General features: G+C 39.8%; 54 protein-coding genes (2 of these 54 cut by a window edge). 24 read left to right on the top strand and 30 right to left on the bottom strand.

The window, feature by feature from the left end:
• The 4 genes from ACXACJ_RS10150 to ACXACJ_RS10135 form a co-directional block, all read right to left on the bottom strand.
• A protein-coding gene (locus tag ACXACJ_RS10150; RefSeq protein ID WP_475134251.1) for an ABC transporter permease crosses the window boundary here: on the bottom strand, window positions 1-53 show its beginning. Its footprint begins 2,554 nt before the window's first position; only the first 53 of its 2,607 coding nucleotides appear in the window; its start codon is at window positions 51-53; its stop codon lies beyond the left edge, outside the window.
• The gene (locus ACXACJ_RS10145; protein WP_475134250.1) at window positions 50-2,698 is read right to left on the bottom strand and encodes an ABC transporter permease; all 2,649 of its coding nucleotides are present in this window, start codon (window positions 2,696-2,698) and stop codon (window positions 50-52) included. Before ACXACJ_RS10145 ends, ACXACJ_RS10150 begins: the two co-directional genes overlap by 4 nt.
• 3 nt (window positions 2,699-2,701) lie before the next feature.
• The gene (locus ACXACJ_RS10140) at window positions 2,702-5,365 is read right to left on the bottom strand and encodes an ABC transporter permease (protein ID WP_475134249.1); all 2,664 of its coding nucleotides are present in this window, start codon (window positions 5,363-5,365) and stop codon (window positions 2,702-2,704) included.
• A gap of 71 nt (window positions 5,366-5,436) precedes the next feature.
• On the bottom strand, window positions 5,437-5,778 hold the full coding sequence (locus tag ACXACJ_RS10135) for a PadR family transcriptional regulator (protein ID WP_475134248.1): 342 nt from the start codon (window positions 5,776-5,778) through the stop codon (window positions 5,437-5,439).
• A 154-nt stretch (window positions 5,779-5,932) separates the two neighbouring features.
• Here ACXACJ_RS10135 and ACXACJ_RS10130 point away from each other — a divergent pair, with 154 nt between their 5' ends.
• The 12 genes from ACXACJ_RS10130 to ACXACJ_RS10075 all read left to right on the top strand — a co-directional run bounded on the left by ACXACJ_RS10130 (window position 5,933) and on the right by ACXACJ_RS10075 (window position 15,528).
• Complete coding sequence (locus ACXACJ_RS10130; RefSeq protein WP_475134247.1) at window positions 5,933-6,730, top strand: LytTR family DNA-binding domain-containing protein; 798 nt, start codon at window positions 5,933-5,935, stop codon at window positions 6,728-6,730.
• A gap of 80 nt (window positions 6,731-6,810) precedes the next feature.
• The gene (locus ACXACJ_RS10125) at window positions 6,811-7,998 is read left to right on the top strand and encodes a S41 family peptidase (RefSeq protein ID WP_475134246.1); all 1,188 of its coding nucleotides are present in this window, start codon (window positions 6,811-6,813) and stop codon (window positions 7,996-7,998) included.
• 88 nt (window positions 7,999-8,086) lie between these two features.
• Entirely contained in the window at window positions 8,087-8,644 is a 558-nt protein-coding gene (locus ACXACJ_RS10120; protein ID WP_475134245.1) for a helix-turn-helix domain-containing protein, read from the top strand.
• A 95-nt stretch (window positions 8,645-8,739) separates the two neighbouring features.
• Complete coding sequence (locus ACXACJ_RS10115; RefSeq protein ID WP_475134244.1) at window positions 8,740-9,294, top strand: hypothetical protein; 555 nt, start codon at window positions 8,740-8,742, stop codon at window positions 9,292-9,294.
• Between the two features lie 308 nt (window positions 9,295-9,602).
• Complete coding sequence (locus ACXACJ_RS10110) at window positions 9,603-10,337, top strand: phenylalanine 4-monooxygenase (protein WP_475134243.1); 735 nt, start codon at window positions 9,603-9,605, stop codon at window positions 10,335-10,337.
• A gap of 75 nt (window positions 10,338-10,412) precedes the next feature.
• Window positions 10,413-11,000 (top strand): imidazole glycerol phosphate synthase subunit HisH, encoded by a 588-nt coding sequence (gene hisH / locus ACXACJ_RS10105; RefSeq protein WP_475134242.1) that lies wholly within the window; start codon window positions 10,413-10,415, stop codon window positions 10,998-11,000.
• 35 nt (window positions 11,001-11,035) lie between these two features.
• Window positions 11,036-11,749, top strand: a complete 714-nt coding sequence (gene hisA, locus ACXACJ_RS10100; RefSeq protein ID WP_475134241.1) for a 1-(5-phosphoribosyl)-5-[(5-phosphoribosylamino)methylideneamino]imidazole-4-carboxamide isomerase — start codon at window positions 11,036-11,038, stop codon at window positions 11,747-11,749.
• Window positions 11,750-11,786: 37 nt separating this feature from the next.
• Window positions 11,787-12,548: an imidazole glycerol phosphate synthase subunit HisF gene (gene hisF / locus ACXACJ_RS10095; RefSeq protein WP_475134240.1), complete on the top strand. Its 762-nt coding sequence runs from the start codon at window positions 11,787-11,789 to the stop codon at window positions 12,546-12,548.
• Entirely contained in the window at window positions 12,545-13,159 is a 615-nt protein-coding gene (hisIE, locus tag ACXACJ_RS10090; protein ID WP_475134239.1) for a bifunctional phosphoribosyl-AMP cyclohydrolase/phosphoribosyl-ATP diphosphatase HisIE, read from the top strand. Before hisF ends, hisIE begins: the two co-directional genes overlap by 4 nt.
• A gap of 143 nt (window positions 13,160-13,302) precedes the next feature.
• Window positions 13,303-14,022: a transporter gene (locus ACXACJ_RS10085; RefSeq protein WP_475134238.1), complete on the top strand. Its 720-nt coding sequence runs from the start codon at window positions 13,303-13,305 to the stop codon at window positions 14,020-14,022.
• A 14-nt stretch (window positions 14,023-14,036) separates the two neighbouring features.
• Window positions 14,037-14,951 carry a citrulline utilization hydrolase CtlX gene (gene ctlX, locus ACXACJ_RS10080; RefSeq protein ID WP_475134237.1) on the top strand — a complete coding sequence of 305 codons (915 nt, stop codon included), beginning with the start codon at window positions 14,037-14,039 and terminating at the stop codon, window positions 14,949-14,951.
• A gap of 172 nt (window positions 14,952-15,123) precedes the next feature.
• The gene (locus ACXACJ_RS10075) at window positions 15,124-15,528 is read left to right on the top strand and encodes a SpoIIAA family protein (RefSeq protein ID WP_475134236.1); all 405 of its coding nucleotides are present in this window, start codon (window positions 15,124-15,126) and stop codon (window positions 15,526-15,528) included.
• Here ACXACJ_RS10075 and ACXACJ_RS10070 read toward each other — a convergent pair.
• Together ACXACJ_RS10070 and ACXACJ_RS10065 are read right to left on the bottom strand one after the other, a co-directional pair.
• Entirely contained in the window at window positions 15,525-16,220 is a 696-nt protein-coding gene (locus ACXACJ_RS10070; protein WP_475134235.1) for a Dph6-related ATP pyrophosphatase, read from the bottom strand. The two genes, ACXACJ_RS10075 and ACXACJ_RS10070, sit on opposite strands and share 4 nt — an antisense overlap.
• Before the next feature lie 150 nt (window positions 16,221-16,370).
• On the bottom strand, window positions 16,371-19,619 hold the full coding sequence (locus ACXACJ_RS10065) for a S41 family peptidase (protein WP_475134234.1): 3,249 nt from the start codon (window positions 19,617-19,619) through the stop codon (window positions 16,371-16,373).
• A 274-nt stretch (window positions 19,620-19,893) separates the two neighbouring features.
• Between ACXACJ_RS10065 and ACXACJ_RS10060 the strand changes: the two genes are divergently transcribed.
• Window positions 19,894-21,153: a DUF2130 domain-containing protein gene (locus tag ACXACJ_RS10060; RefSeq protein WP_475134233.1), complete on the top strand. Its 1,260-nt coding sequence runs from the start codon at window positions 19,894-19,896 to the stop codon at window positions 21,151-21,153.
• 3 nt (window positions 21,154-21,156) lie between these two features.
• Here the strand turns inward: ACXACJ_RS10060 and ACXACJ_RS10055 are convergent, their stop codons facing one another.
• Together ACXACJ_RS10055 and ACXACJ_RS10050 are read right to left on the bottom strand one after the other, a co-directional pair.
• The gene (locus ACXACJ_RS10055) at window positions 21,157-21,687 is read right to left on the bottom strand and encodes a DinB family protein (RefSeq protein WP_475134232.1); all 531 of its coding nucleotides are present in this window, start codon (window positions 21,685-21,687) and stop codon (window positions 21,157-21,159) included.
• A 12-nt stretch (window positions 21,688-21,699) separates the two neighbouring features.
• Window positions 21,700-22,443: a sulfite exporter TauE/SafE family protein gene (locus ACXACJ_RS10050; protein ID WP_475134231.1), complete on the bottom strand. Its 744-nt coding sequence runs from the start codon at window positions 22,441-22,443 to the stop codon at window positions 21,700-21,702.
• Between the two features lie 193 nt (window positions 22,444-22,636).
• Here ACXACJ_RS10050 and ACXACJ_RS10045 point away from each other — a divergent pair, with 193 nt between their 5' ends.
• On the top strand, window positions 22,637-24,319 hold the full coding sequence (locus ACXACJ_RS10045; RefSeq protein WP_475134230.1) for a tetratricopeptide repeat protein: 1,683 nt from the start codon (window positions 22,637-22,639) through the stop codon (window positions 24,317-24,319).
• Between the two features lie 29 nt (window positions 24,320-24,348).
• Here the strand turns inward: ACXACJ_RS10045 and ACXACJ_RS10040 are convergent, their stop codons facing one another.
• Window positions 24,349-25,788, bottom strand: coding sequence for a sulfatase family protein (locus tag ACXACJ_RS10040; RefSeq protein ID WP_475134229.1), 1,440 nt, complete (start codon window positions 25,786-25,788; stop codon window positions 24,349-24,351).
• 159 nt (window positions 25,789-25,947) lie between these two features.
• On the opposite strand from ACXACJ_RS10040, the gene ACXACJ_RS10035 reads away from it, so the two are divergent.
• Genes ACXACJ_RS10035 through ACXACJ_RS10020 form a run of 4 tightly spaced genes read left to right on the top strand, consistent with a single transcriptional unit; the run spans window position 25,948 to window position 28,616 of the window.
• A complete protein-coding gene (locus tag ACXACJ_RS10035) occupies window positions 25,948-26,739 on the top strand; it encodes a SprB repeat-containing protein (protein ID WP_475134228.1) in 792 nt (263 codons plus the stop codon).
• A gap of 15 nt (window positions 26,740-26,754) precedes the next feature.
• On the top strand, window positions 26,755-27,189 hold the full coding sequence (locus ACXACJ_RS10030) for an OB-fold protein (RefSeq protein ID WP_475134227.1): 435 nt from the start codon (window positions 26,755-26,757) through the stop codon (window positions 27,187-27,189).
• A 7-nt stretch (window positions 27,190-27,196) separates the two neighbouring features.
• Window positions 27,197-27,760, top strand: a complete 564-nt coding sequence (locus ACXACJ_RS10025; protein ID WP_475134226.1) for a YceI family protein — start codon at window positions 27,197-27,199, stop codon at window positions 27,758-27,760.
• A gap of 1 nt (window position 27,761) precedes the next feature.
• Entirely contained in the window at window positions 27,762-28,616 is an 855-nt protein-coding gene (locus ACXACJ_RS10020; RefSeq protein WP_475134225.1) for a DUF5777 family beta-barrel protein, read from the top strand.
• Window positions 28,617-28,754: 138 nt separating this feature from the next.
• Here the strand turns inward: ACXACJ_RS10020 and ACXACJ_RS10015 are convergent, their stop codons facing one another.
• From ACXACJ_RS10015 to ACXACJ_RS10000, 4 genes are all read right to left on the bottom strand, one after another.
• Window positions 28,755-29,144, bottom strand: a complete 390-nt coding sequence (locus ACXACJ_RS10015; protein WP_475135081.1) for a glycosyl-4,4'-diaponeurosporenoate acyltransferase CrtO family protein — start codon at window positions 29,142-29,144, stop codon at window positions 28,755-28,757.
• A 162-nt stretch (window positions 29,145-29,306) separates the two neighbouring features.
• Window positions 29,307-29,957: a ClpP family protease gene (locus ACXACJ_RS10010; RefSeq protein WP_475134224.1), complete on the bottom strand. Its 651-nt coding sequence runs from the start codon at window positions 29,955-29,957 to the stop codon at window positions 29,307-29,309.
• A gap of 5 nt (window positions 29,958-29,962) precedes the next feature.
• On the bottom strand, window positions 29,963-30,235 hold the full coding sequence (locus ACXACJ_RS10005) for a hypothetical protein (RefSeq protein ID WP_475134223.1): 273 nt from the start codon (window positions 30,233-30,235) through the stop codon (window positions 29,963-29,965).
• The gene (locus ACXACJ_RS10000) at window positions 30,216-30,749 is read right to left on the bottom strand and encodes an RNA polymerase sigma factor (RefSeq protein ID WP_475134222.1); all 534 of its coding nucleotides are present in this window, start codon (window positions 30,747-30,749) and stop codon (window positions 30,216-30,218) included. Before ACXACJ_RS10000 ends, ACXACJ_RS10005 begins: the two co-directional genes overlap by 20 nt.
• Before the next feature lie 270 nt (window positions 30,750-31,019).
• Here ACXACJ_RS10000 and ACXACJ_RS09995 point away from each other — a divergent pair, with 270 nt between their 5' ends.
• Window positions 31,020-31,340: a hypothetical protein gene (locus tag ACXACJ_RS09995; protein ID WP_475134221.1), complete on the top strand. Its 321-nt coding sequence runs from the start codon at window positions 31,020-31,022 to the stop codon at window positions 31,338-31,340.
• Between the two features lie 303 nt (window positions 31,341-31,643).
• Here the strand turns inward: ACXACJ_RS09995 and ACXACJ_RS09990 are convergent, their stop codons facing one another.
• Window positions 31,644-31,901 (bottom strand): hypothetical protein, encoded by a 258-nt coding sequence (locus ACXACJ_RS09990; RefSeq protein WP_475134220.1) that lies wholly within the window; start codon window positions 31,899-31,901, stop codon window positions 31,644-31,646.
• Window positions 31,902-32,230: 329 nt separating this feature from the next.
• Between ACXACJ_RS09990 and ACXACJ_RS09985 the strand changes: the two genes are divergently transcribed.
• Window positions 32,231-32,989, top strand: a complete 759-nt coding sequence (locus tag ACXACJ_RS09985) for a phosphatase PAP2 family protein (protein ID WP_475134219.1) — start codon at window positions 32,231-32,233, stop codon at window positions 32,987-32,989.
• A gap of 131 nt (window positions 32,990-33,120) precedes the next feature.
• Here ACXACJ_RS09985 and ACXACJ_RS09980 read toward each other — a convergent pair whose 3' ends face one another.
• The 16 genes from ACXACJ_RS09980 to ACXACJ_RS09905 form a co-directional block, all read right to left on the bottom strand.
• Window positions 33,121-34,428, bottom strand: a complete 1,308-nt coding sequence (locus ACXACJ_RS09980) for a hypothetical protein (protein ID WP_475134218.1) — start codon at window positions 34,426-34,428, stop codon at window positions 33,121-33,123.
• Between the two features lie 84 nt (window positions 34,429-34,512).
• Entirely contained in the window at window positions 34,513-37,731 is a 3,219-nt protein-coding gene (locus ACXACJ_RS09975) for a type I restriction endonuclease subunit R (protein ID WP_475134217.1), read from the bottom strand.
• 6 nt (window positions 37,732-37,737) lie between these two features.
• Window positions 37,738-39,012: a 5-methylcytosine restriction system specificity protein McrC gene (locus tag ACXACJ_RS09970; protein WP_475134216.1), complete on the bottom strand. Its 1,275-nt coding sequence runs from the start codon at window positions 39,010-39,012 to the stop codon at window positions 37,738-37,740.
• The gene (locus ACXACJ_RS09965; RefSeq protein WP_475134215.1) at window positions 39,009-41,369 is read right to left on the bottom strand and encodes an McrB family protein; all 2,361 of its coding nucleotides are present in this window, start codon (window positions 41,367-41,369) and stop codon (window positions 39,009-39,011) included. The genes ACXACJ_RS09970 and ACXACJ_RS09965 overlap by 4 nt, the downstream gene beginning before the upstream one ends.
• A complete protein-coding gene (locus ACXACJ_RS09960) occupies window positions 41,366-42,058 on the bottom strand; it encodes a hypothetical protein (protein WP_475134214.1) in 693 nt (230 codons plus the stop codon). Before ACXACJ_RS09960 ends, ACXACJ_RS09965 begins: the two co-directional genes overlap by 4 nt.
• Window positions 42,059-42,133: 75 nt before the next feature.
• A complete protein-coding gene (locus ACXACJ_RS09955; protein WP_475134213.1) occupies window positions 42,134-42,529 on the bottom strand; it encodes a GxxExxY protein in 396 nt (131 codons plus the stop codon).
• Between the two features lie 18 nt (window positions 42,530-42,547).
• Window positions 42,548-43,834 (bottom strand): restriction endonuclease subunit S, encoded by a 1,287-nt coding sequence (locus tag ACXACJ_RS09950; protein WP_475134212.1) that lies wholly within the window; start codon window positions 43,832-43,834, stop codon window positions 42,548-42,550.
• Window positions 43,831-45,816: a type I restriction-modification system subunit M gene (locus tag ACXACJ_RS09945; RefSeq protein ID WP_475134211.1), complete on the bottom strand. Its 1,986-nt coding sequence runs from the start codon at window positions 45,814-45,816 to the stop codon at window positions 43,831-43,833. The genes ACXACJ_RS09950 and ACXACJ_RS09945 overlap by 4 nt, the downstream gene beginning before the upstream one ends.
• 410 nt (window positions 45,817-46,226) lie before the next feature.
• A complete protein-coding gene (locus ACXACJ_RS09940; RefSeq protein ID WP_210758744.1) occupies window positions 46,227-46,868 on the bottom strand; it encodes a DUF6266 family protein in 642 nt (213 codons plus the stop codon).
• Between the two features lie 178 nt (window positions 46,869-47,046).
• Window positions 47,047-47,481 (bottom strand): DUF6943 family protein, encoded by a 435-nt coding sequence (locus ACXACJ_RS09935; RefSeq protein WP_475134210.1) that lies wholly within the window; start codon window positions 47,479-47,481, stop codon window positions 47,047-47,049.
• 709 nt (window positions 47,482-48,190) lie between these two features.
• A complete protein-coding gene (merA, locus tag ACXACJ_RS09930) occupies window positions 48,191-49,843 on the bottom strand; it encodes a mercury(II) reductase (protein WP_475134209.1) in 1,653 nt (550 codons plus the stop codon).
• A gap of 30 nt (window positions 49,844-49,873) precedes the next feature.
• A complete protein-coding gene (gene merB / locus ACXACJ_RS09925) occupies window positions 49,874-50,485 on the bottom strand; it encodes an organomercurial lyase (protein WP_002978232.1) in 612 nt (203 codons plus the stop codon).
• Between the two features lie 19 nt (window positions 50,486-50,504).
• Window positions 50,505-50,801, bottom strand: a complete 297-nt coding sequence (locus ACXACJ_RS09920; protein ID WP_002978236.1) for a hypothetical protein — start codon at window positions 50,799-50,801, stop codon at window positions 50,505-50,507.
• 1 nt (window position 50,802) lies between these two features.
• Entirely contained in the window at window positions 50,803-51,150 is a 348-nt protein-coding gene (locus ACXACJ_RS09915) for a heavy-metal-associated domain-containing protein (protein ID WP_094998231.1), read from the bottom strand.
• 47 nt (window positions 51,151-51,197) lie between these two features.
• Complete coding sequence (gene merTP / locus ACXACJ_RS09910; RefSeq protein WP_188462893.1) at window positions 51,198-51,803, bottom strand: mercuric transport protein MerTP; 606 nt, start codon at window positions 51,801-51,803, stop codon at window positions 51,198-51,200.
• Window positions 51,800-52,177, bottom strand: a complete 378-nt coding sequence (locus tag ACXACJ_RS09905; RefSeq protein WP_475134208.1) for an ArsR/SmtB family transcription factor — start codon at window positions 52,175-52,177, stop codon at window positions 51,800-51,802. The genes merTP and ACXACJ_RS09905 overlap by 4 nt, the downstream gene beginning before the upstream one ends.
• Before the next feature lie 751 nt (window positions 52,178-52,928).
• On the opposite strand from ACXACJ_RS09905, the gene ACXACJ_RS09900 reads away from it, so the two are divergent.
• The 4 genes from ACXACJ_RS09900 to ACXACJ_RS09885 form a co-directional block, all read left to right on the top strand.
• Window positions 52,929-53,069 (top strand): hypothetical protein, encoded by a 141-nt coding sequence (locus ACXACJ_RS09900; RefSeq protein WP_475134207.1) that lies wholly within the window; start codon window positions 52,929-52,931, stop codon window positions 53,067-53,069.
• Between the two features lie 49 nt (window positions 53,070-53,118).
• Window positions 53,119-53,559, top strand: a complete 441-nt coding sequence (locus ACXACJ_RS09895; RefSeq protein ID WP_475134206.1) for a hypothetical protein — start codon at window positions 53,119-53,121, stop codon at window positions 53,557-53,559.
• Window positions 53,560-53,805: 246 nt separating this feature from the next.
• The gene (locus tag ACXACJ_RS09890; protein WP_475134205.1) at window positions 53,806-57,396 is read left to right on the top strand and encodes an efflux RND transporter permease subunit; all 3,591 of its coding nucleotides are present in this window, start codon (window positions 53,806-53,808) and stop codon (window positions 57,394-57,396) included.
• A gap of 91 nt (window positions 57,397-57,487) precedes the next feature.
• On the top strand, window positions 57,488-57,671 hold the beginning of the coding sequence (locus ACXACJ_RS09885) for a TolC family protein (protein ID WP_475134204.1). Its footprint extends 533 nt past the window's final position; the window shows 184 of its 717 coding nt (coding positions 1-184); its start codon is at window positions 57,488-57,490; its stop codon lies beyond the right edge, outside the window.

The following is a 57,671-nucleotide window of genomic DNA, read 5'->3' as shown; positions in this document are numbered from 1 at the left end:
AGTAGCTTTTCAGCTAATCGGGGAGGGGTGATATGGTTTTTCGAATTCTTCATTCTGATCGCAAGGATTTCACGGGATTGGACTTTGCTCTAGAGTAAGTTTGATACCATATTGTAGAAACCGTGATCATTAATAAAACAATAGCAGGAATGGCAATGACTTTTAAGCCTAAGTTAATTCGAAATGCATAGTTGTCGAGCCAATTCTCTCCCAGATAGAAAATGATAGGAGTCGTTACCGTTATGACTATTAAAATAAGCCAGAGATATTCTTTCGAAAGCAAAATGATAAGCTGAGCTACCTTAGCTCCTAAGACTTTTCTAATACCAATCTCTTTTGTACGAAGCGTGGTAGAATAAGAAGCCAGAGCAAAAAGGCCAATGCAGGCGATGAAAATGGTTAAGGTTGAAAATGCGGCAAATAGTTTTCCAAATCGCAAATCAGACTTGTATTGCCTGTTAAAATCATAGTCAAGGAAAAAGCTATTGTATGGGTTTTCGGGGAAAACTGAACGGTACGAACTTTCTATATGATCTAAGGTCTCCTTTATGTTGGCCAAATTCATTTTAACGGAGAAGTATGTTCTACCTCCAGGGCGAACAAGAAAGAGGTGAGGACTATAGGGTTCTTTCAAAGATCCCCAATGAAAATCATCAACTACTCCTTTAACAACAAAAGTGTCTCTGCCGGCAATGATCTTCTTATTGATCGCATCTTGGGCAGACTGGAACCCAAGGGTATATGCTGCATTTTTATTGATCACCGTTGCCTTGCCTGCTTCATAAATGGCAGTAGTAATAGAATCGTAGGCAATATATTTAAGGCCGTAGGTCGAAATAAAATCATTGTCCGCATAAATCATGTCGCCTGAATGCCCTTCGTTAATTGCTGTTTCCGGCTTGCGAATTTGTGCTCTTGCATTAAAACCTCTTCCGGGTACTCTGCCTGAACCTGTTGCATCCAAAACTGAAGCATACTTTTTAACCTCGTTCTTGAATGTTTCCTGTGCTGCTTTATGGTAAGCCCATGGCTGCCCTGTTCTGTGAGTTTCAACAATCAGTATTTTCTCCATATCAACACCCAAATCCCTATGTTTCATAAAGGAGATTTGATTGTATATCACATAGGTGCCTGAGATGAGCAAAAGCGAAATCATAAATTGGAAGATGATTAGCCCTTTTCTTAAACCAAGGCCACGAGTTCTGGCTACTTGTCCGCTTAGCATATTAATTGGTTTGAAACCAGATAAAATAAAGGCAGGATAAAAGCCAGATAGCAATGTGCCTAGAACGATAATTGCTGATGCATATGCCCAAAATGAAGGGCTTGCCAACAGGTTAAATGTGATAGGTTGATCTATTGTTTCCCGAAGAAGAGGCAAGCAGAAATAAGCAACCCCAATGGCTAATGTTGCCGCAAATAGATTAATCAAAAATGATTCAGCCAAGAACTGGCCAATCAATTGAGATCGAAATGCACCAATTGCCTTTTTAATCCCTACTTCCTTGATGCGCTTTAATGCTTTGGCCGTAGCCATGTTAATGTAATTGGCCCAGGCAATGAGCAATAGAAAGCATGCAATGATTGAAAAAAGGATAATGTCCAGTTCTTGACCATTGGCCGTTGCGACATCGTTTTCATAGGCTGATTTTAAATGAATATCTGCAAGTGACTGAAAACTGATTGCTAACCCAGTGATGTTTTTGGCGTGACTTTTAATAATGCCATCTATCTTTTCTGCAATAAAAGGAAGCTTGGTTGGGTCATTGATTAGGGAATAGGTAGCAAAGTCACTGCCTCCATCCCATCCATTCATATTCATGAAGCCATAGCGCTCAATTTCAGTTTCTATAGGAAACAAGAGATCGAATTGAAGATGGCTTGTGGTGGGAATTGGCTCTAAAACTCCTGAAATAATAAAATCTCCATTAACGGCTCCACCTCTAACCTTAAGTGTTTTGTTCAGAGGATTTTCATCTCCAAAATGTCTGTGTGCTACATCCTGGCTAATCACCACTTTGTTTTTGGCATCAAGCGCAGCTTTTTTATCCCCCAGTTGTAGAGGAAAGTCAAACATTTCGAAGAAGGAATTATCTACACTGAGTATTCCACTTTCTTTAAGAGGTGTGTTTTTTTGAGGATCGGTAACTATCAATATTCCATCGTAATGAGATCGGATTCTTGTTACCAATTTGATCTCGGGAATTTCTTCTTTGGCTGCCGGCCCCAGAGCGTAGGTTTGCAGTACTGAACCAGTTTTGTTAGAGTTTTCCGAGTTAGTTCTTACCAAGCGATAAATATTTTCCGCTTTAGTGTGAAAGCGATCATAACTCTTTTCGAAATCAATGTATTGGTAGATGGTCAAACAGACACCCATTGCAATAGCTAGTCCAATAACATTTATTAATGTGTAACCAGCATTTCTCAGCAAATGGTGATAACCGTTTTTGAGATTCTGAGTTATCATGATGTTGTTTGTTATCCTCAATTTTCCTGATTTCAAAGCGAATGGCCTTAAGTAATTAATGACCTGATACCAATAGTTACGTCTTGCCTTTCGAGTAGTATGTTTTTCTGCGGTACGATAGAACTTCTCATCCAAATCGCCCAACACCTCTTCTGCCAGTTCATCTTTCAGGAACCAGAGCAATAGCTTTTCTGCCAGGCGAGGAGGGGATGGATGATTATTAGCTCTCATGGCTTATTCTGATCGTAGTTTTTGAGCTGGATTAACCAAGGCCGCTTTAATCGATTCGAAGCTTATTGTGAATACCGCAATGATAAAAGCGATGACGGCCGCCAGAATAAAAATGGACCAAGATAAATCAATGGTGTTTTCCATGCCTTGGAATATATTTTCCATCGCATACCAGCCAATTGGAAAAGCGACCATAATAGAAATTAATACCAGTTTGATGAAGTCTTTAGCTAGCAATGTGAATATTCTACTTACGCTTGCTCCCAGTACTTTTCTTACGCTTATTTCTTTGCCTCGCTGTTCAATAGTGTAAGCCGATAAAGCAAATAAACCAAGGCAGGCCACGATTACTGATATTACCGAGAAAATAATGAAGAGGCGCTTAGATTGAAGAAGGCTGGCATACATTTGCTCGAACCTTTCGTCCATAAATGAATATCGGATGGGTTGGTTAGGCATAAAACCATCCCAAACTTTGGTAATTCCAGCTATAGCCTGATTAAGGTTTTCTGCATTCACTTTTACTGAAATTGTTGAATTTCCTTTACCCCGCACCATAGCCAAAGGCCTTATTTTACCAGCCAATGATTCGAAATAGAAGTCTTTAACCACCCCAACAACCGTGAATTTTGCATCGAACATATCGATAAGTCGGGCACCGATGGGATTTTCTAAGTTCAATTCTTTCAGCATACTTTCGTTAATGATTATGCCTTCAGCATCAGAAGTTTGGTCGGTGAAATTTCTGCCTTGAGACAGTTCCATTCCCATGGTTTCAAGGTAATCTTCATCCACGGCCCAAGTCGCTGCTTCAAATCCAGGATCGAGGTTTTTCCGGCCATCTGGCCAATAACTGGCATTGGTCGTGCGACCTCCCGCAACAGGTAAATAGTCTCCCAGTGTTGCGTTTTCTACCATAGAGAGCCGCGACAAATCATCTTTGAATGTGCTTCTTTGCTGATAAGGCATAGAGTTGATGCCTAGAATATTAATCACTTGATCCTTTTCATAACCTAATGACTGATTCATGTAATGGTCGAATTGTTTGTGCAAAAACAAAGAGCAGATGATGAGCACCACTGTGGCGGTAAATTGAAAAATCACCATTCCATTTCGAACCGAAGAAGCCTTTCTTCCAGCTTTAGCGCTTCCTTTCAGTGCTTCAATTGGGCTGAATTTGGAAAGGTAAAGCGCTGGGTAAATCCCTGAAATAAAGCCAATAATTATGGCGGCTAAAAGGAGTAAAGGAACAAACCATACCGAAAGCCAGGGAAGTGATAATGATTTTTCAGCGATTTGGTTAAAACTGGGCAAGGCAAAAAATGCAAATATTAATCCTAGCATTACTGAAAGCACGCTGTAGAAAATGGATTCGGTAAGGAATTGCTTGACAAGGCTGGTTCTATAGGAACCAACTACTTTTCTAAGTCCAACTTCTTTGGCGCGTTTTATTGATTTGGCGGTTGATAAGTTGATGAAGTTCAGGCAGGCCAGAATAAGCACGACAACAGCAATAGCTCCAAAAATCCAAACCAGTTCAATGTTGCCATGCTTCTGATAGTCGCCAATTTCTTCGGGATTTAAGTACACGTTTTTGATGGGCTGCAAATAATAGGACTGATATTTTTTGATTTGATCGAGGTCTGCGATGCCTTCTTCTTGCAGTTCATTCATCACATAGGTATCTCGGATTTTTACCAACTTATCTTCAATCACACTTTTATCGGCATTGGGAATGGTTCGGATGTAAAAAGTATAGTTAGAACAGCACCAGCCTGAAGTACCTGGGCCAAATTCTCTGCCCGCTAAAGTCATTATAAAATCACCTTGTAAATGTGTTGTATTGGATAAATCCTCCATTACGCCACCTATGGTGTAAGGCGCAAATGTTCTGTCATTCAGGATCATCTGCTTACCGATAGGATTTTCGCCAGGAAAGTATTTTTCTGCCTTACTTTTAGAAATAACTAGGCTATTAGGTTCAGAAAGAGCTGTTTTCTGATCGCCATAAACCATTGGTATTTCAAGAATTTCAAGCAATTCTGGGTCGGCATAAAAGAATCCATCTTCGTAAAAGTTGTACTTCGTGCCATCTCTGCGAATATGATTTTCACCCACATCGGCCCATTTCCAAAACACTGTTCGTGCAATCAATTCGATGTCAGGAACATGATCTTGTAAAACAGGCTTAATAGGGCCTTGCATGTTCGTCCAGCGGCCAAAATCACCGGCATCTGAATATTGATTTGCAATTCTGTAAATCTGGTTTTGATGAACATAGTGGCTGTCATAGTTGATTTCATTATGAATGAATAGCGAAATCAGAATACAAGCCGCAATGCCAATGGCGAAACCAATAATTTTTATGGAAGAGAAAACTCGGTTTCGCTGGAAATTTCTCCAGGAGATTTTTATGAAATGACCAATCATAAGGTTGCGATTTAAGTTTTTGAGTTTTGTTGATTTTAAAGCGAAGGGTCTTAAGTAGTTAAAGGCCTGAAACCAATAGTTGCGCTTTGCCTTTCGGGGTGAATGTTTTTCTACTGTTGAATAGAACTTCTCGTCCAAATCGCCCAAAACTTCTTCTGCCAGTTCATCTTTCAAGAACCAAAGCAGTATTTTTTCTGCTAGGCGAGGAGGAGTGATATGGTTTTTGGGGTTTATCATTTGTGCTTCTCATTATGGTTGGAGAGCAGAGTGGATTGCTATGGATGTGCTTTGCGAAAGGAATCCATTGATTAAAAATCGAATTTGAGATTGCCTGCAAAAGCTGGAAACTGGTTCCAGAGTGACATTTTGAAGTCGCGCGATTCTTGCAAAACCCTTTGACCAGCAGCGGTAATGGTATAAATCCTTTTACGTCTTCCTCCGCGTTCTGCGGTAGCATCGCCCATTTCGGAAGTGAGAAATCCTTTTTCACCCAGCCGATTCAGTGTAGAATGCACAGCTCCAATGGAGACGGGTCTTTCGGTTTGTTTTTCAAATTCCTCAGCGATTTTAAAAGCATATGCCTCTCTGTCCAGAATGCCAACCAATAAAAGGATGACCTCTTCAAAATCTCCCAGTCTTGTTTCTTTCATAACTTACTAGATTGTAGAACAAATATAGAAAACCATTTTACATATGTTCTACTTTTTAGTAAGAAATTAGATTTCGTCTTGAAGTGAAGATCAGGAGGTCTTTCTTGAAAATGCATTGCAGCTTTTCTAACATTGCACGCAAATCCACAATCCATTGAAGCCATACCCTTACGATTCTTCTGTTAAGCACCATGTTTTATTGGCTGTGGCTTTCGGTTTCTGGGTTTTTGTCTTTTTGTTCGCTACAAAGCCATTAGATGTAGGCGAGTTGAGTAGGGGTGAGCAATTGACATTTTTACCCATTTATGCACTTATTGGAATGTCGGCTTATCTGTTGGTGTTTCCAATTCAATACCTTCTTCTGAAGCTTTATGCTGCGAAATGGAGCGTTTTTCATGAAGTCATTTTCTTGATTTGCATGGTGCTGATTGGCTTGTCGATAGCTTGGTGCTACTATTTCTATGGCGTTATGGATTCCGATCCCAACGCTTATTCCTTTTCTTTTTTTGCGACTTCTATTTTTACGCCTGCCATGATTACACTTATTCCCCCGCTTTTCTTGGGACGATTTGGCTTAGGAAAATACAGCGAGAAAATGCGAAAGGATGAACGTATAGAAATCAAAGGAGAAGGAAATTATGAAGGTATTAGGCTGTTGTTTTCTGATCTTATTTGTATTCAGTCTGCAGATAATTATGTTGAAGTTTTCTTTCTGGATGGTGGGCAGTTGAAACGACAGTTGATCAGGAATAAGCTTACCATAATCGAAGAATCTTTTCCCGATTTACTCAAAACGCATCGCTCTTTTTTGATCAATCCCTATCATTTTGTGCAATGGAAAAGGGAGAATAGGAAGTTGATTGTTGTACTCACACAGGGTATGGAAGTTCCCGTTTCAAAAACCTATCAAACACTAGTCGAAGAGGCTGTCAATTCCACCACAGATATGTAGTATTTCGCCCCAAAATGCTTTTAAGTAGAATCAAGGCCATTTTTCGACCGTATGTTTGGGTAGTAAATTTCAAAAAGGTCATGATGAAAACGCTGTGTATTTCGCTTCTTATTTTGTGTTTCGGTCAGCAAATGAGAGCACAACAAACTTGTAACTGCAATGCTGATTTAGAATTTGTTCGCACAAAACTAGAGAAGACTCCTTCTTACAAAGATCAAGTAAAAGGTAAGGCAGAAACCGAATTTAAATCGCTCTTCCGGAGTTTGATGGGCGATGAAGAAATTGGTGTAGAGCAATGTTTTTGGAAGCTCAACCAGTTGGTCGGTTTCTTGAAAGATCGGCACTTAGGCTTGACTTATAAATCAAAGGAAGACCAAGCGGTTTTCAATGGTTTGGCAGTGAGTTTTTCCGACAAGAAGTTAGAACAGTTAAGAGTGAGGGCTTATGATGACATTGAGGGAATTTATGATGTGTCTGGCAAACTGAAATTGGCGATTTATCGCACGGATCAAAAGGATAGCCTGATTGGGGTTATTGCTGAAAGTGAACCCACAAATTGGAAGAAAGGAGAGGTTTGTATGTTTTTGAAGGAAACTGATCAAGCCGATGCTTATGATGTCATGTTGAGCTTTGATAAGATTAATATGATGTATAGAAAGAAATTCAGATTTCAATCGGGTTCTTTCTTTTCCAACCTTGCTAAGGTTAATGTCCCCAAAGTCAATCAGGCTTTAGTTGATCCAGGCTTTACACCTTATGAAATCCATGATTTCAGCCCTTCTGCGAGTTATGTTTGGTTTGATTCATTTAGTAATTCAGAAGCTAATAGAGAGAAAAGCAAAGAGTTTATTGAGCAACTTTTCAAGGCCAAACTTTCCGATGTTTTGATTATAGATCTCCGAAATAATGGAGGCGGGTCGACCCGGATTTTCAACTCCTTATTTAAAGCGGTAAGCAAGGCATCAAAAGGAAAGAAAGTCTTTGTTTTAACGAATTACTTTAGTGTGAGTAATGCCGAGATTTTCACACTTAAAGCTAAAAAGCGCTTGAATGCTACTCATATCGGTTGGAGAACAAACGGAGGAATTTCCTACGGAATCAATTATGGCACCTTTTACGATTTGCCTTCGGACCATTTCACCATTACCCCAACGGATATGGATTTAAGTCAATATTTAAAATACGAAGAAATTGGAATTCATCCAGATGTTGAGTTCAATCCTTGGATGAATTGGCAAGAGCAGGTCGAACAGCAGATAAGTAAATGATTGTAGAGATAGCTAGAACAGAGCTTAATTTGGTGCTGTTTTTTTGCTGAGGATATTTTTCTATGTAGCATTCCTGTAGATTTACAAGATGACAACAGGGGAAAGGATAAAGTTTTATAGAGATGAACTGGGGCTTAGCCAAGCAGAACTAGCAGGGTACACAAAACTTTCTCTCCGAACTATTCAACGCATAGAAAATGGTCAATCTTCTGCTAGAGGTCATTCATTAAGAATGATCGCTGATGCTTTGAAAGTTTCGATTTCTGAACTCAATTCCGAGAAAGTTCAGTTTTCTCAAGAGATTGATAAGATAAAAAAAATGAATACCCTTGCCCTGGTCGGGCTTTTGTTGCCTTTTGGTAGTTTGATGCTTCCTTATTTCTACTGGAGAAAGCATAGGTCTAACGGTGAGTTTAACCGAACCGCAAGAAGAGTTTTAAATTTTCAGATCCTTTGGCTGGTAGCTACATCTCTGTTTTTGCTTTCGGCTCCTTTATTCGTTAAAATTTTAAAAACATCCTTTCCGTTAGTGCTACTGGTTTGGATTGTTGCCTTTGTAGTCAATGCTTTATCGATTCTAAAAGCTTCAAAGGCGCTGAATTCTGGCAATACAGATATTTACAAAACAGGCTTCTATTTGCTCTAAACCTATTTGTCGTTGAATTGTCTCTAATTTGACGTTGGTCAATTTTCGGTCATTTAATCTTTCTCTTTTTCATTTGGGACTAATTTAAATCTCAAATGAAAGTCATTTCTAATCTTAAATTCAGTGGAGTTGTTGGTGTAGTCGTTTTGGCAACTTGGTTGTTGCACGAATTTGCTCACTGGTTTACAGCAAGTGTTGTTTTGGGTTATAAAAGCGCACTAACTCTGAATCGTGTCTATTTGGTAGATGGCGCTTATGCCTCACATTGGCATATGATTTTGGTAAGCGCAGTTGGGCCGTTGGTTACCATATTAGCGGCTTGTTTGGCCTATATCTATTTGATTAAACTGCCGTGGAAGCCATGGCTATATGCGGTGCTGATGACTGCTTTGTACCCAAGGGCTTTAGCCGGATTTTTTAATTTCATCAACCTCAATGACGAAGGTCGTATAGGGGTTGCTTTGGGAATCGGAGCTTTTACCCTAAGCTTGTTGGTTTCTGCTTTATTAGCAATGTTTCTGATTAAGGTGAATAGGAAGCATCATGTCGCTCAAAAATTGAGATGGACTACATTGGCTTGGGTGATCTTTTACTCATCAATACTCATTCTTGCCGATCAATTTTTCAACATTGTTTTGTGGATAGCTTGATTATGGTCTTTAAATTCTCAGGCTTTGTTCTTGAGAGATAGGTTTGAATAATTTAATAAGACATTACGCATTCCTTAACACAAACTTTTCAAAAAAAGCGTTGCCTTTTAAAAAATGGGTTTTACCTTTGGCTCAATGTTAATGAACACAGCATATCACTACCACTATTATCATAACCCGATCAGTCGGAACGGTAGTTTTATGCACTAGGATTGATAACACTAGATTGAAGATATAAGACCCGGTTCCGAAAGAGCCGGGTTTTTTGTTTTTCTACCCTTTTGAATTGAAACTTAAAAAATAAATACATGAAACAGGTTTACGAAAATTACACTGCTGAAGACCATCAAGTTTGGAAAATCCTTTTCGACAGACAATTTCCCAACTTGCCAAAAGCGGCTACAAAAGAGTTTTTATCTGGTTTAGAAAAGATCAATTTCACCAGTGAGGCGATTCCCAATTTTGATGAAACCAATAAAATCCTGAAGGGATTAACGGGCTGGGAAATCTATGCCGTGCCAGGTATTGTAGAAGACGGTTTGTTCTTTGAACTGATGAGTAATAAAAAATTCCCGGCTACAACTTGGGTTCGTAAAATGAGTCAGCTCGACTATTTGGAAGAGCCTGACATGTTCCATGATGTCTTTGCTCATATTCCTTTGCTTACCAACCAAGCTTTCGTTGATTTCTTACAAGCAATCAGTCAATTTGGGCACGAATGGATTGAAGATGAGTGGGCAATTCACTTGCTTTCGCGTATTTATTGGTTTACAATCGAATTTGGCTTGATTCGCGAAGATGGTGATGTTAAAATCTACGGAGCTGGTATTCTTTCTTCTGCGGGAGAAACCAAATATTCACTGAGCGATGAACCAAATCATTTTGAATATGATGTAGATAAAGTTCTGGATACGCCTTACCGAAAGGACAAAATGCAGGAAAACTACTTCATCATTGATTCTTACGAGCAGCTGTATGAGTCACTACCTGAAATCAAATCAAAGATCGAAGCCAAACTAAAAGAAAAGAAGGAAACAGTTTAAACTGTTTCCTTTCTTATTGGTTTTTAATATGTCTTGAAGGGTGTATCCGCTTAAAAGACAATTAATTGAATAAGAATGAGTGTTGTAATTATTGATTATAATGCTGGTAATGTGCAGTCGGTTTCATATGCACTTCAGCGTTTGGGGGTTGAACCTGTTTTGAGTGCAGACCCTGAAATTATTCAATCGGCCGATCGGGTTATTTTTCCAGGTGTGGGAGAAGCCAGTACAGCCATGAGGTTTTTAAGAGAAAATAAACTCGATGCCGTGATCAAGTCACTTAAGCAACCTGTTTTCGGAGTATGTCTTGGGCTTCAGCTTATGTGTAGTCATTCGGAAGAAAATAACACAGATTGCCTTGGGATTTTTGATGTGAAGGTTAAAAAATTCGAGCCTCTTTTAAAAGTTCCCCAAATGGGTTGGAATGATCTAAATGAAATGTCCTCACCTTTATTTGATGGGGTGGATCAAGGAAGTTACGTGTATTATGTGCATAGTTTCTATGCTGAATTGTGTTCAAATACCATAGCCAAAACAGAATACATCAATGAGTTTAGTGCAGCGCTAAACAAAGATAATTTCTATGCGCTTCAAGCTCACCCAGAAAAAAGTGGAAAAATAGGAGAGAGAATCCTAGCTAATTTTCTGGAAATAGAAGCCTAAGGCTTCATTTCTTCAACCAAAAATAAGAACCAAACATGCATATCATTCCCGCCATCGATATTATTGACGGAAAATGTGTTCGTCTTACTCAAGGCGACTATAACCAGAAAAAGGAATATGCTTCCGATCCCTTGGAAGTGGCCAAAACTTTTGAAAATGCAGGCTTAAAGCGCCTTCACGTAGTGGATTTAGATGGTGCTAAAGCCAGTAAAATCGTAAATGGCAAAACACTTCAATCTATTACCAAAAACACAAATCTCCATGTAGACTTTGGGGGAGGGGTGAAATCTAGTGAGGCTATTGAAGAAGCGTTTGAGGCTGGAGCCGCGCAAATTACTGCGGGTAGCATAGCGGTTAAAAACCAAGCTTTGGTGAAAGAATGGTTACAACATTTCGGGCCAGAGAAAATCATTCTTGGAGCGGATGTGAAGGATGGAGAAATCCTTACGCATGGATGGCAAGAAGGGTCTGGGCTCAATATTTTTAGCTTTTTAGAAGAGTATCTGAAAGCGGGAGCTCAACACGTAATCTGTACCGATGTAAGTAAAGATGGGTTATTGCAAGGGCCTTCTTTTGAACTCTATGGTGAAATCATGGAGAAATTTCCCGAAATTAAATTGATAGCAAGTGGTGGAGTTTCCTGTTTGGAGGATCTGAAAAGATTGAATGAGCAGGGAGTTTACGGAACCATTGTGGGCAAGGCATTTTACGAAGGTAAAATCAGTTTAGAGGAACTCGCTTCCTTTTAAGGGAGACAGAAAGAAATTAGAACTTAGAATTGAATAAGTGTTAACAAAAAGAATCATTCCCTGCCTCGATATCAAGAATGGTAGAACGGTAAAAGGGATCAACTTTGAAGGGCTTCGCGATGCTGGAGATCCTGTTGAGCTGGCGGCTCGTTATGCTGAAGAAGGTGCGGACGAATTGGTGTTTTTGGACATTACGGCTACTGTGGAAAAACGAAAGACTTTAGTGGAGTTGGTGAGAAAAGTAGCGGCCGAAATTAATATTCCTTTTACAGTTGGTGGAGGCATTTCTTCCATTGAGGATGTATCGGCATTGCTCAATGCTGGGGCAGACAAAATCTCTATAAATTCATCTGCTGTTATGAGGCCGGATTTGGTCAATGAACTGGCTCAGGAATTCGGCAGTCAATGCGTGGTGGTAGCGGTCGATTCTCGCTTCTCGGAAGGTGAGCACATCGTACATGTAAACGGTGGAAGAACGGCTACTGAAAAGCGAACTTTGCTTTGGACAGCGGAAGTGCAAGAGCGCGGTGCGGGTGAGATTTTATTGACTTCGATGGACCATGACGGAACCAAAGCTGGCTATGCAAATGAGCTTACTGGTAAGGTCTCAGGGCTGCTTACAATTCCTGTGATTGCATCGGGTGGGGCTGGCAATATGGAGCACTTCTTAGACACCTTTACGGTGGGTAAAGCAGACGCTGCTTTGGCTGCTAGTATCTTCCATTTTAAAGAAGTTTCAATCCCAGATTTAAAGACATATTTAAGAGGGTACAACATACCCGTGAGAGTAGAAAAATGAGAGAAATTACAGATATCAATAAATTGGATTTTAAAAAGGAAGATGGTTTGCTTCCAGTGATTGTTCAAGATGCCTTTACTAGCAAGGTTTTAATGCTTGGGTATATGAATGAAGAAGCTGTGAAGGTAACCCAAGAAACAGGAAAAGTTACCTTTTTCAGTCGTTCAAAAAATAGATTGTGGACGAAAGGAGAGACTTCAGAAAATTATATTTTAGTGAAACAACTTTTGCTAGATTGTGATGCCGATACAATCCTTGTTAAAGGTGTTCCGCAAGGCCCAACTTGCCATACTGGAGATGATACCTGTTTTAATGAAGCTAATGAAAATGATGTCGAGTTTTTGAATTACCTTACTGAAATAATTAAAGACAGAAAGCAAAAATCACCTGAAGAATCATACACTTTGCTTCTCTTTTCAAAGGGCATTAACAAGGTAGCCCAAAAGGTTGGGGAAGAAGCTGTGGAGTTAGTGATTGAAGCTAAAGATGATAATGAAGAACTGTTTTTGAACGAGGGAGCAGACCTTCTTTTTCATTATATGGTGCTGTTAGAAGCTAAAGGTTACACGCTGAGAGATGTAATTAAAATTCTTAAAGAAAGACATCAGTAATAGTTGTGTAAATTACTGATTTAAAGTTAAAAATGAAAAATATTTAGATGAGTTTAAAAAATGTAATTCGGGTATTTTCTTCTCTTTTTCTATGGCTTTGCTTGGGGGATTGTCTTTTGGCACAAGAATCAAAAACTCCATCAATGAGCACGGATAGACCTACCCAAACGTATTCTTCCTTAGTGGTTCCCAAGACCGCTTTTCAAATTGAATCTGGCTTGGGCTATGCTAAAACTCAAGTGGAGGATTATGGCTTTGGCGGTTATAAGTTTGAGGATTTCACATTGAATTTTCTTCAACTTAGATATGGCCTTACAGACTTTCTAGAATTACGTTTAGCTCAGAGCATTTCTACTCAAAGAGTGCAAGTGGGGCAGGATGTTCGTAAGACGGGTGTACAGTTTGCGTCTACTTGGTTAGGTGTGAAAATTCATATTTTAAATGAAGATGGTTTTGTGCCTCAGGCTTCGTTTTTAGCGGAATATGTAACCGATATTTTTGATGAAAGTATGGTTCAGGATTTAATAAATCTGAGAGCCAATTTCTCAAATACTATTACCGATAAGATTACATTGGGGTACGGTATAGGAGGCTTTATGACTGCTGATATTTCGGATTTCAATTTGTCTTATTCTGTGGTAGGGTCTTACGCTTTGGGCAATGGTTTGACCCCATTTTTAGAGTTCTATGGAACCTTCAGCGATCTGGGTTTTGACTCTCATAATATAGACCTCGGATTTACCTATAATGTCAAGCCAAATCTTCAACTTGACCTTTACGCTGGAACCCATTTGTCCAACGTTGCTAGCGATGTGGATTTTCTTTTTGGATTAGGATTTTCTACCCGGATTTTAAAGAAATAGTGTTTCTTTGCGGCATGTCAAAACAAGCTGCAAAACGTATCATGATGATGAGGCCAAAACACTTTGGCTTCGATCCTTTGACCGCCAGATCTAACTCTTTTCAGAACGATGAAGGTGCCGAAGAAGTCAACCAAATTGAAAGTGATGCTAAGCGTGAATTCGATAACGCTGTTGCGAAAATTCGATCAGCTGGTGTTGCTGTAATTGACTTAGATGACTCTGATCTTCCTCCAAAACCCAACGCGGTTTTTCCAAACAATTGGGTTTCATTTCATGAAAATGGGCGAGTGATTACTTACCCTATGATGGCCGAAAGCAGAAGGACTGAAAGAAGAATTGAAGTGATTGAGCAGCTGCAGGAGCAAGGAGTAGAAGTGTCCGAAGTCATCGATTTATCGCATTATGAAAACGAAGATAAATTCTTAGAAAGCACGGGCAGCGTTGTTTTGGATTATGAACATCGATTGGCATATGCCTGCCTTTCTACCCGTACCAATGAAGAAGTGCTGGCAAAGTTTTGTGAGATTGAAGATTATGACGCGGTACTTTTCGAGTTTTTCAATAAGGAAGGTGAAGCTGTTTATCATACGAATGTGATTATGTGCATCGCATCTCAATATGCAGTCATATGTGCCGAGTTTATTCCAGAAGACCAACGAGGTGATGTTTTAAAAGCCCTAGAATCTACTGGTCATGAGATTGTGGAAATAAGCATGGATCAGATGTATGCTTTCGCAGGCAATATGTTAGAAGTTGAAAACGAAAATGGCCATTCCATATTGATTATGTCTGAGTTGGCCATGAAATCCTTAACGATTGATCAAAAGGAAAAACTCTCTAATTATTCGAAATTGGTTTCAGTGGCAATCCCAACCATCGAAAAATTTGGAGGGGGAAGTGTTCGTTGCATGATGTGTAGAGTAGAATAAGCTGATTCCCATTTGAAATTAAAATGAGGAATCTCGAAAAAAAATAGAATATCCTGAACAAAAAACCGACCTCGATGGATTTATTATTAAGGTCGGTTTTTTTGTGTGCAAAGAACTTTTTTGAGCATTGTAAAGGCCACTTTTCAAATCAATTTTAGGGAGAATTTTTATAATGTATCAAGTTCAATATGATGAACAGTTGCATGTTGTAACTGGCAAATACACAGGAGGATTGGATGTTTCACAATTAACAGCTTACTCCAAGCAGGTGTCTGAATTGGCTTCTAAGCACCAATGCAGTCATTTTTTATCCGATCTACGGGATTTCACGCTTAAAGAACCAAAGTTGGGTTGGGAGTTCTCATCTTCAAATTTGGCCTTTACAGCCGATAGACTGGCCGATTCTGGCTTCAAACCAAAGTTTAAAAGAGCCATAATCACCCATTCTAATGTAAAGGCGCTTAAGATTTGGGTGAACTGCTGCTTTAAATTAGGCTATAAAAATGTAGCCTTGTTTGTAGATGAAGAAGCAGCTTTGGCTTGGCTGAAAGAAGAAGAATCAATCTTTTTGGCTTAAGCAGGTAAGAGGTCGCAGAACCAGAAACCCATTTTCTTTTCGCCTTCTGGCGCATCGTATTCTCTGTAAACCTTTTCGCCAATGGTGAAATTGATAGGGTTCTGGAAAATGGGCCCATCGAAGCAGAAAGTGTGGAATTCTCCATTTTCTCCGCAGGGGTCAACTTCTTTGGGGAGACGGGCGACCCATTCAGGGGTGAGTTCTTGACCAACAAATGAATCGTCTAAAAACTCGCCTTTGGTGCAAACTACAATAGCTCTGAAGCCAAGTTCGAAAAATTCGTTTAGGAGTTCTCGCGTATCGATTTTCCAAATAGGGAAATGGGCTTGAATACCCAATGGTTTGAGTTTGTCTTCTCGGTATTGTCTTAAATCTTCAAGAAAAATATCTCCAAAACCAGTATGGTTAAAACCTTTCTCTACCAAAGGCGCAAGCACTTCATTCATTTGCTTTTCGTAAGTGGCCATATCGGGCTGCTCAGGAAGTTCAAGAGTAGAATGGGGAATGTTTAAAGCTTCTACCTGTTTTTCGAATAACGACCTTCTCAAACCGTGCATGCTCACTCTATCATGATGATTGTTGATAGAGGTGAGCAAATGGCCAACTTCAAATGCTGGGTTTTGCAGCAAGCGATGTAAGGCTAATGCTGAATCTTTTCCTGTGCTCCAATTGAAATAGAGTTTTTTGGCCATTTTGAGGTGATTTTTTTGAGATGCCAAATTTGAGGTTTTATCTCAAGATTTTCGCTTTAAAAAGAAAAAACCGAAGTGCAGTGCATTCCTATTTCTTATGAAAATTGGAAAAGGCACCACACTTCGGTAGAATCGGTAAGGTTTAGCTATTTAGTTTTTCTTTTTTGCTGGTGTTGAAAATGGGGGAGGCGTAACTGTAATGCTGCCTTTTTGCTTGATCAGTTTCAACACTTCTTCAACAGCTTTTTCTAGTTGCGGATCTTTGCCTTGTTCCAAAGATTTGGCATCCTGTCGAACGGCTATGTCTGGTGCCACTCCTTTATTTTCAGCTACCCATTCATTGTTTATGGGGTCGAAAACGGCATTGTCTGGAGCCGTTAAATAACCGCCATCCACTAGTGCATAATGCGTGGACGATTTCACCAATCCTCCCCAAGTGGTTGCGCCAATCAGCGGACCGGCTTTCTGCTGACGGAAAACCCAAGGGAAGAAATCTCCTCCAGAACCTCCCATTTCATTAATTAAAAGCACTTTGGGGCCTAAGATTCCAGCTGGTAACCTGAAAGGTCTGCCATTGGGAACTTCATTGGTTAGACCAGCCCTTAAATCTCGGGTCATCAAGTCAACCATGTAGTCGTCCAAAAGGCCACCACCATTAAATCGCTCGTCTATTACAGCACCTTCTTTGTCTTGTTGAGCGAAGAAATAACGGTTGAAGGACACATAGCCAGGGCCACTGGTGTTAGGGACCCAAACATAGGCTAATCTTCCGTTAGAAAGCTCATCCACTTTTCGTCTGTTATCTTCAACCCAAGCACGTTGCCTAAGTGCATTCTCGCTGCCAATAGGCTCTACAATCTCAGTCCATGCACCTTCAAACGAAGGTTTATCATTGATGTGAACTATCGTTTGCTGGCCAAGTGTGCCATCCATAAACTGAAAAGGATTATCGTTGGCGTTTAGCTCTTTTCCATTTATCCCAACCAAATAATTGCCTTCGGCTACTTTAATTCCAGGTCTATCTAATGGACTGGTAAGGCCAGGGTTCCAGCTTTCGGTAGTGTAGATTCTGGTGATCTTCCAACGGTTTTTATCGGCTTCCAAATCAGCGCCAAGCAGCCCAACTTTTGAGCTTTCTACGGAAGGGTAGTCGCCACCACCTACAAAACTATGGCCTACAGAAAGTTCTCCATTAACTTGATCGAGAATATAAGTGAGGTCACTTCTATGCTTCACAAATGGAACCAAAGGAGCGTATCGCTCATAAACCGCTTGCCAATCGCGACCATGCATATTTGGATCGTAGAAATAATCTCTTTCGTATCGCCATGCTTCTTCAAACATTTGTTTCCATTCGGCTGGTCTATCTAATTTCATTTGAAGGTTTACACGGAAGTTTTTGCCGCCTTTTCCTGAATTGCCAGCCGTGCCTGTTACTTGCCAACTTCCATTGGATTGAACCAACATTTTAAGGCCATCGGCAGAAACGGTAAAGCGATTTACATTGGTTAGAAATTCTTCTGCTTCTCTTTTCTCTAAACTGAACTTTTGAATTGTTAACCCTCTTGTGTTCGGTTTTCTTTCACTGATAAAAACAGAGCCTTCTGGGCCACTTACCATGCTTCCGAAATTTCCTGTAGACATGGGTAAAGCAATGGTTCGTCTTTCAATGCCTGCTGGATCGATTTCTACTTCTTTTTCGCCCTCTTCCTTTTCTTTTTTCTCTTTCGCTTCTTCTTTGTCCTTAACCTCTTCTTCATCGCTTCTTGGAATAAAAGGAGAGTCGATGCCTTCTTTCAGAATCATAACATACGCAGCGTATTCGGGGTTGGCTGTCATAGCACTGGTGTTTGCCCAGCCAGAACCAAGCGCCACATCGGTACTTGCTAAAAAATACATGTGTTTGCCATCTCTGTCCCAAGCAGGAGAGAAGGAGTCGGCAAGTTCATTGGTGAGCACTTGGGTGGTTTGGTTTTCAAGCGACCAAATTGTGATTCGTCTCATGTTATTGAAGCCCGTTTTTCCATAAGCCAGAAATTTGGAGTCAGGCGACCAAGTTATGCCTGTGGAGCCTCTTTCAAGGTTATTGCCTCCAATATCCGCAGTGGTAGTGGTTTTCGCAGCAATGTCTACAATGCGAATGCGTACATCGTCATCTACGAATGCAATCATTTTTCCATCTGGTGACCAAGTGGGTTCCCAAGCCATTTTCGATTCGCCAATACTGATTTTGGTAGGTTCCGAAAGGCCATCTTGGTCGGCCAAATAAAGCGCATAGCCTTTCCCGTCCATATCAGAAAACCAAGCGATTTTATCTCCCTTTGGAGACCAGAGCGGGGCTCTGTCTGCGGCTCCTGAACTTTGGGTAATGTTGCGAGGATCGCCATATTCTGTAGGAACGGTGAAAATTTCTCCTCTTGCTTCCATTACCACTCTTTTTCCAGAAGGTGAAAGTGAAACAGAACTTGACCAACGAGTTACATCTTCCCATTGAACTTCAGCCCATGGAAAATCCCCGATTACATTGATGTTGAGCTGGGTGGTTTGTCCATTAGCAGGGTTCAGCTTATGCAAGTAGCCTTCTCGTTCAATGATTAATCCATTAGGCGATTTTGCCAACCATTTTACATCAGAGCCTGTGAATTTTGTGATCTGAGTGAGATTGCCGGATTTGGTATTGTATGCCCAAACATTAGCAATCCAATCTCTATCGGAAATAAAGTAGATGGTTTCGTTTACCCAAACTGGTTGAATATCGATGGTTTTGTTGCTGGAAATCAGCGTTTCTTTTTGGCTTTTCAAATCGAGAATAATCAATGGCGTATTTTGACCACCGCGATAATTCCTGAATTCACTTTCCCAACGGCTTACTTTATCGATAACGATTTGTTTTCCGTCAGATGAAAAAGAACCATCATAACCCCATTGTGCGCTAAGTTGTGTGGCTGGGCCTCCATTTTTAGAAATAGTCCATAAATGGTTAATGCTGGTGGGGGCACTGTTGCGTGATGTGGCGTAAAGAACGTTTTGCCCATCGGGCGTCCAGCCACGTGCCATGGATGCAGATGGATGCCAGGTCAATCGGGTAGGAGTGCCACCTTCCACTGGTATGATGTACACCGCATTGCTACCCGAACGATTCGAGGTGAAGGCGATAAGTTTACCATCGGGTGAAAAATGAGGGTCACTTTCTACGGCAGGTGTACTGGTGAGCCTCACCAAGTCGCTTCCGTTGGTGTTGGTGAGCCAGAGGTCGCCTCCATAAACAAAGGCAATGTGGTCTTTGCTCATGGTTGGTTGGCGCAAAAGTCTTGTGCCTTGAGCTTTGGCGTTAGCTAATATTCCTCCGAAAAGGAAAACTACCCACAGCCATTTTTTAAAAGAAATTGATTGTTGCATTGAGCGTTTTGATTTTATGGTAGTTCAAAAATTCTTTAGTTGATCAAACTGATTCGAAAGTTTTCAACCAGTCAAATTTTAATGTAGCGATTCTTTTCCGCTTTTGTAAAGCAATTTCATATGGTCAGTTGATATGGAGCTGTGCGCTAGCCGTCTGAGGGTGTTTTTTGGGGAATTCTGAGTTTAAATTTTCTCAATTCGAAATCCTTTAGGTAATTGCAGTTTCTTGGCTTTTCCTGCCGAAGGGCCTTTAATTCTACAAGCTTTTCTACCTATGGCAAATCAAAATCAGATAAAATGCCCCAATTGTGGCACTTCAATAGATGTTCAGGATATTTTGGCTCATCAGCTTGAAGATGAGATTAAGCAAAAATATCAGGCACAGCTTTCTGAACAGCAACAGCGCCATGAGCTAGAAGCGCAAGCGCTCAATAGGGCCAAAGAGGAATTTGAACAAAAGAAAAAGCAAGAAAATGAGCTTTTTCGTGAGCGATTGGAGAAGAGCTTAAAAGAAGAACGCAAGTCGATTGAGGAGCGGCTCAAAACCAAGATTCAGGAAGAGCAAATGGATCAGTTTCAGACTTTACAAAAGGAGCTGAATGAGAAATCGGAACAAATCAAAGAATTAAACCGAACCAAGGCTGAGATTGAAAAGTTGAAGCGTGAGAAATCCGAATTGAAAGAAGCGGCAGAAGCGGAAGCTCAAAAGAAGCTCAATGAAATGCTTTTGGCTGAAAGGGATAAAATTAAGCGTTCCGAAGAAGAGAGAAACGAACTTAGAATTCGTGAATTACTCAAACAGCTGGAAGATCAGAAAAAGCTGACTGAAGAAATGAAACGCAAGCAGGAGCAGGGTTCAATGCAAATGCAGGGCGAAGTTCAGGAGTTGGCCATAGAAGAATGGTTGACTTTCCGCTTTCCTTTAGATCATATTGAAGAAGTGAAAAAAGGAGCTCGCGGTGGGGATTGTATTCAAGTTGTGAACACCAGAACCCTTCAGAACTGCGGAAAAATCTATTACGAAAGTAAGCGAACCAAAGAATTTCAGCCTAGTTGGATTGAGAAATTCAAGGCTGATATGCGTGAAAAGGGAGCCGATATTGGTGTTATCGTTACCGAAGCGATGCCTTCTGACTTTGATAGAATGGGCTTGAAAGATGGCGTTTGGATTTGTAGTTACGAAGAATTTAAGAGCCTCTGTTTGGTGTTGAGAGAATCCATAGTGAAACTGAGCTTAGCGGTCAGTTCTCAAGAAAACAAGGGTGATAAAATGCATATGTTATACGACTACCTTACCAGCAACACTTTTAAAATGCAGATTGAAGCCATTGTTGAAGGTTTTTCTCAAATGAAAGAAGATTTGGAAAGTGAAAAACGTTCAATGAACCGCATTTGGAAACAGCGCGAAAAGCAGATTGAAAAGGTAATCACCAACACCATCGATATGTATGGTTCTATTAAAGGAATTGCCGGTAACGCTATTCAACCTGTTAGGGCGCTAGAACTTGGCCCTGCCGATTTTGATGAGGAATAGAGTTTAATTCTGTTGATTCAAAATACCCAGAAATGCCTTCCAAGGACCAACAGCTTCAGCATATTGATGAGCCATAACCCTTGAAATCTGAGCTATGTGATTAAGGTCGTGCACGGTCCAGGTCGAAAGCAATTGAGAAAGGGTGGTTTCTCCCAATGCAGGATGAACACCTTTCTTTTCCAAATCCTCCGTGCTTAGGTTTAAACTCCTCAGCTCTTTTAGGTTTTCGACACGGCATGCTTCAAATTCTTCTAACAAATGATTGAGGCTTTTGCCCTTACTAATTTCAAACTGAGCAAAACGATCAAAGGGTTGGAAGGTTTTATTAGGAGAATCTGAAAGAATAAGTTTCGCCCTTTCCATCCAATCAGTTTTTTCGCCATGAATCAAATGGCCAATCACATCGAAAGCATTCCAGGTTTCTCCTCCCTCATTTTGTAAGGTCCATTCATTGAGTTGGTCTTTTAGTAGCGCGTTAAGTACTGAGGGAGTGCGCTCTAAAATGGCCAAGGTGTGGTTCAAGTTGAAGTCCATAAGTAAAAAGGCTTAAGTAAAATAAATCAATACCGCGCCAAGGCCGGTCATTACCAAAATGAATTTTCTGAAAAAGGCATCGTTAACCTTTTTCAAAAGTCGAACCCCAGTAAATAACCCCAGAAAAATAAAGGGTATGGTGAGCAAATCTACCTGAAGTGTTTTCCAAGTGATGGTTCCCCAGCTAAAAACATGAAAAGGCACTTTAAAAAGGTTGATAAATAGAAATAGCCACGCAGTTGTGCCAATAAATGCATTTTTGGGCAGCCTCATGGCTAGAAAGAAAATATTGGCGAATGAACCTGCCAAGTTACCTACCATGGTGGTGAAACCTGCCGTTAGGCCCATAATGCCAGCAAAGCTGATGTGCTCTGGTACCTTTTTCGATTTTCTTCTGTCCCACCAAAACATTACACCCACGGAAATGAAGATGACAATGGCCATACTTTTTCTGAAAATTTCTTCGGGCATATTTTTGCCAATGATGGAACCCAGAATTACGCCAACCATCATAAAGGGCAAAAGCTTGATAAGGTACTTCCATTGTGCATGGCGGTTGTAATATATTACCGCGAAAATATCGCCCACAATTAGCATGGGCAGCAATATGCCTGTTGAGGCTTTCGCTCCAAAAACAAACACCATCAATGCCACAATGATAATACTGATGCCTTTTATGCCCGATTTAGAAAGGCCAAGCACAAATGCCGAACCGGCAATGGCGAGCCAGTCAATAAGGTTGAGTTGAGAGATCACGCTCTAAATTAAAGATTACCCATCAGTCAGCCATAGTATTTTTCCTTGCCGTTCGCTAAATGTGAGTTTTGTATGTCTTTCTTGTTTCCAACCTAGAAAAAAAATGTATTGTATCTGTGTTTTGTCAATTTGTCCAATTGCTTCTTTAAATTGCGCGCTTTTCCAATCAACAAGCTAATACCTCACAGTCCAAATGATGCGGGTAATCTGTATTGCTTTTCTAATCGTATTCTTTTCAGCCGCTGAACTTCTGGCACAGCGCGACATAGACAGCCTGCAGGTAATTCTCCAAAATTATAAATCCGAAGACACCATCAAAGTCAATATTTTAAACCAATTGGGGTTTGAATATTGGATTATTGACCCGAATAAATCCGATGAATTTGGAAATCAAGCTTTGGCTTTGGCCGAAGAACTCTCTTTCAGAAAAGGTCAAGCTTTTGCCTATCGCGTAATTGGGGTTGCTAATTGGACAAGGGGCAACTATGAGTTGGGATTAACTTCTTTGTTGAAAGGCCTATCGATTTACGATGAATTGGACGATGCTCTTGGTGAAGCAAACTGCAATTTGAACATTGGTCTTATCCATGCCGAGCAACGCAACTATGATTTGGCTCTATCTTATTATCAAAGTGCGATTAAGTGCTACCAGGTTTTAAATCGAAATGATAGAATTGCCACCACTTACAACAAGATGGGGGAGGTTTTTACTTATCAGCAAGATTATGATAAGGCTTACGAACACTTAATTAAGGCACTCGATATTCACCAAAATAATGGTTTTCAATATGGCATTGCCGAATCGAATAACCGATTGGGTTTGCTTTTTAACGATCAAGGAAAGTATGAAGAAGGGCTTGAGTTTTTGTTCAGGTCTTTAAAGTTAAGCGAAGCCATTAACGATAGGGAAGGGATTGCCAGAGACTACGAAAATATAGGAGCCGCATACTTGCGAAAAGGAGATTTCAATCATGCTGAAGTTTATTTGAATAAAGCTGAAGCCAACGCAAAGTCTTTCGGTTCAAAAAAATGGCTCCGCGAAATTTACTCGGATTTAAAACAGCTGAACGTTGCTAAAACGCAATGGGCCAAGGCGCTGTACTATTCTGATTTGTACATGGCTATGCGCGATAGTTTGTTCAATGAGCAAATGGCCAATCGCATTGCTGAGATGGAAAAGCGTAAAGAAATTGAGGTTCGAGAAAGAGAACTCGAACTCGTAAAACAGGAAAGACAACTGCTAGAAGAGAAAAATCAATTGAATGATCGATTAAATTTTTCCCTCATTGCCGCCCTGATTTTCTTGTTGTTAAGTGCTTACCTGATCATCAATAGGCAGCGATTGAGAATCAAAAAGGACAAAGATATTTTTGAGTTGAAAACGGCTTTGGCCCAAGCGCAACTGGCCAATGCGCAGTTGAAAGAAGCAGAATTAAAGCAAGAGCTCGAGTTCAAGAATAAGGAACTCACTTCTTACACCATCAATTTCATTCGCAAAAATGAAGTAATGGAAGAGTTGAAGGAATCGATTAAAGAAGTGAAAAAAGGTGCCGATGGAGAAACTGGCAAAAAGCTCGGCAAGCTCAACCGCATTGTAGATAATGCTTTGGACGTAGATAAAGATTGGGAGGATTTTAAACTCTATTTCGAAAACGTCCACAAAGACTTTTTCAGCCATCTGAAACAACGATTCCCTGACTTGGGCAATAGTGAGCTTAAACTATGCGCTCTAATCAAGTTGAACTTGAATATGAAGGAATCCGCAGCTATTATGGGTATTTCCCCTGAAAGTGTTAAAACCGCTCGTTACAGGCTTAGGAAGAAATTGGGTTTATCAAAAGATGAAACCCTGGCCGATTTTCTAATGGCTGTGTAATCCATTTCGGCCAGAGTTTCATGTCTCAATTACTTTTCTGCCATACCCACAGGACGGTTTTCCGTGCCTTCCACACCTTGAAGTGCATCGCCTAATTTCGCTCTCATTTCGTCAGCCATTTTGCTGATTTTTTCTACTATTTCAGGATGTTCTGCAGCCACATCGCGAGTTTCGCTGATGTCTTGGCTTAGATCATAAAGTTCTATCTGTTTGATTTTATTCTGGTCGTAAGGCACCGGCTTTCCACCTTTTCCACCTTCGCGGCCATTCAGCGATCTATAAGTATGAGGGAAATACATCTTCCAATTTTTATAGCGCACACCTTGTAATTCGTTCACCTTGTAATAGAAGAAATAAGCTTCTTGCGGACTTTCATCGGATTTTCCTGTCCAAACATCCCACATGCTTTTTCCATCAATTGGAGCTTCTGGCAAATGGCTGTCGGTAATTTCAGCAATGGTTGGGAGTACATCAATGTTCATCATAGGAATGTCAATGGTTTTGCCGCCTTCAACTTTTCCCGGAAAGTAAACTACGCAAGGAACGCGTTGACCGCCCTCCAATGCAGTTCCTTTTCCTTCTCTTAGCGGAAGCGCTGAGCCAGCATGTTCGCCATAATTCAACCATGGGCCATTGTCCGAAGTGAAAATCACCAAAGTATTATCATCAATGCCATTGTCTTTCAAGGCTTGAAGAATTTGGCCAACCGACCAATCAATTTCCATAATCACATCGCCATAAAGGCCGCGTTCAGATTTTCCTTTGAACTTATCCGACACAAAAAGCGGTACGTGAGGCTGAGGATGAGCTACATATAGAAAAAATGGGTTGTCCTTATTCTTCTTGATGAAATCAACACTTCTTTCTGTGATTTGAGTGGTGAGATTACTCTGGTCGGTAAGGGTATCGATAATGGTTTCGTTTTCGTAAAGCGGCAAGGGATCGAAATTGAAAACGGTGCCTTGTTCTGGGTGAAAGGGCCACATGTCGTTGGAATAAGGAATACCAAAGTATTCGTCAAAACCCTGATTGTTTGGCATAAACTTGGGGTCATCTCCCAAATGCCATTTCCCGAAAATCCCCGTATGGTAACCATTGTCTTTTAACATTTCAGCAATGGTGGTTTCAGAAGGATTTAAGCCTTTTGGGCTGTTAGGCATAAACGCACCATTAATGCCCAAGCGATTAGGGTAAGAACCTGTAAGTAGGCCTGCACGCGATGCTGTACAAACTGCTTGGGCAGCATAGAATGAAGTCAGTTTTACGCCTTGTTGAGCAAGATTGTCAATAATTGGGGTTTCTATGTTGGGTGAACCAAAGCTGCCTAAGTCTTGATAACCTTGGTCGTCAGTGAATATGATGATGACATTGGGTTTCTTTTTCTCATGAGTTTCTTCCGAAGTGGAAGATGGGCTACATGAATAGCAAATTGAAAGGATGAAAAGCAGAGGGAGAATATACCGTTTCATTGAGGTTTGTTTAAGGTCGGGGAAGGTATTAAATATCTTTTTAGGGCAAAAGGAATAATGCATAAGCGCGGTTTTTAAGTTTTAGGTAGAGAATTTTCAACCACACGCAGCCAATAATTATTCAGTGCAGTATTGGGGGTATACTTTCAATACAACGCTATGAAGAGAATTAACCTTTTGTTGGTTGCCCTAACAAGCTTTGGGCTTGTGTTATGGGGCTGTGTGTCGGAGCAAGAACCACTTCCCGAAACTTGCTTGAGTGATCTTGCAGTTAACCTGGCTTCTAAATCAGATGCTAATTGTGGTGTGGCCGATGGTAGCTTCACCCTTTCTGTAACGGGCGGTGGTGGCGTTTATCAATTCGCTTTGAATGGAGGCAACTCGCAGTTAAGCCCGACCTTTAGCGGATTGGCGGCTGGCACTTACGTAGTCACCGTAACGGATGGTGACTGCCAGTCTGAAATCAGTGTACAGATTTTGAACAACGATGGTGTAAATGCCACGCTACAAGCCAACAATAGCGACTGTGGAAATTCAACAGGAAGTATTTCGGTGACGGCTACGGGAGGCGCAGCGCCTTATCAATACCAGTTGAATAATGGTAGTTTCAGTGGGCAATCTAGTTTCACAGGTTTGGCTTCAGGGGAATACCAAGTAACCGTAAAAGATGATAACGGATGTACCGTGGTGTTACAAACCAAAGTAACTACGGATGTGGTTTTCGCTGATATCAAATCCATTATTCAAACCAATTGTGCCGTTTCGGGCTGCCATAACGGAAGTGTTTCTCCCAATTTTACCAACGACAGTAACATAGTAAATCAGGCAAGCAGAATAAAATCGAGAACAGGTGCGGGCACAATGCCTCCTGCTTCGAGTGGTCGTTCTTTATCGGCCGAACAAGTGCAGGCTATTTCTTGCTGGGTGTCTGACGGAGCTTCTGCCAACTAATCAACCAAAATAGATATGAAAAAGAAAAGCTTGCTTTTAGCAGCCTTCGTTGTTGCGGCTATCATTGCCTTTGTGGTGTGGAATCAATTTCTGAAAACGGCTCCTTCCATGAAGCGCCTTTCTCCAGAATTTGAAGTGAATGCCGTTTCTTTTTACGAAGAATTTGAAACAGACGAAACAGCCGCCAATACAAAATACCTCAACAAAATTGTGGAAGTAGAAGGAGAGGTAGAGGGGCTGAATCATGAGGGAGAAACCAAACCTCAAGTGAGTTTGAGAACCAGTGGATTTGGCGTGGTAAAGTGTACGCTTGAGTCTTCTGATTCGGAAGCTTATGCCAAACTGAAACCTGGAGACAAAGTAGTTATCCGCGGAGAGTGCATTGGCATTTTGCTAGATCTGCTTATTGAGCGCTCCATAATCCTTTCAATCAATGCTGAAAAACAATAACCTTAACATGAAAATAACTAGAATATCAGCCGTGCTTTTAATCATGGCAATAAGCAGTGTACTTCACGCACAAGACCGATTTATTACCCGTGAAGGAAAAATAAAGTTTTTCTCTCATGCTCCTGTAGAAGACATTGAAGCTGATAATAATAAAGTGCTGAGCATTATAGATTTAAGTAAAGGTCAAGTAGCCGTTGATTTGCTCATTAAAGCCTTCGAATTTGAAAAGAAGCTAATGCAAGAGCACTTCAATGAAAACTATATGGAATCGGGTAAATTCCCGAAATCTACTTTCAAAGGTAACTTTTCAGTAGGTGATGATCTTAAAGCTTTGAAAGATGGATCCTATACGGTTCAAGTAGAAGGCGAGTTGTTGATTCATGGTGTTTCGAAGCCTTTGAATACCGAAGCTGTTTTAGAGGTGAAATCGGGTACGATTGTAGGTAGTCTCAAGTTCAAAGTGAAATTGGCCGATCACGATATCAAAATACCGAATGTGGTTTCCAAGAATATAGCCGAAGAGGTGGAGGTTACCGCAGAGTTTAATTACGAGCAGTTTAAGAGGGGTTGAGATGAAGAAAATCTATTTATTGCTACTCCTGTGCACGAGCCTCAATCTTTTTGCTCAAGAAGATTTATTGGATATTCTCGAAGAAGAGCAACCAGAACAGATCAATTACGCTGAAGCTACTTTTAAAGGCGCGAGATTGATCAATGGGCATACCATTGTAACCCGAAAAGCCAAAGAACTTGAGTTCGTGATTTCGCACCGCTTTGGTCGCATTAACTCGGGCATAGACGAATTCTTTGGCTTGGATGGGGCAAATGTCCGCTTTTCTTTAGAATACGGTATAACCGACCGATTAACCGTTGCTGTGGGCAGAAACTCTTTTGAAAAAGTCTACGATGGATTCTTGAAGTATAATCTGGCTAAACAGTCTACCGGAAAAGTAAATATGCCAGTTACCATAACGGCTTTTACGAGTTTGGCCATTCGGACCATTAAAAATCCAGATTTCGAAAGTGATGATTTCGAATCAAAATTATCTTCTACTCATCAATTGCTGATTGCCAGAAAGTTCAACGATAAATTTTCCTTTCAATTGGCGCCAACTTTTGTTCATCGAAACAAGGTTTTTGAAAATCAGGCAAACGACATTTTTGCACTTGGCTTAGGCGGTAGAATGAAACTAAACAAGCGCCTTTCGCTAAACGCAGAATACTATTACCGAGTAACCAACGAGCCTAACGACCTTTACAAGGACTCTTTAGGCGTAGGGATTGAAATTGAAACTGGAGGCCATGTTTTCCATTTAAACTTTACCAATTCTCAATCTATGGTCGAAAGAGGTTTCATTACAGAAACGGATGGAAATTTCTTTAAAGGTGATATTCACTTTGGATTTAATATATCCAGGGTTTTTTAACTGAATCTATCTCAGTAGATTATTTATACACACTTCATTGTTAAATTTAAGAAAGAGCTTCATTTATGAAGCTCTTTCGTTTTAAGGCATTTTAAGTTGAAGTTCTAAAGGTTTCACAGGTTGATTTTGCTTACAAAGTCACCATTCACCGAGTTTTCGGAGTCGTAGCTTTAAATACTGCTGAAGCAAAATGGGAAGTAGATTATAGAAGATGTTTGTGCCAAGGATAGCCGCAGCAAAAAGGTAGTTTTGGTAGAAGAGTGCGTAGATGCTCGACAATAAAAAAAAGAGTAAGCAAAACCAATGAAATCTTTCATTAAGCGCAATTCTATTTCGTAAATTTTTGAGGCCTTTACGTGATTTTACTAAAGAAATTGGAGTTGAATTCTGGTTTGCTTTTCTGTTTACGGCTGTTCCATTTTGAGACAGTGATTGCACCGTGAAAACAGCTCTATTTCTATAGAAACTTAGGTTTTGGCTAAATTGAAGCTTGGAGAGTATTTGTTCTGGAAGAAAGAAAAACAGCATACTGACACCGATGCTCATGCAAAATAAACTTGTATCGAAATTGTAAAGCCACCAGTAGAAAATGGGTGCAAATCCCAAAATGCTCCAGCAAAAACTGACTATTAAATTGAGCGTTTGCACCTTTCTCATAGCAGCAATATAACTGCTAAATCTTAAAGATTATTAAGTGGTTTTAGAATCGTAAAGTCCGACTTGCAATTCGGATTGTTCTAGCTTAATCAGGTTACTGGTGTCTCCTAAAACCTCATCGATTAAACCATAGGCTTTAGCTTCAACAGCGTTGAGATAGCGGTCGCGTAAAAAGAACTCTTCAATTTCTTTAGCGGAGTGGCCTGAGTTTTTTCCCATGATATGGAATAACTGCGCTTGAAGCCTTTCCTGTTCTCTTGTGGCAATGCGTACATCTTCCGTATAGCCTTTTGCACCGCCACCTGTTGGGTGCATATGGATGGTTGCCTGCGGAAGAGCAAAGCGTTTTCCTTTTGTGCCAGAGGTCAACAGTGCGGTTCCCATACTTCCTGAAAAGCCAACTGCCACGGTAGAAACAGGGGCGGAAATCATGTTAATAGCGTCATAAATGGCTAAACCTGCATAAACAACGCCTCCAGGGCAGTTGATGTACAAATCGATTTGGCGTTTTGAATCCAGACTGTTTAAATACAACAGCTGCGCTACTATGACGTTGGCCACCTGATCATCGATAGCGGTGCCTAGAAAGATAATTCGTTCTTTGAGCAACAGGCTGTAAATATCATATACCCTTTCACTTCTTCCATGGCTATCAACCACCATGGGAATTACACTTGCGTTCATAAATGTTAAAGCTTTGTAAAGAATGATAAAATCGTGTTTCTGAACTGCTTGAATTTATGCTGTGTAAATATTTGATTTTGAACTTGTTGAATTTCGCTCCGAAGTTGTGTTCTACCATACGCTTTAATTAGAGCATAACTCTTTTGCTGAGCTTCAATTTGATGTTTAAAGGCTGGGTCTAGCAGAAGTTTGGCTTCTGCAATCAAACCCTCAGGACTTTGGATGTCCTTAGCAAGCAAAGCCTCGATTTGCTCTAGTTCATTCAGCGAAGTCCTCATACTGCAATCCTTTAGCTTTCACTTGATCTCTAACTTTTTCCAAGCACTTGAACTTTTGCACTATGGCCGATCTTTCGCCCGCAAAACCAAAATGGTTAGCGAGTTTTCTCATATCGAATTTTCTGTAGTAAAAGGCTTCAAGCAAATCCATACATTTTTGGCCAGCTACCGATAGAAAGGTTAAGATTTTCTCTGAAGAATAGGAGGGCGATTCCACTGCTGTCCATTCCGAAAAGTCGCTTGGTAATTCAACCTCTTTTGGAGTTTCAGCACTTCTTTTGAACCACAAGTGTTTGGCAATTCCCAATATATAGGCATGCTCGTTTTCAATCTGCGAATGATTTTTTAATTGCTTTTCATAAAGAATAATCAAGGCATCTTGAAAAAGGTCTTTGGCTTGTTGAAGGCTTCCTCCGCGTTGACTTACCATTTTCGCTACCGCAGGAAAACTTTCCAAATAGAGCGATTCAATCCACTGCGTTCTGTCCTTTGTATTTACTTCTGCTACTTGCATAAATCAGCGTTCTAATTGTATGTGCTGTTTCCGAGAGAAAGATCACCCAATTCTATGCATTTTTTTCGCAAAGCTTGCTAAAAGGCTGTTTGGTAATCTACTTCTTTAACAATCTTATGGTTTGAAGAAATGGTTTCTCGCTATGGTTATGGAGAGATTAAGTTCGGTAAGCTTGAACCTTTGTGAAGAGTAAAGGAATGAAATCGACTTATTTGGCCAAAACATTTAATCGGATCGGAAGTTATTTTTTAGTTACCAAAACTTAATAACATGAAGAAAATATCAATCATTGCTACCCTGTTTATACTCACATTATTTGCTGCACCTACTTACGCGGCTACCAATCCTGCCAATGATACTGAGAAAACGGAGGAGGTGAAGCCTTTGACGAAAGAAGAAGCGGAAACCATGTTGAGTAGAATCAACGAAATCAAGGATATGGATAAGTCTGAACTTTCCAGAGAGGAAAGAAAAGAGTTGAGAAAGGAAGTTCGTTCTATCAAAAAAGAAATGCGTGAGCGCGATTCTGGAGGGCTTTATATTTCTTCAGGCGCCATTATCATCATCTTGCTTTTGATTATCATTCTTTAAATCATATATCATTTTAATTGAGGCCAAAGCCTCAATTAAAATACTTATTACCCTGAACATGGTTCAGGGTTTTTTTATGGGTCTAAGTAAATACTCTTCTATTGCTTTCTGAGGAAGACAGCCAATATTACGTCTTTCAATAGGTCTCTTTCTTATTGCTTATTGAGCATTGTTCAAAACCATTTGGTGAGGGTTTAAAAAGAAAGACACATGCCCATTTAAACTTCGGTTTAAACGGAACATGTGCCTATGGCGGAAATACCTTAATCGGTGAGAAACGCGTTCCCGTGATTAAGATATAACCTAATTAACCAAAATTTGGGCGCTTAATACGTTGCTATTTCCTGCTGGCGGTGTATTGTAACCCCTAACAATTATGGTGTAATATAAACCGGGTTGAAAGTTGATATTCGGGACTTCCAAATTCAACATATTATCTTCTTCCGATGTGATTTTAAGATCATATCTCATGGCGCCTACTTCGGTAAAGTCTGTAGCGTCCATAAATTCTGGATCTTTCAAGCATCTTATAGGTATTATTCTTTCTTTATGAAAGATCATATTCTGATTTTTGATTCTACATTCTACTTCGCGTATTCAATTTCTCCTCGTTTAAGAAGAATCAAATTCATGCATAAAGGTGCAAGGACTATGCCATGGAGCCCATTTTTGAATATGAATCCATATTTAGGCTCTATTTGAACTAATTCAGCGATATCGTTCTTCTTTGATCAATTAAAAGAAGAGTGTTTGTGTAGAACTGTGGGGATATACAACAGTTATGTTGGAATATATCTACACGATTCACATAAATGGAAGGAGATTAAACACCTTTAGCCCTAAGGGGTTAATTAAGTCAAACTTGATTTCGAATTTTGTAATTATCAGTTGTGTTAAGAGTCACTAGAGAATTGATTTCAGCCTCGAAGGAGCTGGTTAATCATAAGAAGGAGTATGTTACTTACATTCTATTTTTAATCATTACGGCTATTGTTTGTGCTGCAGTGTTTGACTTTCTTTTTGAGTTTACTGAAGAGCTGAGAAGGAACGATACACTGGCAATTGATGAAACGGTAACCAATTTTATCTACGCATATCGGTCGGAAACGCTTACCACGATTGTGATTGCCATTACAAGGCTGGGGGGGAAGTACACTTATTTTATACTGATTCCTGTAAGTGCGTTGGTGCTTCATTTTATTGGTAAAAGTTGGCGTTCCGTAATTCCAGCCACGGTTATATTGCTGAGTACGCTTGCTTTAAATATGGCTTTTAAATTCATCATCAATCGGCCAAGGCCTGCTATGGACGGTAGATTGGTTCACGTAGCAGATTGGTCGCTGAGTTACCCCAGTGGACATAGCATGATTTCCATGGCCCTCTACGGTTTTTTGATATACCTGACCATTACAGCTTTAAAACCGAATTGGCTTAAAATCACTTTGAGTATTTTACTGAGCTTGCTGATTTTAGCCATCGGAGCGAGTAGGGTCTATTTAGGCGTTCATTACCCTAGCGATGTGATTGCAGGTTTTGCGGCAGGATTGCTCTGGTTAGCAATGTGTTTGGCTGCTTTAAAAACCATGGTTTTCTATAAAAACCGAAAAGATAGAAAAAGCAATGTGGTGCCCAAAGAAGATGTGATATAGAACTCAATTTTTCTTGATAAAGAAAGTATCAAAATCAGTTTCTCTAACTAAAAGGAGATTTAGAAAAGATAATTTGATTGAGTAATCCCTCCAAAAGTTAATATTTCAAGCTTAAAATAATTTTTGAAATTTTATTCTTCATTGTAAACCCAATTTACTGTTAAAAATGACATTCCTTTTCTCGAAACTAGTTTCCTTTCATTAGCTGCTGGATATCCAATTGCGAAAACTACATTTTCTCCTCCGCCTTCTACATCCAAGAATGCTTTCAGCATTCCTGAGTTGAAAGGAACATTTTTAATATTAATTGGTATAACTATTTCGTCTGAATCAAGCTTTAAATCAACATTGTTCTCTTTTCGAATAATGGTCAAATTCCCACTTTTACCTTTGAAAAGCTTAATTATTTCTTCATAAGCGTACAAGGGTAGCTCACAATCTTCGTAACAGATATTAATTACTCCAGCCGTTGAACCTTCGTTGGGGGTAAACCCTAAGTCAACTGGATTTGAAAGTGTTTCCTCAATTTCTTTCACATTGTGTATTTCCTCAGCTCTACTCCAGATTTTTTTATATCCCTTAACCTGTTGTAGTACAATATTGGGTGTGAATGAATATTCAGGTTCTCTTTTTCCAACTTCTTCTCTTTTTTTAACCTTTAGTTCATATTTCTTAATACTAAGATTTGTGAGAAATGATGGTGGGAGATTAAAGGGTTCAATTAAAGAAGGAGTAAGATAAAATGGGTCGCCATTTTTATAAAATTCAAGAAACTTTTCAATGTGATATCCTTTTTTAAAATCAAGTGTTTTCCAGTAGTACATTTGAGCAACGAGCCTTTGTTGGTTTTTGCCATATTTCTCAAATTTTTGATCTTCTCCTAGAAATTTAAACTGATCATTTAATCTAGATCTTTCAGGGTTTGCATAGAGATATGTTGTGTAACGATCGTCAGATTCTATCACAATAGAGACAACGATATTGTTTTCGAGATCATCGAAAGCATTATTGTTGACCCAAGATCTTAAATATGTGAAAAAATTGGTGGCATAGTCTTCGTCCTTATAGGTTGGGCCAAAATGAGGAAGAATATCTTCATTTCTAATTGTGGGAATCATAAAACCATTAGTCTTCCACTGATTATATTCAATTCGGAAACTTGGAGGAGGTTGGATTATTATTGAAGTGAACTCGATAATGGACTTTTCAATGAACTGTTCAATTAAGAATAAAAGACTTCCTTGTATCAGTCCAAAATACCATTTATCAAAAGCCAATAACCCAGATAATATACCCAGTAGGGTAAGAATCCTTAACGCCCATTTGAGATGCTTTTCAAATTTCTCATGAACAACAAGTCGAGGTATAGTACCTCTCCATTCAACTCGTATTAATGTCCGACTATCTATAGTTAGATTCCTGCTAATTCTTATTTTCATTTATAAAACCTCATAGTTGATACCCAGCATGAGTTCAGAACTCTCATTTAAAAATTAATGGTAAGTATTATACAATATCCGATTTTACGCACTTCTCTGATAAACACTTTTGCCTCCACCATAATAATTAGTGTAGATATGTTGGTAAACGCTAACTGTCTTTTGACCGACTTCCTCGTCAGTGTAGATCTCCTGAGGTAACCATAGGAGGTTGTCGTAAATCATTCCTTTAACCTGAGCAGTAATTTGTCGGCTTTCCCTCCATCTTTCAATCTTGAGCTTTTCTGCTTTGAGTTTCTCGAGAGTTTGAGTAGCCACCTTCTTTACGTCTTTGAGCTCTTTCGGACTAAGTTCTTTTCCTTCTTTGAGCAGGTCGAATATGGCGAGGGTTTCTTGTCCTAAATTTTCCCTTACTGCTCGCTGATCTTCCTCAGATAAAGTTTTTAAGTATTCTGTCAGTTTATCAAAGGCTCTTACTGTATTTTCCAGAGACTTGCCATTATTATACTCTTCAATAATCTCCTTGTAACGATCATAGAACTCAAGTCTCAGTGGGTTCTCCTTGAGCATTTGTTCCAGCTTTTTTTCAATAGCTTGTTGTAGGTCGTAGGTAAGGGTATTCTTTCTAGGAGCTTTAGCAAATGCAGCTTTGAGTTTATCAAAGTCCAGATTACTTAAGTCTACATATACCTCTTCTTCCGGCTCTTTTACAATATCCTTAATAAAGACACTGTCACTGACAAGTGATTGAAGCTCCATCATCACCTCGGTGATGTCTGCTGTTTTTACTTTCTGATTAAGTAGCCCGTAAATCGCCTCAATAGCATTATAATCTCTTACGTAGGGCTTTACTTGCTCTTCAGGATAAAGGGCTTTGAACTTCCTGAAGACATTTCTTACCATAATTTCAAATGTGGTTCGAGTGGCTTCGTTAAGGTTAATGCAGTCTGCAGCTTCCTTAATCTTTCCAATCTTCTGCATGGGGTTGGCTTCAACGAGTTCTTTTAGCTGAAAATTGAGACTGGCTAGATATTCTTTGATTTTATCAATTGCCTCTTTTAGTTCTACTTCAAGCATGACCAGCTCTTCAACTGGTTTTATAGATCCATCTTTCCCTTCTTTGCTTCCAGGGCCTCCCGAGCCTTTACTTCCTTCGCCATAAATAGAGTAGGCCTTTTCTAACTGCTCATAGACATTCCCATAATCTACGATCAGGCCATTTTCCTTCATATCATCATAAACCCTGTTGGCACGGGCTATGGTCTGCATGAGGGTATGGCCTTTGATTGGTTTGTCTAGGTAAACGGTTGAAACACATTGGGCATCGAAACCGGTAATCCACATGGCACATACAATGGCCAGACGGAATGGATTATCAGGGTCTTTAAACTCTTTTTCCAGATTTCGTTCTACCATTTTTCTGCGGTGCTGCTCAATGTCTAAATTCATCTTTCTGAATTTGTCCACTTCATTTTGCTCACTGCTTACCACTACACAGACTTCCGTAGTTTTAACCTTGGCATATTTTCTTTCCAGCTCCTGAGCTTCCTGAGAGTCTACAGCATTCTTGATTTTATCTTCCAGTTCGGCTAAATACTCCGGCCAATATTTCATAACCAGATTGTGCATTCGAACAGCGGTGGGCTTGTCCAGCGCAACAAACATGGCTTTACCCTGATACCCTCTTTCATTGAAGTGCCAGACGAGGTCTCTGGCAATGGCATCTAGTCTTGGTTCGGCCGTAAGAATTGGATAGTTCTTTTGAAACAAATAGGTGAGCTTCTTCTGTTGATCTTCATCCAGGTTTTCATCTTCCAGAATCTCAGCCATCTGCTCATCGAGCTTGGGATTTTCAATATCTAATTTTTCACCCTTATTGATGTATTTGAGTGGGAGAGTGGCTTCATCCTCAATGGCTCTTTTGAAGTCATAAACTGAAACGTAATCACCGAAAATATTCTTTGTGTATTCTTCTTCGTCTTTGATAATCGGGGTGCCGGTAAAGCCTAGGAATGAGGCATTTGGCAACCCATGAAAGCGCATGTTTCTGGCATATGTACCGCCCTGAGTTCGGTGTGCTTCATCAGAGATTACAATGATATTTTTCCTGTCTGTAATAAGTGGATATTCACTTTCCTTTTCCGGATCAATAGAGAACTTATGGATTAAGCTGAAAACGTATTTATGATTCTGAGCGAGTAGTTCTCTGAGGTGATCTCTTCCTGTTATTCCAGATTTATTTCCAGCGATAATAGACTTATCATTGACCACACCTACGCCTGAAAAGGTATCATATAGCTGGTTCTCTAATTCCTGGCGATCAACAGCAATAAGGAAAGTATAAGAACCGCCCAGTTTCCGATGAATTTTCTCGCAAAGGAAAACCATGGAATAGGACTTGCCGCTGCCTTGGGTGTGCCAATAAACCCCCAGCTTTCCCTTCAGCTCTTCTATGTTCTTCACATTGTCGATTACTTCGTTAACCCCGATAAACTGGTGGTTTTTTGCCATTAGCTTCATGACGTCACCTCTTGATTCATCGAAGAGTAAGAAGTTCTCAAAAATGTCCATAAGCCGATGAGGTGCACAGGTACCTCTGAGCATGGTGTCGAGGCTTACTATTCCTTCTTCGTCTTCTTCAATTCTTTTCCAGTCAAGGAAGTACTTATAAGGACTGGTAAGTGTACCTACCTTGGCATCGGTGCCATTGCTGAGGATGATAAAAGCGTTGCAGTTGAAAACGTGTGGTATGGTGTCTTTATAGTCTCTCAGGTTGTCATCGTAGGCGTTCTGCAGATCGTGCAAGTGGGCTTTGAGTTCCATGAAAACCAGAGGGATACCATTCACGAAACCGATGACATCCGGTCTTCTCAAATAGAGCTCTCCCAGCACCTCGAACTGCCGAACCGCCAGAAAGTGGTTATTCTGATAATTGCTGAAATCGAATACTTTGAGTTTCCTTTTAGTAAGTTCTCCATCAGTATTGGTGTAGCTAACAGGAACCCCATTCTTCAGCAGATCGTATTTCTCCTTGTTAATTCTTCCTGCAGACTGATCGGCTACTTTTTGTGTGATTAGTCCTATAGCTTGCTCATAAACCGTAGAAGGGAGGTCAGGGTTGAGTTGAATGAGTGCTTCTTTCAGGTATTTGGTAAGTATTACTTCAGACTTATTGTCTCTTCCCAATAGTCCTTCTCCAAAAAACTCATTCTTCCAGGCGGTCTTTACTTCCCATCCCAATTCTTCCAATACATCTTGGGTAGCTTGCTCTATTAATCCGTCTTCTGAATATTCGTAGCTCATTGTGTGTCAATTGATCATTGGTAGTTTAATTCCTACCTGATAAACGTCATTATAGTCTTTTAACTCCTTGATTTTCTTTTCAATATCTGAAAAATCTTCAATTCCATTTGTTTGATCGGGGTGAATAATTAGGCAGTCAATTACCTTCCCCTTTTCTATACTAAGCTGCTCATATACCCTTTTTAATCTAGCGTAACCGCTGACTTGGCGTATGTCCTCTGTCACTACACCGCTCAAGTATTTGAGTTTATATTTAGTATCAACTACCATTTTAAAATCTGGACTATTGATAAGAAAGTCTAGCTCGTTGCCTTTGCTCTTAAACTGATATTTTACCTGTTTATGAAATCTATCTCTAAGCAGTCCGAGCGTATAAAGCTCAAAAAGCTTACTCATATCTATCCAGAATGGAGGGGTTTTTACGACTTGCTGGCTAGTATTTGAAATATTGTATCCGAACCTTCTCAGAATGAGCTTGGCTAGATTTAAGGCTGTGGGATACTCCTTATAGAAGCTGTTGGCTTTTACGGTCTTAATTTCTGATAACTCAATTTGATCGGATATGCTTTCAAAGGCCGACTTGATATAGTTGAAAGTATCTATTAAGTCTTTGTGATTGGTTAACTGAGTATAAGTAGGCAAGTATCTTTTAATGAAGACTAATGCCTTTTTTAGTAGTCTGTTTTCACTGTGGTCAAGCCCATATTCTTCATAACTGCAATAAGTGTTGAGCTTTTTATTCTGAAGAAGGTTTTGCTTAATAGTCTTTCCAACCATTACTTTTCCCTTTACTCTGCTGTGAAGATTTCTTTCAACCTTGTAGTAAGACTTTTTGAGTCCTTTGCGTACAATGGTCTTTAAAAGACTTAAGAATTCAACGATTAGAAAGGGTGTCAAAAGGTCTTGTTTTTGCTCAATGGCAATGGTTGGGGATTTCCAGTCGACCTCAAAAAGCTCATTAATTTCTGATGCTACTTCAGGATGCTTCAGGCATGAGAAGAGCATTTTAATGTAGTCGGTTTCGTTTGAATCATCATTGAGTTTTGGGCTTACACAAATGGCTGCCTGCTCAACCTGAAGCCAGTCTACTCCAATAAAGTAGCTTGTTGAAATTTGAAAATTGTTTTCCTTTCCTTCTATTGAGTAGCAAGGAAGGCTAACATCTTGCCCTTTTCTTGATTTACTAAATTTTCGAACTCTTGTTTCTTCAGAAAAGGGGAGACTAGTTGAAATGAATTCTCGCTTTTCATGTTCTCTATATGTGTGCTGTATAGGTTTCAAAGTGCTAGTTTGCTTATTACTTCTTTGGCCTCATCAAGCAAAATCCCATCCTTAACGTATTCATGGAGAATAGGCAGAATTTCATATTGAAGCTTCATTTTCAACTCTTCTTGTTGCTCTTCTTCGGTTCCTGACTTGAGAATGAAATAACTATGGCCTAGCTGAATGTCTTTGTAATCGAAATCTGGAGCCAGATAATCCGAATTTTCCTTGCTGCCTTCTTTTTCAGTTACAAAAAGCTCTGATACTTTTCTAAATAGGTCTTTAGCAGCAGGATTCTCAATTACATTCTCATCGGGTAACACATCTACAAAGGCAAAGCGTCTTTTAATGGCATAGTCAATATGCCCTACACTTCTGTCTGCTGTGTTCATTGTCCCAATAATGTAGAGGTTGTCAGGTATTACTATGCTATGATCACCATTAATGGCGTAAATACTATCTACTGCTTCGTTTCTATATTCAAGTGCATAAATCAGTTCTCCCAGTACGGAGGGTAAATTCGCTCTGTTGATTTCATCAATGATTAATATGAATGAATGTTCTTCCCTTGGAAGCATTCCTATATAATTTCTGAAGTCATTTTTAATGTGCCTAATATTTTCAGATTCATTCTTGCCCAGAAAATTTAAATAGGTCTCCTTATTAAACTCAACATCAAAATCAAGCCAGGTTTGTTCTCTCCAATTTCCATCATCAAACAACACCTCATACTTTAACTTGTTAGGATCATTGACATCTCGATAATCGGATATTGATTTTAGCCGAATGGTTTGCTCCTTGTCGAAATAGTAATCTTTGCCTGTTTTTCGATTTTTTCTAAGGAGCTTAGCAATATGGTCTTTGTATAACTTGCCTAAGCGATCCTTATCTGTGTCTACTACTATTGAGAATTTATCTGCTTTTTCAGCGAAATTCCCTAATAGCTTGTTTTTAACCTCGTATTTAACTTGATCACGTTCATTGGTCCTTGTGACAATACCTCTAATAAAATCTTCATAAGAGTAAGAAGGATGGAACTGAACTAAGGCAAAATGACCACTCCTCTCTAACCTCTTCTTTTGTTCAATTTTATCTTTGGATACCTCTCCAAAAATCATCGATTCTGCAATGTCTTTAGCGGTATAGGTTTTACCTGTGCCAGGAGGGCCTTGAAGGATGATTTGTTTTTTAGTTTGAAGCAAATTCTTAAAAGTGTTCATTTCAAAGTTTTTTGAATAGTCATCTGCAATTATTAGAGTAACAAAAGATCTAAAAGTTTTTAGGAGGTGGTCATAATCAAAGCTATCATATTGTGCTAAGATGTTATTAGGTTGATGGATATGATCCAATAGGCCATACTCTACCTTTCCAAATTGAAAGTTCATAAATAGTTGCTTGGCAGTTTTCTGGCTTTTATGAGAGCTATTATAAATGGCCAACCAAATCCTGTCTTGACCCTGGTTTTGAGCCCCATCAAAAGTGACGATTCGAATCTCAGTTATATCCAGAATATTAAGATCTCTTCTTAATCGATCGGTTAGGTCATTAAGGAATTTTTCTACTCTGTGTTTGACAGGAATATGGAAAAATCTATAAAGAATTCTGAAATTGGACGTCCAAGACCTGAAAGCATCGGTAGAGAAGTCCTTTGTTATTTGCTCTTTGATTTTCTGTATTCTCTCAGTCGTTACTTTATTACCTGCTCTTAGGTCTTCAAGGATTCTTAGTCTTAAAAGAACCACCGGTTGTTGATCGATATTTCTGAGTTTTCTGAAATGATAGTAGAGTTTTTCAATATTTTTAATAGGCATTGAATTCACTGTATTGAAAAGATACTCTTCATCATTGCTCAACTTCTCGAATGTCTTTTGCAGTCTGATTAACTTCTGAGCATTTATATCTACTTTAGCCTGTTGTGCCTCTTTTAAAGATTTGAGAGTAGTTAAATCAATGTCAAATACTGGTTTTAGGATTTTCTCTTCAAAAAGAGAGTGCTCATCATTGGGGATTTGAACAAATGTTGATCGAAAATCAGGTGACCACCATTTTTTAGTGTCCTTATTGAAGTTTTCTTGGTTCTTAGCGCTAACTAAAACTTGAAACTCCCTTTCCAGCCAGTCATCCTTTCCAGATAGTGAAGAGGTTTTTGCCATTTGATCTGAAAAAAAACCAATTAATTCAACTGTGTCCGCAGATCTACATAGAAAGAAGAGACTACCTTCTTCCGCGTCTGTAAACTCTTTTCCTGGCTTAGCCTTACTTCTTCCTGCAGACTTTGTATCTGGATGAACACAAACAAACTTTTGCTGTATTAATTCATTGAACTGCTGGTCATTAAAAAAATCTTTTCCCAAGGAGAGCTTATATATTTTCATCGGTAATTTGATTTATAGATAATTCTTTTGATTCTTTGAAAGTCTTTATCCTTATCTCTCACCAAATTTTTCCTTGAGTCATACTCAAATTCATCATAACTGATCTCAATTAACTTGATGCCATGTTCGGGGAGCACATCTCTTCTTCTCTGGTCGTAGATCTTGCGTTGTTCTCCTCTGGAAACACCGCTTGCAGTTTGTCTTCGATCAAATAGTTTTACGGGCTCTGAATGCTGTCTTTCTCGGTATTCAATTACTAGATTTAGGTAAGGGTAGAAGATATCTACAGGTAGCCTGGTGCCTGCATCTCCTTTTAGGAAATCGAATTTGTGCTGCCTGCTGCCTTTTAGTTCTAAGACTTCATCACAAAGGTCGATGACATAAGCTTCATCACTGTCTTTTCGTTTGCTTGAACTCTTGCTTGACGATTTGCTTGGGATTTGCTTTTGGTTTGGTAAAACCGTTTGAATTGTTGGTGTCACCTTCTTGCCGCGAATGACCTTGATAACATTCAAGAAATCATGTTCGGTGTAGCATCCTCTAAAACCAAAATCACTTGCATGAAATCCTAGTCTTCTGATTTTAGCTCTTATGCTTTTTTGTTGGGTTGTATCTGCCTTGAGCTTTTGTCTAATCAGATCAATGATCTCATCTGCTTCTTGTTTTGTGTATGTTGTCTTGCTTTTCATCTGTATTTAGCTTCTGACTCAGCCGCCATTATCATCTATTTTCTGTTTGCACAGGATTAAAAGATAGTATGATGTTCATGATGATGTGTTTTTGAGTTGCTTGTTGAAGACCCTATGATACTGTAATCTTTCTGCGCCAAAATTGATCAGCAAGCCATCAGCAATTTGGTACGCTTCACAGTAATTGATGGCCTGAGCCTTATGCACACCTTCCAGTTTTACAATTGCTTTGAGTTCGAGCATCACGCTCTCTTCAACCAGAAAATCTACCCTTCTGGTACCGACTGACTTACCCTTATAAGTCAGTGGCATTTCTAGTTCTCTGGAAAAGGAAATGCCTTGTAATCCAAATTCAATGGCTAATGCTCTTTGATAAACCACCTCCTGGAAGCCATTACCCATTTGGTTATGCACCTCCATGGCGCATCCAATAATCTTGTGGGTTAAGTCATCTATGGTATCAAATTTCATCTTGCCTATCTTTTCATCTCACTCATCATGTGCAGACCTATACTCAACCCCCGGCTCAGCCGCCATTAACATATCCTCAGCATCTCCTTGCTCAAAAGCACTTAAGTCCAATTTATCCACATCGATCATACCTGTCATTAAGCGGGGGAGTAGGATGTCTCGGGCTTCTTTAAGGAGTTGGTTTTGTTTTGAAAGGCTAAGTACATTCTGAATGCATCTACCAACTATTTCTTCAAATTGATCCATAATAGCTTTTGGGGGTTTATTCAACTTAACGAAATCCAATTCCTTCCTTTTAATGTGTTTCATTGTTGCTCCGGTTGTAAGCAGGTCGAAAATCTTCAAAGAGTTTTTTGTGGATAAGAATACATAGCTTTTACCGTAGTCCTTATTAGGTGTCACTTTAAACAAATGTTGGTTTAAAAGTCCCGTTTCAAAATTCCATACTACTACCTCTAAAGTCGCAGACCATGAGAAAAGGATGTCACCATTATTTACAATATATTTTTGAGGAACCTCATTACCAGTATTTCTCGGTGTGTCTGAAACAACACCACCTTTCATTTCTTTTATCTTAATTACTGGCATTCCATCTTCACCAAGGTCTTTGGGTTTAAATGCATAACCATTAAGAAATCCTCCTATCTCACTTAATTTGACTGATTCCCACCCCTTAGGCAGTCCTGTTTCCTCATCAATAGGCGTTGTCTCATGCCCGGGGAATTTCATGCGGACAAACCACTCCTCATAGGTGAGTTGGGCTTTTTCTTTCAGTAGCTTAATGCGCTTGAGGTTGTTTTCGATTAGGTCATCATAAGCCGAAAGGATAGCCGCTATTTTGCCTTGGGAGTTTTTATCGGGTAATTCGATTTTTACTCGAGATAAGTTAACTCCAGTTAGATGTTTAATTGCAGAACCAGTAAAAAAACCGTTGAAATAGCCGTTCTTACCTTTATAATAGAGTGAGTAATATAAAAATGTGCTATCAACATTATTCTTAGCTCTAATTCTGTGTAATGCTTTTTGGATCATCATATTTTGGTTTTGACTTTTCCAGATCGCACATCTGCCCGGTTCGCCACCTTCACACATTACAATGTCTCCTGTTCTTAAACTATACTTTTCAAACTCTGATTCTTCAAATCTCATTTGTCTTAAATCAGACATCTCAATTTTACCCCAAAGAACATTGACATTGGCTAGGTAGGGATAAAAAACTCCCTTATTCTTTCTTTGATCAAGCATTTTGCCCAATCGCATATCAGCTAATTCATGTAAGTGATGTTCTTTCCAACCTAATTTCATAATTCCAATGACTGAATTTTAGACATCAAATTATTGGCCTCTGTATTCAAGGCAGCCAGTTCAGAATGAATCTCTTGGATTCTGCCATGGTAATCGAAGTCCATATCAATCTCAATGCTTACGCCCACATAGCGGCCGGGAGTAAGGCTGTAATCTTGTTCTATTACTTCTTCCAGGTCTACCACTTTACAGAGTCCTTCAACGTCTTTGTAGGTGCCTTTTGGGAAGTATTGATCTAGTGCTTTCCAGTCTTTAATCCACTGTTGAGTTTCTTTAAGTGGTTCGGAACGTTCGTTGTTATATGCCTTTATAAGTTTGGCAAAGGCATTTATTTTTTCCCTAAAAGGTGCAGTTTCTTTTTTGGTAAGTTTCGGGTCGACTTTTCTTTTTTTCCCTTCTGCTTCAATACGCTCAACCTCCTTTTCCCATGTTTTAATTTTCTCGGATACTCCTTCTAGAGCAGTATTGAAAATCTTAAGGTGTTCTTCAACACTGTTTAAGTCAGATTCTGTCCAAGAAATAAGTTGAGCTAAGGTGAAGTCATCTATTTTATACTCCTGAATGGTCTCAAGCGCTATAGTCATTGATTTAGTGTACAATGCAAAGAGCTGAGCCATTAACTTATTGGTTCTTGCTTTGTGTTGGTTAAGAACAGTTTCTGTAGTATTGATATCACCTCTAAAAAAGTCTATAATGCTATTGAGGTTGAGTAACTGTCCTTCAGAATAGTCATTAATTGTGGTGCTTACAGTTCTGTAGATATTCCGGGCATCAATCATTAAGATTTTATTCTTGTTCTCTGTCTTTTTGCCCTTGTTGTAAAACCATAAATGGCAAGGCAAGCTTCGGGTATAGAAGAAGTTATTGCCTACGGAAACAATGCACTCCACATCGCCTGTTTCAATCAGCTTTTGCCTGATCAGCTTTTCGGCATTACCGGCATCCGTAGCAGAAGAAGCCATTACAAAACCTGCTCTTCCAGTTTCATTCAGGTAGGAATAGAAATACTGCATCCACAGGTAATTACCATTGCCAATGCTGCCTTTACCTGTAAGCGGAGCCCCAAAAAGCAAACGGTCGTCTTCGGTTAAGAATTTATTCTTGGCATCTATCTTATCTACATTAAAAGGCGGGTTAGCCATTACAAAGTCGCACTTGCCGGTAAGGTTAAAGGGGTTGGTATAAAAGCTGTTGCTCTCCATAATCTTCCCTTCAATACCATGAATGGCCAGGTTCATTTTGGCCAGTTTGGCGTTGTTGCTTTTTAACTCCGTTCCATATACCGTAATAGCTTCATTCACAGACTTGCCTGCATCGTGGTCTTTAATGAAGTGAGCCGTCTGCACAAACATGCCACCCGAACCGCAAGCAGGGTCGTGGATAATGCCATGGTTGGGCTGAATAAAGTTGATGATCAGGTTCACCAAAGAAGGAGGGGTAAAGAACTCTCCACCTTCCTGCGCACCGGCACCCTGCATAGAGAACTTCATCAGGAAGAACTCATAAATGCGTCCGAAAACATCACCTTTGGCTTGTTTTACGGCATCCGCATTGAAAACTCTTACCAAGTCTCTCAATAGCTTTGCATCGAACTCCTGATAGCTTTTGGGAAGAATACCTGCTAAGTCGGGATATTCTTCCTCGATCAGTTTCATGGCATTGTTGATAGCCTCCGAAATGTCTTCGCTTTCAGGTAAGCCAACCAGGTAATCATATTTCGCCTTCTCTGGAAGCATAATAGCTCCAGCTGCAGCATAATCGTCTTTTGTTGCTTCTCTAGTTTGCCCGGTACGTGGGTTAACCGGAAGAGACTTTTCTATTTCAATTTTGGCGTCCTCGTATCTGTTCTGCGCAAAGCGAAGCAATACTAAACCGAGTAGGGGATCTTTATATTCAGCAGCCGTGAGTTTGGAATTTGCTCTAAGGTCATCGGCTGAATCCCAGAGTTCTTTTTCCAAGGCCTTAATATCTGTTTGAGTCATTAATGATTCTTTAATGAAAGGTTTTCAAATTATATTTTATCGGGTTATCAGACAATGTTTTTATTCTGACTGGAAGATATTTGAAGGCATACCGAAAGACTAATGATTTTCCCAAGCCAGTTCATTTGTACAGAAATCATTTTCCTTGAGTAAACTCGCTAAAGATACCAACTTGCATGGGTGGGTTTGCCCAAAAAGCATCCTTTGGAAGCTTACTTCCCGATGCAAAATATTTGAAACGCTTTTAACCTGTTGTTTTTCAATGTGTTGCTAAAATGGTAGAAACGTATTAGCAACAAAAAACGCTTAGGAATGTCAAACTAAGCGATAAAAAAGGAAAAATCGAGGGGTACGGGCATAAAAAAACCGCTCCACAAAGGAAGCGGTTTTCAAGGAAAACACCAATCGCTTTACGCAACTGTTACAGAGCCTAAATAAACGCTGTTAGCGACTTTAGTTCCGTCTTCTGATACAAACCCTAAGAAGACTTCAACGTCTTCTCCTGAGTACTCAGAAGGCACTGGAATGGCCGCTGATCCGGCAGACCTTGCTGGTCCCGCAGTGGTGAACACTGCTTCCCCTCTGGTAGTGTTCAAAAGAACAATCAGAGCTTTGTCTGTTGCCTGAGCACTTCCGCTTCCTGAATTGTCTGTCCAGGTTGCTTCTACGTTTCCAGCACTTGGAGAAGTAGCTGCACCGTTGGCCGCACCTGTCAAGTTACCACGAGTAACCAACGCACTTGCATAGTCAATCATGAAGTTTGGATAAGCTCCGGTAACTGCATTGTTCAGGTTGTAAGACATGGCCGCATTGAATTGGGTCATACGGTTTGCATACAACTTGAAACCAACTCTCAGGAAGTCTGTCATTGGCTGCAAGAACCTTAGGACAGTTGAGAATTTCGAACGCTGGTCAACCTGACCTTCCGTTCTTGGATTCGCTACACTGGAAGGTTTGATGCGCAGGTAATCGATGCCCTTCCAAGTTCCACCGATTACATTCCCTACTTGGCCTGATACGCCACCGAGAATACCTTGATTAATTTTTCCCATCTCTTTACGATTTTTAAGGAGTTAAACATTTGCTTGGACTTGACACGGACTTACCATGGATTTGCCCTTCGCCAACTAAATTACTTCAAGAATTAGGCGGTAGTTCTCTCTTGGGTGCTGTTGCGGTGGTGTGCTTTATTTTGCTTTTGTCGCCCTGTTTTTTTGGCAGGGCAGGAAGTTACCCTGCATCTGCTTCTTTCATCAAGTCATAAAATATGGCTTGTCTGGCAGTATCAATCATCTTTAGTGTGACTTTGATTTTTTGCTCGTTGGTATCGAGTAGTTGAAGGGCTTGAATTGCCTTTTGAAATGCCTGTGCTTTAAAGCTTGCTTTGGTAGAGCTTTCACGGATCAGCTTTCGGATTTCATCAATAGTCACAAATGGAATTACGGAGCCTTTCAGGAGATAGTGAAAGGATTTTGACCTCCACAATCCAAAGCATAGCCAAAAGAGAAATTCCCTGTCCTCTTGGTTGTCGGTAAGGCAAACAAAGCAATTCGGGCAAGCGTTGTTGAGCGGTTTCCCGCTGTTCAATCCTTTATTCAGGATAAAGAAGTGCGGCTGTTGGTAGCTGCTTTCCAGTCGGTGTGTTTTGATACGAAACGATTTCATACAGTGAGCCATTAAAGTTTTGCTCGCTGCGCTTCGCATAGATTTTTTCAAAAGAGAAAAGAAAAAAGGGAAAAAAAGAAAAGAGAAAGCTGTCTTTCAGGCGGGCGGAGGTCGGCTGTCAAGGTTTTTGGAAAAAATACTACCCGAAGGGTGGAGATTTTTTTCAAAACCCGTAGGGCTTGACCTTTACAGTCCGATAGTGCGATGGGATTGTGCGAGCCCGCCTAACTTTGCTTTTCTCTTTTTAAAATTTTCCCTGTACGAGTAAAAAAAAAGAGCCCCCTAAAAAGGAAGCTCTGAAAGGCACAACTCGAACCAAAAGATACGTAGCGTATAATCGGTGATACCGAAACGCTGAATGCCTGCATGGAACGGATGACCTGAGGTGCGAACGCCCGCCAACAACCACCGGCTGCCGAAACGGACTCTGAATAAGAACTTATACATAATGCCCCGTCATCACAGGACGGTGCGATTGCAGCAAGGGCTGTGGGAAAAAAATACTACCCGTAGGGTGGAGATTTTTTTTCCTAACAGGCGAAGCGAACCCTTGCAGCTCTCGCATCCGCACGCCTGTACCTTTGCTTTATGTATGAGTGATTATTGACTATTTATGGCTATTAAATGCCAATTCTATGAACCAGTACTATTTGAATAGCAAGGCAATGCATGAATGGGAATCGAAAACATAGAATTGAAGGAATTTGATTTAGCTTGCACAACAACTTAATTTCGATACGTCTTTTCCGAAAGTTATGGCTGCTAATTTTATTCCTTCTCCCAAAGTCAAATAAGGGTAGAAACTGTCTGCTAAGTCTTTCACCGTTATTCCGTATTTGATTGCCATACTTAATTGTTGGATAAGTTCTCCGCCTTCGGGTGCGACTACTCTTGCACCAATGAGTTTATCGGTTTCGGTGTTACGAATGAGTTTGATAAAACCCCTTGTGTCGTTTGCTGCTATGGCTCTCGGCACGTCTTTGAGTTCCAATTTTGAAACTTCAAACGGAATGCCTTTTGCTTCTGCCTGTGCTTCATCTAAACCTGCGCCTGCAATTTGTGGGTCAGTAAAAACCACCCAAGGTAAAGAGGAATAATCGGCTTTGTTTTCTGTTCCTGAGAAAGCATTTTCAACGGCAATTTTACCTTCAAAAGCGGCTGTGTAAACAAATGCAGGGGTGTTGGTTACGTCACCTGCTGCGTAAATGTTGGATAGATTGGTTTCCATCTTTTCATTTACTGCAATGTGTCCGCTTTGGGTGAGTTCCAAACCAATGTTGTCCAATCCTAATTGATTTGTATTGGCTTTTGTTCCTGTGGCAATTACCACCCTTCCTTTTTCTACTATTTGAGTAAATGAACCATCAGGACATTTACAGTGAATGATGGTTTCATTCGCTTGTTTCTCGAATTTCACGGCTCTGAAATTAGGTAAGATTTCAATGCCTTCTTTTCGCATTTGGGTTTCCAATGCTTCACTGATGTCTGGGGTTTGTGTCCGTAGAACACGGTCGGTAAATTCAATGATTCGGACTTTAACGCCTAAACGATTGTACGCCATTGCAATTTCCAAACCTATGTAACCTGCTCCCATAATGGTCAAGCTTTCGGGTTTTTCTTCCAAGTCGAAAAGGGAAACGTTGGTCAAGTAGTCAATTTTGTCCAATCCTTCAATAGTCGGAATGTTGGTAGTAGCTCCAGTGGCTATTAAAAATTTGATGGCTTTGTATTCTTTGCCGTCTACTTCAATGGTTTTGTTGTTCTTGAACTTTGCCCAACCTTTTAGCATAGTCAGGTTTTCAAAATCGCTTACCACATCCATATATTTTTTCTCTTGAAGTGTGGCTACTAATTTTTTCTTGTCTTTGATGATTTGAGCAAAATCAATATCAACGCCTTTTGGTCGGATGCCTTCAAAGTTGGAATGTGTAGCGTGATAAGCCGACTCGCCTGCACGAATAAGATTTTTAGAAGGCACACAACCCACGTTGACACAAGTACCGCCAAAGTCCAAACCACCGTTTACCATTAAGGTCGTTAAACCTAAACTTTCGGCTTTTATAGCTGCCGAAAATGCAGCCGAACCGCCACCGATAATGATTAAATCAAATTGATTATTCCTACTATTTCCATTTTCAGAAATTTCACTTTTTACACGATAGTTTTTTGTGCCGTTAATGGTATTGATGATTTCTTCTTTACTTGTTTTGGTAGGGTCAAAAGAACATTCACAAGTAGCTTTTGGGTAGCTCACATTGGCTTCTTTAACACCCTCATTTTGTGAAAGCATTTTTTTTATTCCTGTGGCACAATGGTCGCAGGTCATACCTGCAATTTCCAATTTTATTTTTTCTTCTTTCATCTTATTTTTTTAATTTATTTAGGACTATACTTAACAACATTTCATTCCTATGTTTTTAGGCTCAAAGAAATCCTCAAGCGTCAATATTTTTCCATCAGGATTATTTTTTAACCATTGTTTTGCTGTTCTTTCGCTTGCAAAAAATGAAACGTGATTACATAGCGACCCTTTAATATTGCAGGTGTCAACAGATTCTACCCAAGAAATAAATAAAGGATAAGGAGTTGTCCATAATAGCTGACCTCCGTTTATTTGTAATTCTATGAGAGAACTATCAATTGGGTCGGACGAATGAACATTGACTTCCACATCTAACCATTCAGCAAACAGAATGGCATCTACTACACACCATGTGTATAACATCTTACCATTTACAATAAAGCGATGTTTGGTAGGAACTGTAGATAGACCAGAAAATGCAATAATATTTCCTTGTACATCGGTTTCGCCCAGTTTATTCAAAATAGCGTCCGCTTTATCTTTGGACACTTTTATTAGTTTATAAAATCTGTTTTTAGATATAGAACTGCCTTGCATCAATTCTTGAAATATTCGTAAAATAAAATCGCTATTCTTTATCTTAAATTCAGAAAAAAGAATGTCGTTTAATTGACCGTCAATATATTTTCGTTGATTTTTCATAAGTTTTCTATTTGGGGTTTTACTGCAAACATGCTTTACTTCCTATAATATCGCCATCTGATGCACTCCAGATATAAGAAAGACCATCTCCTGTTGCTGTAGCTGTTACTTTTGTGGTTGCCCCAATCGCAATGGTGCTTTGTTCCGCACTCAAATCTGTGTAAGAAATGGTCGAAGTACCTGTTGGGGTGGAAGAATTAGTACCGGGAGTTGAAGAATTTGTTGGTTTTACTTCCGGTTCCTGTACTTCTTTATTACAACTAGCTACTATCATCCCGATAGTAACAATGCCTAAAATTAATTTTACAGTTTTCATATTATTTAGAATTTTCTTTAATGATTTCGGCTTTATAACCTGTTTTTTCAATTACTTTTATGATAGCTTCAGGATTTGTTTTGCTTGGGTCGTACTGGATAGTTGCCAAATCGCCCGGATATTCCACTTTGTGTTCAATAATGCCGTCCACTTCTTTGAGGGCATTTGAAATATGGTTGGAACAACCTGCACAAGTCATTCCCGTGATTTTCAGTTGCAGGGTCTTACCTTCTTGCTGTGTTGTATTTGCTGTTTGTGCTTTATTGTCAGTCGGTTTGCAACATTGAGCATTAAGCTGAGCAATTCCAATTAGGAACAAAGCACTCAATAGAATTAAATTCTTTTTCATAGTATAATTATTTAATTAAGTTCTTAAATACGAGGGGCAAAAAAATACTATTTCTTGCCAACCACTTTGTAACCTGTACCGTTGATGGCTTCTTCAATTTGAGCAAGACTCACTTTGGTTTGGTCAAATTCTACTTTGGCAGTCGCTTCTTCATAAATCGCATCTACCTTAACAATGCCTGGCAATTTGTTCACATCATTTTCTACGTGTGAAGCACAACCATTGCAAGTCATTCCTTTTACATCAAAAGTTACCGTTTGGATGTCAGAGGCATTAACGATTATAACTTCCTTGTTGTCGTTTGAAGGATAGAAAATGTGTGCGTATTTTGGAAATGCAAGCATCAAGGCTGCAAACACGGTTACAATTCCCAAAAATGTTTTGGTCTGCATAAAAGATTTCTTTTCGTCTTCTTCGCAATCACATTGGATTTCTTCTGCTGATCGGGGTTTGAGTTTCTGATACCAAGCAAAGCCCAATACCAAAACGGTGATACCGATTAGATAAGGTCTTGCTGGTTCCATCCATGAAAAGGTAGATGCCACTCCTGAAGCTCCTGAAATAAGAGCCAATACAGGTGTAATGCAGCAAAGTGATGCTGCTACTGCCGAAAGCACACCCGCTCCGACAAGTCTGTTGTTTTTCTTGTTCATACTGTTTCCTTTTTTGAATTGTTTATGATGTGTTTAAAAAATGGACGAAGTAAAGTAAGTTGCTCCTGTTTCAAAGAGTAGAAAATGGTTTGTCCTTCTCTTTTACCTTCAATGACGTTTCCGTCTTTTAGTTTTCTGAGGTGTTGCGAAACGGCAGGGATGCTCATTCCGAGAATGTCTGAAAGGTCGCAAGGACAAAGTTCGTTTTCTTCTTCTAAGAGAAATAAGATTTTTAACCTTACTTCGTTTCCTGCCAATGCTAAAAGTCCACTCAGTTGGCTGAATGCCTTGTCATTGGTTTGAAGTATTTCTCTACAATTGTCTATTTGAACCTTGTCGGCAAACACTCTGATACACGATTGATTGTTTTCCATAATCTTCCTGTTTGGGATTTAATAACGCAGCAAAGATACAAATAGTTTTCTTATTTAAGCAAATGCTTAATAATTACTCTATGAGCCTTTGCTTTTCTCGGGAGAGGTGGAAACGCAGGTAAACCAAGGCGAAGCCATTTCTGCGAGCCGCCTGCGAGCGGAGCAAGGGTGGTGGCTGCAAAAGCCCGAAGAATGAGGGCGGCAGACGCCTACCGTTTACGGCAGGGCTGGCGTGTTTTTTTGCATCAGGGTCGGCAAAGGCAAGGGTAGCGACTGAACGGAACGAAACGATTGTTGGAAAGGAATGGAGCAATAACTGCCTGCAATAGCATGGGGAGTATTTGTAGATTTCAATTGCCATACAAATACATTGAAGGAGAATTGCAGGCAGATTGCGGAATGACTTTGCGTTAGCTCGTGTAGTGTAGTGAATGAGCTACTCTTGTGTGCGGTGCTGAAAGTGGCTGAATGAAAGGAATGAGGAACGAGTGACTGAAATGAAGCGACTGGAGGCACATGGCAGAAAGCAAAAAGCATGACAGCCCGATCAGCCCGCAGCGACCCGCAGGCGAGCAAAAACAATAAGCAGCGGCAGACCCCCAATAAAAAATATTGTGAGTGTAGCGAACACCTTAGAAGGAGTTTGGGGGGCTGAAATAGCTGCGAGTGAGGAAGGAGAGAGTGTGTGAAGCAAAACAAGTGAACGGCAGGTGGTGAGCACCTACTGGAGCACAAACCACCTGGTAAGTGAATGGTATATGCAAGGGCAACCGAAGGGAGTACATTTTACCCTTGCAGATATGTTTTTGCGGAACAAAACGGAACGATTGACGAACACCGCTTTACCTGCGGGGTTTTGGGTTGGCTATGGCTGAAGGTGGGAGATTACTAAGTAAGCAAGAATGAATTATTAAGAAATAATCCTCATATTTGCGGAATATATGCAAAAGTGGGTTAAAATCAAAGCGTTGTTTTTGTTGGGTGTGATCAGTTTGATTACTCTACAAAATGCTATACCCCACATTCATCATTCACATCAAGACTTTGATGTTTTAGATTTAAACCATTCTGAGCTACACGGTCATGACCATCATGATCATGTTGAAGAGAATTGTTTTTCAATCGACAGTTTTACCTTTCTCCATCAGTTAGTTGAGGGGCATGCACACAATTCTCATTCGCATGAGATCACTCAATTAAACACAACTGATAGCAGAATAATAAATATTTCAGTATTTGATGTAGCTATCAATACTACAATTGCTTTTTGGCCTGACAAGTTAAGTTCTAAAGTTTGGTCAACATACATTTACGGAGAGCCACTTTCTCCACATTCTTCCGGCCTAACTCTTAGAGGGCCACCTTTCTCGACTTTTTCATAAGAGGTTAATCGTATCGTATTTGGTGAATGAAAGTCAGACACTCTAAGTCTGCTGATATACATATTAGCAGGCTAATTATTGGAGTTTAAACTTTTTCTGCAATTGACTTGAATCATTGCATTACAACCTTAATGGTATAAGGGCAAAAATCCACTCTGATGTGGCTTTTCTTGTGTCTTTAACCTCTTCACTTTCTCATTTCTGGGAAAAAGAATATTCAATTAAGTATTCATGAAATAAAGTATCATGTTAGATAACATTATAAAATTTTCGATAAAGAATAAACTCATTATCGGATTATTCACACTAGCATTGATCGGTTGGGGAAGCTATTCATTGACAAAGTTGCCAATAGATGCAGTTCCCGATATTACCGACAATCAGGTGATGGTAATCACAGTGTCACCCACCCTGGCAGCACAAGAGGTGGAACAGTTAGTAACCTTTCCTGTAGAACAAACAATGGTGACAATACCGGAAATTAAGGAAATGAGATCCTTTTCCAGGTTTGGGCTATCCATTGTGACCATTGTATTTGAGGAAAGTACAGATTTATATTGGGCTCGGCAACAAGTACAAGAACGCTTGACAATTGCGGGTAAAGAAATCCCCGAAGGCGTTGGACAACCGGAAATGGCTCCTGTTACTACAGGGCTAGGTGAAATTTACCAATATGTCGTAAGGCCAGAACCAGGGTTTGAAAATCAGTATGATGCTACTGAATTAAGAACAATCCAGGATTGGATAATAAAACGACAACTATTAGGAACACCCGGAGTAGCAGAAGTTAGCGGATTTGGTGGGTATGTAAAGCAATATGAGATTGCTATCGATCCTGATAAATTAAGAAGCTTTGATATAAGTATTAATGAGGTTTTCGAAGCCCTTAATACCAATAATCAAAACACAGGCGGGGCTTATATAGATAAAAATCCTAATGCCTATTTCATAAGAAGTGAAGGATTGGTTAAAAATATAGGTGAGATTGAAAAAATTGTCGTCAAGTCTAATGTAAAAGGAACTCCGGTTTTAATTCGAGACATTGCCTTAGTGCGATTTGGCCATAGCGTAAGATATGGAGCTGCTACACAAAATGCCAAAGGAGAAATCGTAACAGGTATTGTTATGATGCTGAAAGGTGCCAACTCTTCTGAGGTTATCAGTAATGTGAAGGATAAGATAGAACAAATCAAAACTACTTTGCCGGAAGGTGTCACAATTGAGCCATTTCTGGATAGAAAAAAATTGGTTGATAATGCAATCACTACGGTAACTAAGAATCTAGCAGAAGGAGCCTTAATAGTCATATTTATTCTAATTCTTTTTCTTGGAAATTTAAGAGGTGGGTTTGTAGTAGCATCTGTTATTCCGCTAGCCATGTTGTTTGCCATTGGAATGATGAGTTTATTCGGAGTGTCAGGAAACCTTATGAGTTTGGGAGCAATTGACTTTGGTCTTATTGTAGATGGAGCAGTTATTATAGTTGAAGCTGTACTTCATGGGGTTAACAATAGTAAGAAAAAGTATGCAGGAAGTGCCATGCTCACACGAGATCAAATGGATCACGAGGTATTCGAATCATCAAGTAAGATTAGGACATCAGCCGCTTTTGGGGAAATTATCATTTTGATTGTCTACCTCCCTCTTTGGGCACTTGTAGGTGTAGAAGGCAAAATGTTTACCCCTATGGCTCAGACTGTGTCATTTGCCATCCTTGGAGCTTTTATACTCTCCCTCACATACGTTCCGATGATGTCTGCTTTAGTATTAAGTAAAAAGACAGAACACAAGCGAAACTTTTCAGATAAAATGATGGATTTCTTCCAGCGAATCTATCAACCTGTTATTGAAAGAGCGATACATAAAAAGGGGATTGTCTTAGGAGTGGCAGTAGTACTGTTCATAATAAGCCTTTTCACATTTAGCCGAATGGGTGGTGAGTTTATACCTCAGTTAGATGAGGGTGATTTTGCAGTAGAAACCAGAGTGCCTGTTGGTAGTTCACTGCAACAGTCCATTGAAGTTTCCAAAAAGGCACAAGAGATCATTTTAAGGGAATATCCTGAAGTGAAACAGGTGGTAAATAAGATTGGGTCTGGCGAAATACCTACTGATCCTATGCCTATAGAGGCCGGAGATATGATGGTTATTCTTAAACCAAGAGATGAATGGGTAAGCGCGGAAACCAGAGAAGAACTTGCGGAGAAAATGCAACAGTCATTATCTGTGATTCCAAATGCAACATTCGGTTTTCAACAGCCAATACAAATGCGGTTTAACGAACTTCTTACTGGTGCAAAGCAGGATGTAGTCATTAAAATTTATGGAGAAGATCTTAATATGCTCTCGGAACTGGCCAATAGAGTTGGTAGAAATATCAAATCAATTGAAGGGGTTGAAGATTTGTATGTAGAAGAAATCACCGGACTACCTCAAATTAAAATAGGGTTAGATCGAGATAAGATAGCCGAATATGGAATGAATGTAGAAAACATTAACCAGGCAATTGCTACTGCTTTTGCGGGTAAATCTGCCGGTCTTGTCTATGAAGGGGAAAGACGATTTGATATGGTAGTTAGATTAGATAAAGGACATAGAACAGACATTGCCGATGTACAAGACCTATATGTGGAAAATGCAAATGGAGTAACTGTTCCACTTAGAGAGGTAGCAAATATAGTCTTTGAACCGGGACCTGTTCAAATTCAAAGAGACAATGCAAAGCGGAGAGTTACGATAGGCTTCAATGTAAGAACCAGAGATGTGCAAAGTATTGTCTCAGATATTCAAAATGTGATTTCGAAAAAGGTTAACATGCCTGCAGGATATTATGTGACTTATGGCGGACAGTTTGAAAACCTACAACGAGCAAGCAAAAGACTGGCTATTGTTGTGCCGTTGGCATTGCTTCTAATTCTGGTCTTATTGTATTTCACTTTTGGGTCAGTCAAGCAAAGCTTACTAATCTTTACAGCTATTCCTTTATCTGCTATTGGTGGAATTTTCGCTCTTTTGATCAGGGATATGCCCTTCAGTATCTCCGCTGGAGTTGGCTTTATAGCCTTGTTTGGTGTAGCTGTACTTAATGGTATAGTGCTCGTTGGAGAGTTTAATAGGCTTGAAAAATCAGGTATATCTGACATTTATGAAAGAGTATTGAAAGGCACACAAGTACGACTAAGACCCGTACTTATGACGGCTGCTGTGGCCTCACTAGGTTTCTTACCTATGGCACTATCAACAACGGCTGGAGCTGAGGTTCAAAGACCTTTAGCCACAGTAGTTATTGGTGGTTTGTTCACTGCCACATTATTAACACTGATTGTACTTCCAGTTCTTTATATCTATTTCAGCAATACTAAGATTAAGCTTAAAGGCTCAAAAACACTAAGTGTGTTTCTCGTTTTTGGAGGCTTATTATTTACACAGAACGTCAGTGGACAAGATTCATTAAAGGCAAGTGAATCGGGTTTAACTATGGATCAGGCAATTGAAATGGCTATTCAAAATAACCAAGCAATAAAAATTGCCAATTACAGAATTGAAGAAGCAGCTGCTCTTAAAAAAGGGTCTGTTACAATTCCGAAAACCGATGTTTCCTATTCTCAGGGTGTGGTAAGTAATCCTACTATTCAGGATAATCTTTTTAATATAACCCAACGTATCAATTTTCCGACACTTTATAGTGCCCAAGCCAATTTGGGCAAGGAAAAGGTTCTGGCAAGTGAGTTGGAAAAGGCTGTTGATATAAATGAATTGGTAACAAAAGTAAAGTACGCCTATATGCATTTTGTTTATCTGAAGGAACAAATCAATCTATTAGAGAAGCAAGAATAGTATATACGCCAATCTGAGCAGATTTAGCAAGGCTAGGTATGAATCTGGGGAATCAACCAACCTTGAGAAAGTAACTGCCAGTACTCAATCAATGCGAATAAAAAACAGGCTGAAACAGCTCAATGCAGAACTGGAAATTTCCAAAACTGCCTTGGCGGTTTTACTTAATACCAGTGAACAGTTTGAAATCAAAAGTGATGATCTCCAAAAAGAGAGCATGACAGAACTATTATCAGATACGACTGCTATCAGTGATAACCCGATTCTCAATTATC

Source organism: Roseivirga sp. AWQ4_251, from assembly GCF_056158225.1.
Note: the sequence above shows the minus strand (reverse complement) of the source record. Positions and strands in the feature narration are given on the sequence as shown.

Bases quoted from the DNA above. Each gene is read 5' to 3' on its own strand.
- ACXACJ_RS10145 (WP_475134250.1), bottom strand. From the start codon at position 2,698: ATGAGAGCTAATAATCATCCATCCCCTCCTCGCCTGGCAGAAAAGCTA.
- ACXACJ_RS10140 (WP_475134249.1), bottom strand. From the start codon at position 5,365: ATGATAAACCCCAAAAACCATATCACTCCTCCTCGCCTAGCAGAAAAA.
- ACXACJ_RS10135 (WP_475134248.1), bottom strand. From the start codon at position 5,778: ATGAAAGAAACAAGACTGGGAGATTTTGAAGAGGTCATCCTTTTATTG.
- ACXACJ_RS10125 (WP_475134246.1), top strand. From the start codon at position 6,811: ATGATGAAAACGCTGTGTATTTCGCTTCTTATTTTGTGTTTCGGTCAG.
- ACXACJ_RS10120 (WP_475134245.1), top strand. From the start codon at position 8,087: ATGACAACAGGGGAAAGGATAAAGTTTTATAGAGATGAACTGGGGCTT.
- ACXACJ_RS10115 (WP_475134244.1), top strand. From the start codon at position 8,740: ATGAAAGTCATTTCTAATCTTAAATTCAGTGGAGTTGTTGGTGTAGTC.
- ACXACJ_RS10110 (WP_475134243.1), top strand. From the start codon at position 9,603: ATGAAACAGGTTTACGAAAATTACACTGCTGAAGACCATCAAGTTTGG.
- hisH (WP_475134242.1), top strand. From the start codon at position 10,413: ATGAGTGTTGTAATTATTGATTATAATGCTGGTAATGTGCAGTCGGTT.
- hisA (WP_475134241.1), top strand. From the start codon at position 11,036: ATGCATATCATTCCCGCCATCGATATTATTGACGGAAAATGTGTTCGT.
- hisIE (WP_475134239.1), top strand. From the start codon at position 12,545: ATGAGAGAAATTACAGATATCAATAAATTGGATTTTAAAAAGGAAGAT.
- ACXACJ_RS10085 (WP_475134238.1), top strand. From the start codon at position 13,303: ATGAGCACGGATAGACCTACCCAAACGTATTCTTCCTTAGTGGTTCCC.
- ctlX (WP_475134237.1), top strand. From the start codon at position 14,037: ATGTCAAAACAAGCTGCAAAACGTATCATGATGATGAGGCCAAAACAC.
- ACXACJ_RS10075 (WP_475134236.1), top strand. From the start codon at position 15,124: ATGTATCAAGTTCAATATGATGAACAGTTGCATGTTGTAACTGGCAAA.
- ACXACJ_RS10070 (WP_475134235.1), bottom strand. From the start codon at position 16,220: ATGGCCAAAAAACTCTATTTCAATTGGAGCACAGGAAAAGATTCAGCA.
- ACXACJ_RS10065 (WP_475134234.1), bottom strand. From the start codon at position 19,619: ATGCAACAATCAATTTCTTTTAAAAAATGGCTGTGGGTAGTTTTCCTT.
- ACXACJ_RS10060 (WP_475134233.1), top strand. From the start codon at position 19,894: ATGGCAAATCAAAATCAGATAAAATGCCCCAATTGTGGCACTTCAATA.
- ACXACJ_RS10055 (WP_475134232.1), bottom strand. From the start codon at position 21,687: ATGGACTTCAACTTGAACCACACCTTGGCCATTTTAGAGCGCACTCCC.
- ACXACJ_RS10045 (WP_475134230.1), top strand. From the start codon at position 22,637: ATGATGCGGGTAATCTGTATTGCTTTTCTAATCGTATTCTTTTCAGCC.
- ACXACJ_RS10040 (WP_475134229.1), bottom strand. From the start codon at position 25,788: ATGAAACGGTATATTCTCCCTCTGCTTTTCATCCTTTCAATTTGCTAT.
- ACXACJ_RS10035 (WP_475134228.1), top strand. From the start codon at position 25,948: ATGAAGAGAATTAACCTTTTGTTGGTTGCCCTAACAAGCTTTGGGCTT.
- ACXACJ_RS10030 (WP_475134227.1), top strand. From the start codon at position 26,755: ATGAAAAAGAAAAGCTTGCTTTTAGCAGCCTTCGTTGTTGCGGCTATC.
- ACXACJ_RS10025 (WP_475134226.1), top strand. From the start codon at position 27,197: ATGAAAATAACTAGAATATCAGCCGTGCTTTTAATCATGGCAATAAGC.
- ACXACJ_RS10020 (WP_475134225.1), top strand. From the start codon at position 27,762: ATGAAGAAAATCTATTTATTGCTACTCCTGTGCACGAGCCTCAATCTT.
- ACXACJ_RS10015 (WP_475135081.1), bottom strand. From the start codon at position 29,144: ATGCTGTTTTTCTTTCTTCCAGAACAAATACTCTCCAAGCTTCAATTT.
- ACXACJ_RS10010 (WP_475134224.1), bottom strand. From the start codon at position 29,957: ATGAACGCAAGTGTAATTCCCATGGTGGTTGATAGCCATGGAAGAAGT.
- ACXACJ_RS10005 (WP_475134223.1), bottom strand. From the start codon at position 30,235: ATGAGGACTTCGCTGAATGAACTAGAGCAAATCGAGGCTTTGCTTGCT.
- ACXACJ_RS10000 (WP_475134222.1), bottom strand. From the start codon at position 30,749: ATGCAAGTAGCAGAAGTAAATACAAAGGACAGAACGCAGTGGATTGAA.
- ACXACJ_RS09995 (WP_475134221.1), top strand. From the start codon at position 31,020: ATGAAGAAAATATCAATCATTGCTACCCTGTTTATACTCACATTATTT.
- ACXACJ_RS09990 (WP_475134220.1), bottom strand. From the start codon at position 31,901: ATGATCTTTCATAAAGAAAGAATAATACCTATAAGATGCTTGAAAGAT.
- ACXACJ_RS09980 (WP_475134218.1), bottom strand. From the start codon at position 34,428: ATGAAAATAAGAATTAGCAGGAATCTAACTATAGATAGTCGGACATTA.
- ACXACJ_RS09975 (WP_475134217.1), bottom strand. From the start codon at position 37,731: ATGAGCTACGAATATTCAGAAGACGGATTAATAGAGCAAGCTACCCAA.
- ACXACJ_RS09965 (WP_475134215.1), bottom strand. From the start codon at position 41,369: ATGAAAATATATAAGCTCTCCTTGGGAAAAGATTTTTTTAATGACCAG.
- ACXACJ_RS09960 (WP_475134214.1), bottom strand. From the start codon at position 42,058: ATGAAAAGCAAGACAACATACACAAAACAAGAAGCAGATGAGATCATT.
- ACXACJ_RS09955 (WP_475134213.1), bottom strand. From the start codon at position 42,529: ATGAAATTTGATACCATAGATGACTTAACCCACAAGATTATTGGATGC.
- ACXACJ_RS09950 (WP_475134212.1), bottom strand. From the start codon at position 43,834: ATGAAATTAGGTTGGAAAGAACATCACTTACATGAATTAGCTGATATG.
- ACXACJ_RS09945 (WP_475134211.1), bottom strand. From the start codon at position 45,816: ATGACTCAAACAGATATTAAGGCCTTGGAAAAAGAACTCTGGGATTCA.
- ACXACJ_RS09940 (WP_210758744.1), bottom strand. From the start codon at position 46,868: ATGGGAAAAATTAATCAAGGTATTCTCGGTGGCGTATCAGGCCAAGTA.
- ACXACJ_RS09935 (WP_475134210.1), bottom strand. From the start codon at position 47,481: ATGAAATCGTTTCGTATCAAAACACACCGACTGGAAAGCAGCTACCAA.
- merA (WP_475134209.1), bottom strand. From the start codon at position 49,843: ATGAAAGAAGAAAAAATAAAATTGGAAATTGCAGGTATGACCTGCGAC.
- merB (WP_002978232.1), bottom strand. From the start codon at position 50,485: ATGAAAAATCAACGAAAATATATTGACGGTCAATTAAACGACATTCTT.
- ACXACJ_RS09920 (WP_002978236.1), bottom strand. From the start codon at position 50,801: ATGAAAACTGTAAAATTAATTTTAGGCATTGTTACTATCGGGATGATA.
- ACXACJ_RS09915 (WP_094998231.1), bottom strand. From the start codon at position 51,150: ATGAAAAAGAATTTAATTCTATTGAGTGCTTTGTTCCTAATTGGAATT.
- merTP (WP_188462893.1), bottom strand. From the start codon at position 51,803: ATGAACAAGAAAAACAACAGACTTGTCGGAGCGGGTGTGCTTTCGGCA.
- ACXACJ_RS09905 (WP_475134208.1), bottom strand. From the start codon at position 52,177: ATGGAAAACAATCAATCGTGTATCAGAGTGTTTGCCGACAAGGTTCAA.
- ACXACJ_RS09900 (WP_475134207.1), top strand. From the start codon at position 52,929: ATGGTATATGCAAGGGCAACCGAAGGGAGTACATTTTACCCTTGCAGA.
- ACXACJ_RS09895 (WP_475134206.1), top strand. From the start codon at position 53,119: ATGCAAAAGTGGGTTAAAATCAAAGCGTTGTTTTTGTTGGGTGTGATC.
- ACXACJ_RS09890 (WP_475134205.1), top strand. From the start codon at position 53,806: ATGTTAGATAACATTATAAAATTTTCGATAAAGAATAAACTCATTATC.